Genomic DNA, 57,448 nt, shown 5'->3' with positions numbered 1-57,448 from the left:
TCAGAACAACGTGACGATGTCGCATCCGCGATTCCCACAAGGCAAGCCGCTTGAAGACGAGCGCTTCCAAGTGATGCGTGATCAAGAGCAGGGTTCTTTTGAAATGGACGTTGACGAGCTTCGTGAATATTACCATTTCAACAAGCAAAATTCGCTCGGATTGAACGTCGTTTCCGTGATTGATTGGAGTGAAATCAAGCAAAAAACAGGGCCACTGTTACGGATGTCGTTCATGTTTATCGTGCTTTTGCTTGCCCTTATTGCCTTGTTTGTCTGGATCTTCATGAAAAGGACTGTGCGACCTATCCTGCAATTGAAGCAACTGACCGATTCGATCGCGCAGGGGGATTTGACAGTCAGGTCCATCGAGAGCGGAAGAATAGATGAGATTGGACAGCTGCAATCCAACTTCAATACGATGTCGCAATCGTTGTCCGATGTTCTGCGTCAAATTACCGATCATTCCGAGCAAATCTCTGCTTCCTCCCAGCATTTGTCTGCCAATTCGGAGGAGAACGTGCAAACGATTGAACAAGTGGCAGCCTCCATGCAAGAAATAGCGTCCATGTCTTCCGATATGAATCGGAGTATAGATACCGTGAAGCAATCGGCGACGCAAGCGCAACAGGAGCTGGATGATGCCATCCGCATTCTGCGTGAGAGCACGGAAATGTCGCAGCTCATCACAGGTTTGGCCAATACCGGAGAGGAGTCCCTCGGAGCGGCGAGACAACAGGTGAATATGATCGTGGAGCATTCCACTCGTTCAAAAGATGAGATGGAGGAGTTAAAAGGGGTTGCTGGAGAAATTAGCGGGGTGACGAATTTTATCCAGGATATCGCCTCTCAGACAAATTTACTTGCGTTGAATGCAGCTATTGAAGCGGCACGTGCCGGGCAAGAAGGCCGTGGATTCGCTGTCGTTGCTGATGAGGTACGCAAGCTGGCTGATCAGACAGGTTCTGCTGCTGAAAAGATCGACACTCTGATCGGCGAGGTTCAGAATCGCGTTCTGCACATGGTTAGACGTACGGAGGAGGGCGTGGATTCTGCTACAGCGGGAAGTGATTTGACACAATCGGTTGAGCAGCGTTTTACGGAAATGTATGAGGCCATTAACCGCATTGATGCGCACCTCGCGCAAGTAGCTCGCGTCAGCGAAGGGTTGATGCAATCAAATACATTGATGCTTGTGGCCTTTGGTGAATCGAGTGCCATGAGCCAAGCCACTGCACAAGAGGTCGACCAAGTCGCCGCAGCCAGTGAAGAACAGAATGCTTCAATGGAGGAAGTGGCGGCTTCGGCAGCGCATCTTGCCAACATTGCGGAAGAGTTGCAGTCATTGGTTCAGCGTTTTAAATTGGAACGCTAACAGTAGTTGTAGTGATGGAGAGAAAGAAGACCAACAGATGTTGGTCTTTTTTTGTCCAAGTTGATCGTAATAGTTACCTAAGTAACGTAAGCGTAACTTCTATTGAATTATCAACAAATGATCGATTTGGACGAGATTTCATGATTACGGTCAGTCCAATTAACGATACGATAAGCGCTTGTGCGGTAGCTTTCGCGTCTATACTCGAATCGAGTTCACCTGTTTGGATACCTCGCTCGATTGTTTCTTGAAAGATGACAGAGAGGTACATTTGGTGTTCCCTTGTCAAAATCTCAAATTTCTCATCATGAGGGGCAAGTTCGACCATGGTATTAATGCAAAAGCATCCGCGGCTGAGACCTTCCGAATAGTCCTCGTCGGCCACCTCTTTAAAAAAATGGCGAAACGCCTCTTTTACGGATGGATTGTTTTGAAGCTTCGTTCGTATCTCCGAAGCACGAGACATCGTGTATCTGCGTAGTGCGGCTTCGAACAATTCTTTTTTGTCCCCAAAGGTTGAGTAAATACTGGGGCGCTGGATACCCATTCGGGAAGTTAAATCACTTAATGAGGTAGCTTCATACCCCTTCTCCCAAAAGAGCTGCATAGCTGCATCGAGTACTTTTTCTTCGTCAAATTCGCGTGTTCTTGCCATAAAGAGTTCCTCTCATTACTCATGTATTCGAATCTATGTAACTGCCAGTGGATTTTTTGTACTGAACGGTAATTTATATTTTATTGGTTTTCATCTGCATTGTCAATTTTAGGACGGTTTATCCTACCGTAAAAAGAATGGTGTTGACAGAAAAAGAAATAGTGGGATATATTTACTGGGCACAATAACGTACCGATCGGTATGTTATTTTGTTCAAAACGTAAAATGAGAGGAGGTAAGGTGAAGACAGATGGAGGAAGTTAGCGAAAAAGTAGCGGCTAAAGCCGATAGGAAGGCAGATTCAGTGCAAGGCTCTCCCATGCCTCGCTATGTAACACTATTGTTTGCGGTTGCTTGCGGGATGTCGGTTGCGAATATCTACTTCGCGCAACCACTACTTGATCATTTGTCGATGGAGTTCGGAATTGATTATTCCATCATTGGGATTCTCATTACCCTTACGCAAATCTTTTATGCAGTAGGACTGTTGCTGCTTGTGCCACTTGGCGATCTATTGAATCAGCGTCGCTTGATTATCGGTCAGATGTTTTTATCTGTGGTAGCGCTGGTTATCGTAGGGACTGCCTCCACCAGCACAGTACTATTTGCAGGTATAGCTGCGGTAGGATTGCTTGCCGTTGTGACGCAGACAATTGTTGCATTTGCGGCGACAATGGCCGCCCCTGCTGAGCGAGGACGAGTGGTGGGAGTCGTTACAAGTGGAATCGTTATTGGCATACTTCTAGCGCGAACCATTGCAGGAGTTTTAACAGATCTTGCGGGATGGCGTGCCGTATATCTGGTCTCTGCTGCATTTCTATTGGGATTGGTTTGTGTATTATTTCGGGTATTGCCAAATAGGGAGCGGGAGGTAAAGCAGCTATCCTACTTCCAGTTGCTTGGATCGGTCCTGATGTTGTTCGCACAAGAACGGCTATTACGTATTCGTTCTGTTCTGGCTATGCTGATCTTTGCTGCCTTTAGTATTTTGTGGACGCCATTGGTACTGCCTCTGAGTGCGCCGCCATTATCTTTGTCGCATACGGCGATCGGGGCGTTTGGCCTCGTAGGAGTTGCCGGAGCGTTAGCTGCAGCAAGGGCAGGGAAGCTCGCAGATCGAGGTTACGGACAGAGAACGACGGGCTTTGCTTTGAGTCTATTGCTACTATCGTGGCTGCTAATCGGCTATTTAGAACAGTCGCTATTTGCCTTGGCGATAGGTATTGTTTTGCTTGATTTGGCGGTGCAGGCCGTACATGTTACGAATCAAAGTATGATCTTCACCTTGGGTGCAGAGGCGCGGAGTCGGCTCACGGCGGGGTATATGGTTTTCTATTCGATCGGCTCTTCTGCTGGCTCCATTGCCTCGACCTATACATATGCGCATTTTGGTTGGGAGGGAGTATGCTTGCTCGGAGCCTCTGTCAGTGCTTTGGCTCTGGTGTATTGGGCTGTGACCAGACGCGTTTCGGCTATCCCAAGGAAATAGAGCTACCAAAATAGTTCGAAGTGAAGATATATAAAATAAAACTATTTTGCTTTCAGAGCTGTTGATTGATACAAGTTTTGCAAAAGGAGAGATGGTCTGTGGAGATTGGGATTACTTCGTTTGTGGAAACGACGCCGGATGTTCAGACAGGTGAAGTGATGAGCCACGCACAGCGATTGCGTGAAGTTGTCGAGGAAATCGTCCTCGCTGATCAGGTCGGGCTTGATGTATTTGGCATAGGTGAACATCATCGCAAGGATTATGCGGCTTCTTCTCCAGCAATGGTGCTGTCTGCGGCTGCGCCACTGACAAAGAGGATTCGGCTGACAAGTGCTGTGACAGTGCTTTCTTCGGCTGATCCAGTACGTGTTTTTCAAGATTTTGCGACACTCGATGGCCTTTCAAATGGACGGGCAGAGATTATGGCGGGACGGGGTTCCTTTATCGAGTCTTTTCCCCTATTCGGCTATGACTTGAATGACTATGATGAACTGTTTGATGAACATTTGGAGCTGCTCCTTAAAATACAGGCGTCCGAAAAAGTAACCTGGAGGGGCGGTCATCGGCCAGCTATTCAGAATTTGGGCGTGTATCCACGGCCTGTTCAGAATCCTTTACCTATATGGATTGGCAGCGGAGGCAATCAGGAGTCTGTTGTTCGTGCAGGTCTGCTGGGATTGCCACTGATGCTAGCGATCATTGGTGGAAGTCCTCGGCAGTTTGCACCACTTGTGCAGCTTTATAAGAAGGTGGCCGTGCACGCTGGTCATGACGTATCGCGATTAACAGTTGGGTCCCATTCACTAGGATTTGTTGCGGAAGATACGGAACTAGCGGCAGATACATTTTTTCCTTCTACCCAAGCAGGAATGAATAAAATCGGAAGGGAGCGGGGCTGGGCGCATTATAACCGTGCTAGCTTTGATGCCGCACGCAGCTTCGAAGGAGCGTTGTATGTGGGTGATCCGGAGACGGTTGCTCAAAAGATCATTCACCTTCGCAAACAGGTAGGCATGACACGCTTTATGATGTATGTGCCGATATCTACGATGCCTCATGATCAGGTAATGAGAGCCATTGAGCTCTTGGGAACAGAGGTAGCGCCTCGGGTGCGAGAGGAAATAACCAAGTGGGAAGCAGAGACACAACAAGAATCAACATTTGCTTAAGGGAGGGATTCACGTGGATTTTCATCGTCGAGTACTGCCGGAATTAAGGCAAACATTAGCGCAATTCCCTGGTTTTCAACTCGAAGAAAATTTGGAGTCGAGCAGGGCCATGCTGAAAAATCCGCCTATTGTGAAGTCGGAGCATGTACGTACCACAAGTCGAATGATTCAAGGCGCAGCAGGAGAGATGCTAGCGAAAATATACGAGCCCGCCCAGCGAACAGGCAGTAAGCTTCCGGCCATGCTGTGGATTCACGGAGGAGGCTATGTGCTGGGGCACCCCGATATGGATGATGCTCTCTGCGAACGCTTCGTACAAGCGGCTAATTGTATCGTCGTATCGGTCGATTATCGTCTGGCTCCCGAACACCCCTATCCAGCTGCCATCCATGACTGTTACGCCGGGTTAACGTGGATGACAGACGAAGCTGAGTCACTCGGCATCGATTTGGATCGGGTTGCGATTGCTGGTGCAAGCGGGGGAGGGGGGCTGACCGCAGCACTTGCTTTAATGGCTCGCGACAAAGGTGGACCAGCCCTTATTTTCCAAATGCCGTTGTATCCAATGATCGACAACCGTAATCGTACAGCGTCGAGCTATGAAATTGAGGCTGAAAATGCAACCTGGAACCGGACAAACAATTTGGCAGCGTGGAGTATGTACCTGGGCGAAGGTACCGATGACAGTCAGCTATCCGCATATGCGGTGCCATCGAGAGCAGAAAGCTTGGCGGGGCTACCGCCGACCTATACGTGCGTAGGACAGCTCGATTTGTTCCGAGATGAGACGATCGAATATGTGACGCGACTTGCACAAGCGGGCGTAGACGTGGAATTTCATCTGTATCCCGGCTGCTACCACTGCTTTGAAGTGTTTGTCCCCGAAGCAGAAGTGAGCCAGCGTGCCAGCCAAAGCTATGTGGATGCGATGGCAAGAGCGCTTAATTCTAAATAATCGTGGAGACAAAAAGCACAACAACCGATCGAGGGAAATCTCGGCGATTGTTGTGCTTTTCTATCGTGTAACCTAGTTTAGAAGAAAATGTTTTTTCAGTAATATATATTTGGTTATATTTTTCTTAAACATATCGATTTACAAATTGTTTATAAAGTGAATATAATAATTAACGTTAGTGAAATTTATTTTACAAATAAACAAACAATTCGGAAGTGAAGCACAACGTAAGAAAAAGGAATAATCTTACTAACGATTAGGAATGCTTTCTATGATGGCTTTCCTAAAATACCGCCAACAGCAGAGAGGAAGAGGAATCTTACGTGGAAAACAAAGAACTGAAGAGAGGCCTGGAAGCCCGTCATATTCAGATGATTGCTTTGGGCGGTACGATTGGTGTTGGGCTATTTATGGGGTCTGCCAGCACGATCAAATGGACAGGACCATCTGTCATGCTAGCTTATGCAATTGTAGGAATTTTTATTTTTTTCATCATGCGTGCAATGGGTGAAATGTTGTATATGGAACCGAGTACGGGTTCATTCGCGACTTTTGGGCATAAGTATATCCATCCGTTAGCAGGTTATATGACGGCTTGGAGTAACTGGTTCCAGTGGGTCATTGTCGGGATGGCAGAGATCATCGCCGTTGGGCAGTATATGCAGTATTGGTTCCCGGATTTACCGCCTTGGATTCCAGGCATAATTGCCATGGTGATTCTCGGTGCAGCAAACCTGGTCTCGGTAAAATCATTTGGTGAATTTGAGTTTTGGTTTGCCATGATCAAAATTGTAACGATCGTTTTGATGATTATTGCAGGGTTTGGATTGATTTTCTTTGGCATTGGAAATGGTGGAAACGCAATCGGATTATCGAATCTGTGGGAGAATGGCGGATTCTTTACGGGCGGTTGGACAGGCTTTTTCTTTGCCCTTTCCTTGGTGATTGGGGCGTATCAAGGTGTCGAGCTCATCGGGATTACCGCAGGGGAAGCAAAAGACCCGAGAAAAACATTAACGAGTGCGATCCAAAGCATTATCTGGCGTATTTTGATTTTCTATATCGGTGCGATCTTTGTTATTGTAACCGTTTACCCTTGGGATCAATTACAGGCAATCGGCAGTCCGTTCGTTGCTACTTTTGCGAAGATTGGTATTACCGCTGCTGCAGGTATCATTAACTTTGTGGTGATCACTGCTGCTATGTCTGGCTGTAATAGTGGGATCTATAGTGCAGGGCGTATGCTGTATACCTTAGGTGTTAATGGCCAAGCCCCGAAAGTTTTTACGAAGCTGTCTTCGAATGGTGTGCCGTTGTTAGGTACGATTGGTGTGCTGATCGGTCTGGGCATTGGCGTTATCTTAAGCTATATCGCCCCAGAAAATCTCTTCGTTTATGTGTATAGTGCGAGTGTGCTACCTGGTATGGTACCGTGGTTTGTCATTTTGATCAGTCAAATCAGATTCCGAAAAGCAAAGGGTGCTGAAATGGACAACCATCCATTCAAAATGCCTTTTGCCCCAGTGAGCAACTATTTGACTATTGCTTTTCTCATCATGGTACTCATTGGTATGTGGATCAATGATGACACACGCGTTTCCCTGATTGCCGGAATTGTCTTCTTGGCGATTGTGGTCATCAGCTTCTTTGCACTAGGAATTAGCAAGGCCGTACCACTGGACGAGCAATCAAATAAGAAATAACGAAAGGGACCAACATTTGTTGGTCCTTTTTTTTGTTCATCAAATCGCCTTTGTACGGCATACCTACTTCGTTTATCATTAGGATGACTGGACTGGTTAACCGTCTTCGGCTGCCAATGTCCGGGCTCGTCAATGGGTAGACTAAAGCGGGATACTCATTCATGATCTGAGAAAAAAGGAGCATAAGAATGAAACAACGCAACTATACACCGATTATCGTTATTCTCACCATAGCGATTAACACGCTGATCGCCATCTTGTACTTCATGCCGAAGAACAATGATTTCAGCCATCTCGATCTGACGTTTCTGCCGTTTTTTAATGCGGTCATGAACAGTTTTACCTTTGTATTTCTGGTTGCCGCACTCGTTTCCATCCTGAAGTTCAAAAACATGAAGATGCATCGAGGATATATTTTTGCAGCCTTCTCGACAACAGCTCTCTTCTTGGTTTCGTATGTGATCTACCACGGAATGGCACCTAGCACTTCCTACGGGGGAGAGGGAATTCTGCGGCCGATCTATTACTTCATTTTGATTACACATATTCTGTTGTCGGCGCTTATCGTGCCTTTTGCGCTGATTACGACTGCACGTGGACTCAACATGAAGGTGGAAAAACATAAAAAAATCGCCCGCTGGACGATGCCGATGTGGCTGTATGTCAGTGCGACGGGTGTCATTGTTTACATCATGATTTCTCCGTACTATTAATCAAAAAAAGAGCATTAGCTGCTGAAGGCTAACGCTCTTTTTTTATGGCCGAAGCCTTTATATTTTCGTTTCACGTTTCTTAAACCAGCGTTTGGGCAGGAAATAAATGAGCCCGGAGACGACAAGAAAAGCAGTTAAAATGGAGATAATCTCTAACACAGTCACATAGTTAAGGTCTTCCCATTCGCCCACATGCAGTCCGTAGAAGAAATCTAAAATGGGATCTTGTTTCAAGGCTGTGATGTGCCCTTCTGAAGAAACAGTCAGCCGCAGAATAGGTTCTCTGCTGACGTAGACTTTGAAAGAGTCACCTGATTTTGCGATCGATCTGATCTCAGCCCAAGAATATTCCCCAGTTTCTACTAACTTCTCCCCCACATAGGCAATGGTTAGCTCTTCTGGTTTTGCGGGTACCTCGATCATTGTGGTTTTCAAGTCTGTGGCTTTTTCCTGATACCAAGGAACATTTAACAGGAGAAAACCAGTAATGGCCCACATCAGTAAGAAAAGGCTAACGATGAGTCCGATGTAGCGGTGGAAGTTACGGTTCCACTTCTTAAATAGCATGCAGGGTTACTCCTCTCGATGACGTTCTTGATGATTATATAAACTTTGTTGATAAAAGGAGATGGCTCACATGAGCTATTTTCCTTGAACAATTCGTGAATCAGAACGTAGTGCAGTTACCAGTCCCATTGGCTTTGTTTTATTCCAAGATTTTCAGCGAGTATGGAAGCGATCGGTTGCTTGATGGGGGCAAGTGAATTTGCCGTGCAGCTGGATTCTGGCTGATAATTCAATTCCTGCGCTTTTTTCATATCAGCTTCGGCTAGATTGTTCGTTTTGTTAGCTTGCTCATAACAGGGCGGTGAAATATACGTCTTGTTTGTGTGCTCCAATATGATACGTGTATCGGGGGAAGGGCTAGCCTCAACAGGAATGGAAAGCATGCCTGTTACTGCGACTACTGCACCAATGCCAATAAGAAGTCCTCGCTTCATCATATTCACTCCATCTATTTAATAAAGGATTGTCCAAATGAGCCGATTTATTGTAACACCATATCTCCAAGACAGTAATGGCTCATTATAGCTATTTACATGGAAAAACCACCGCCTCCAATCGGGGACGGTGGTTGGTTATTCATTAAGAAATCTCTTTGCCGTTTTCATCGACTCCCAGAGCTTGTTGTGCCATGATCTTGAACTCTTCCAGCCCTGATTTCAACGCAAAGGTGGCAAGAATGACGGGATACACGGATGTCATTTCTGCAATGTGCTCATGCATGCGCGGCCATACACGGCCTCCTGCTTTTTCGTAGCGTTTGATGAAATCATCCAAGCCTGAATCCCCAAACAACATGTAAAAGACCGTAAAGTCCGTCGCCGGATCAGCTACTTCGGCCTCCGTCCAATCCAGGAGCCCCGTTACCTTTCCGTTTTCATCAACCAGGATATGCCCCGGATGGAGGTCACCATGCACGAGAACGGAGTGAGCAGGCCAGAATGTATCATCCGCAAGCCATTTTTGCCAACGATCCCATAGCGCTCGAGAAACGCCAAAGACGCGTTTGACTTCATTCATTTTTTCTCGAAGGCTTGCTCGTGCTTCGCTAGGCTGCTTGACGCGGATACCAGCATCTCGAGCAAGATCATGATGAATACCGTGTAACTCGACCAATGCTTCTGCCCATGTTTGTAAGCACAGCTCAGGTAGAGATTCAGGGTTCAAATACCACTCATAATTTTTTGTTTCCATATTGATCGTTGCCATCGGTGTGCCACTTAGGATCGGATAAGCGATGAATTCAGAGGTGTGAACCTGCCAATCCGGTACTTCTACACGTAGATGTTTTGCCACGAGATCTAACACCTTTTTCTCGTAACGAGCTGTCTCCACGACATCGTCACGGCGCGGTTGGCGCAATACCCATGGAACGCCATCTATCGTACTTGCAAAAATCGCAAGGAAATCTAAGCCGGATTCATTCACCTTCACGGTAGTTGGGTCTACAAGGATTCCGTTGTTTTTCGCGATGGCGAGCATTTGCTCTACATTGTTTTTAGACATAATAAAAACACCTCATTCATGAATAGTTACAATCAATCAAACACAAATAAACTCATCCCATTCCGAGTTTTGAAAATGGCTGAGCCGACTTGGGGTCTTGTCGATTTTAACGAAGTCTCATGAATGCGATGCCCATTGCAATGTCCATCATTGTACCCTCCTATAATTGAAAACAAAGATAGTGTACCATGGAATCTAACGAATAGCGACGAGGAGATAAGCGATGATGAAATTGATATCTTGGAATGTAAATGGACTTCGCGCATGCGTAAACAAAGGGTTTTACGAGTACTTCAAAGAAGCGAATGCCGATATAGTTTGCTTGCAGGAAACGAAGCTGCAGGAAGGTCAAATCGAGATGGAGATCGGCGAGGAGTATCATCGATATTGGAACTACGCAGAGAAAAAGGGTTATTCCGGAACGGCTATTTTTACAAAAATGGAACCACTCTCTGTTCGTTATGGGCTGGAAGAAAACCATGAGCCTGAGGGCCGCGTGATTACTTTGGAGTTTCAGGATTTCTATTTGGTCACGGTCTACACCCCGAATGCGAAGCGTGATTTGTCGAGATTAGATTATCGGCTGGAATGGGAGGATCGGTTTCGGAACTACTTATTGCAGCTGGATGCGAAGAAGCCCGTGGTGGTTTGTGGGGATCTGAATGTCGCCCATCAAGAGATTGATTTGAAGAATGCGAAGTCGAATCGCAATAATTCTGGCTTTACTCCTGAAGAGCGTGAGAAGATGACGAGTTTGCTGGCAGCTGGATTTGTGGATACCTATCGATATTTTTATCCGGATCAGACAGATGCATATACGTGGTGGTCTTTTATGCCAAAAGTAAGAGAGCGGAATATCGGATGGCGTATTGATTATTTTCTCGCGTCTGAGAGGCTAGCTCCATCGTTGCTCGGGGCGGGAATTGACTCACAGGTGATGGGAAGCGATCATTGTCCGGTCATGTTGGAGTTAGGCAATTTCGAATAAAGAGTAGGAGGCAGGGAAGGATAGGAGTAAGTATGCCATGCCTGTAGTCAGCAATTGTAAGGGTGAGTGACCTGAAATAGCAAAACTGCCTATAATCAAACAATTAAGACGAAATTGGATATAAGCGAACTTTGATATGAGGGAGTGGAGTTTCGTACAATGAAAAGGTAAGACTTCTAAATGAAGAGGGGATAGGATATTGCTAACCATGAATTTGTTACTAATTGCTTTTCTGATTGTTGCTACTGCATTTTTTGTGGCAACTGAATTCGCAATTGTAAAGCTTCGCCCAAGCCGTGTGGACCAACTGGTCATGGAAGGGAGAAAGAATGCTCTTGCTGTTCAGAAAGTAGTTAGTAACCTGGATGGATATTTGTCAGCGTGTCAGTTGGGGATTACGTTGACAGCCATTGGCTTGGGGGTATTAGGGAAACCGACGATTGAAAGCATCATTAGCCCATTTCTTACGCCTTATTTACCCGAACAAGTCGTTGCAGTTCTGTCGTTTGTGATTGCTTACTCGCTTGTTACGTTTCTACATGTGGTTGTCGGGGAACTGGCACCGAAAACAGTGGCGATCCAAAAGGCAGAAGCGGTTAGCTTACTGTGTGCGAAACCTATTATTTGGTTCTATAAATTGATGTACCCTGCAATCTGGGTGCTGAATGGCTCTGCTGCTCTACTTGTGCGTTCATTCGGGATGAAACCGACCAAGGAGCACGAAGAAAGTCACTCAGAAGAAGAACTGCGAATCATTTTGACGGAAAGCTATGAGAGCGGCAAAATTAATCAGTCTGAGTATGGGTACGTTAGCAATATCTTTGCTTTTGACGAGATGCTGGCCCGCGAGATTATGGTCCCACGGACAGATATGAGCTGCTTGCACAAAGAATATACTCTTGAGCAAAACCTGCGAATCATGAAAGAAGAGCAATATACCCGTTTTCCGGTTATATCGCAAAACAAAGATCATATTATCGGGATGATTAACACGAAAGAGTTCTTTCTGAATTATGCCGATGATCCAAATTTGGATATGTCCAAGCTCATCCGACCGTTTTTGACGGTTTCAGAGGCTACTCCTGTAAAAGATCTTTTGAAAAAAATGCAGAAACAAAGAACGCATATCGCCATCCTGATTGATGAATATGGCGGTACCTCCGGAATGGTTACGATTGAAGACATTTTGGAGGAAATTGTAGGTGAGATCCGTGATGAGTTCGACGCGGAGGAAAAAGCCGAAATCGAAATCGTGGAAGAGAACAGCCATGTGATTGTGGACGGAAAGGTACTGCTCTCCGAGGTTAACGATTTGCTTAACGCCAATATTAATGAAGAAGAGCTCGATACCATCGGAGGTTGGCTATACAGTCAAAATTCGACGCTCAAAGAAGGTATCCAATGGCAATACGATGATCTCGTCTTTACGATCAGAAAGAAAGACAAGCATCGCATACGGAAGATTGAGATTCAGAAGGCATTGGAAGTCCCAGCTCGTGAATTGCAGGATGTAACGTAACGAAAAGATGGTACCTTATTGAAAGTATCGGCAAAAGGAGCTTACGTGGAAAAATACGAGCGTGTAGAAGCTGCGGAAGTACTGAAAAATATTACGTTGTAATCTCAACAAAAGAAACGGGGCCGAATGATGGGGTCCCGTTTCACTTATTAAGCGAGATTATATATAAACAATGTTGTAAGTAGGTTTCGTTACGCCGTTCGCGTACTGTTTCATGTTCACTAACTCGAGTTTGAGACGTGGCTTCGCACTTCCGAATAGAGGGATACCTTCACCGACCATCACCGGATTCACTTTCAGCACTAATTGATCAATTAGTTGATGTGCCAGTAACGCTCCTGCCAATTCACCGCCCCCACACAGCCACAGCTTGCCGTTTTCTTGCTGCTTGAGATTCTTGATAAATTCGATGGCATCGCCTTTGATCAGCTCGACTTCTGCATTGGATTCAAACTGCATGGAGTTTGAGAAAATATAATGCTTGATTCCCTTATAGCCTGGTTCGCCCGGCTTGGCACCGAATTTAAACCCAAACTCGTAGGTTTTGGCGCCCATCAGCACAGCATCATATTCCTGAATTTCAGATAAAAAGTCCGGTACATGTTCTCCCTCAAATAAAAAGAGAGTGTTTTCAATATTTCCATCCATGATCCCTTGATCGGCAATGAAATTGTCTAATGATACGGCAACATGATAAATTAATGAGGCCATTTGGAAGTCCCTCCTTTTTTCTCCATTTCATTTTATGTGAAAATAATAAGGGCTTGCACGCATTTTATTTGAAGAGGAGGATCGACATGAAACAAATGACGCCGGAAGAACAAGAGCTTCTTGAGGAATTATATAAATCGGACGACAGAAAAGTAGAAATTCTCCACTCCTTGCGAAAAAATAAGGAAGGGGCACCTTTATAGGTGTCCCTCTTCTTCGTATTTTCATTTTGTCTCCAACAGTTCCTTTAAGGTGTTATCAATAAACGCGGTATCGACAGGGTTAAGCCCAAACCCAGCCAAGTGTCCCCAGATTGATTCAATCGGCGTAAAAGTAGCGTTGGGGATGTGCTTCGTCTCATATTCACTGTCTTCTGGCGTGAAATACAAATCAGTCCGTACAGGCATCACAACCGTTCGTGCCTGGATGCTTCGCAACGCCGCCTCAAAGTCTCCGTTGTACCTATCATTTTGACTAATGTCGGCATGCTGCCAGGTCCACATCATCGCCAGCAAATCGTTTGCATCCGACGGAACAAAGCTCTCCTCCCAAAATCCCGAGATAAATTCGGAAAGGGTCTCATAGCCCAAAGCTTTATAGCATGCCTCGCGGTAAAATGGCTGTGAAAATCCCCAACTCGCATAAACGCGCCCTAAGGTACGTAAGCCAACCTCGGGAGATGCTGTATACTGCCCGTTGTTCCAAGCTACATCGGCCTGCAAGGCTGCTCGGATGCCCTCGATCAAGACGATGTTATGCGGCCATGTTTTTGCAGTTCCAGCAAAAGGAGCCAATCGTTCGACCATATCTGGGTAGCTCGCCGCCCAATGAAAAGCCTGAATGGCCCCCATCGACCAGCCAGTTGCCAGCGCAATTTTTTTGATGCCAAACCGCTCCGTAATGAGTCGATGCTGAAGGGCGACATTATCGTAGATCGTAACGTGTGGAAAATTGGCCTGATCATACGGGCTGGCTGTATTGCTCGGGGAGGACGATAGCCCGTTGCCGAGCATGTTGGGAATGATGATAAAATATTGATTCGGATTCAGAGCCTTATCTTCCCCGATAAGCCATTCGTTTTGGTAATGCTGGTCTCCAAACGATGTAGGAAATATAATGACGTTATCCTTGGCTGCGTTGAGCGTGCCGTACGTTTTGTAAGCAATATATGCATGTGGGAGGGTCACTCCTGACTGCAAGCGAACCTCTCCCAAGTGAAAAATATCGTAATCCATCTCGCATTGCTCCTTTGTAAGCATGATTTTTTTCAACTATAAACGTTCCCGTACAGGGGAAAGTCAAGGGAATGATAGATTGGGGTTTTTCCATGTTTAAGATCAGTGAATTTTCCCGATTGAGCAGAGTGTCCTTAAAGACGCTTCGCTTTTATGACCAGATTGGTATTTTGAAGCCAGCGGATATCGACAAAGAGACTGGCTATCGGTTTTATGCAGCAGAGCAATTGGTTACGCTCAATCGAATCCTCATGTACAAGGACTTGGGATTTACGTTGCAACAAATTCAGGAATTGCTTCATGAAGAGATGTCCCTGGAACAACTACAAGGCATATTCAGGCAAAAAGAAAGGGAAATGAAACAGCTCCTTGAGGAGGAGCAAGCACGATTGAATCGAATCAAGGAGCGTCTGCTATCGATCGAGCAAAAGGGGTACGTAGAACAAGAGGTAGTCTTTAAACAAATCGAAGCTCAAAAAGTTGTCTCGTTCCGTGCGGAAGGGACGGTGGAAGAGATTCCGATGCTTTTCGATCGACTGGCTCATTATACAGGCAAGCAGCAGAGAGGGATGCTTTCTCCCATCGTTTTGTGGAAGGAATCGGAGAGGGACGAGACGGCATTCGAGTTGGAGATCGGCTATGTACTCAAACAGGACATTCCCTTGCCATCCAATAGGCTGGAAATACGTATGCTGCCAGAGGAGCCGATGATGGCCACCCTGGTCCAACGTGTAGAGCCATTCGTTCCTTCTACGGCCTGTATTGACTTGGCAAAATGGATAGAGCGCAATCAATACCGGATCAAAAAAGATCAGCCAGGCAGAGAAAACTATCTGCAATCCCCAGATGGGGGCGATACGTATGTAGAAGTACAAATTCCTATTGAATCTCCATAAACAAGGCCAGTACCTGTATAGACGACGAGGTACTGGCCTTTTGCTTGTGTTCATTTGACGCTGGTGGAAGGCAGGTAGTACAGTAATGTTGAACGAAAATACAGAAAATTACAAATGGGAAAGAAGGGAATCCTGCTATGAATAGAAAAGCACGTCGGTTCATTGATCTGAGTGTGCCTCTTGATCGTCTGGCAAAAGAACCGTTTCCACCTGAGATTCAATACAATAGTCATGAAGAAGGGGCTGTCCAAGCTGCGCAGTATTTCGGACTCCAATCAACGGATTTTCCCGAGCAGAAGGCTTGGGCGAGTGAAACGGTGACACTCACGACACATACAGGGACACATGTAGATGCACCTTGGCATTACTGGCCTACTTCCGAGGGAGAGCCGGCAAGAACGATTGATCAGTTACCGCTGGAGTGGTTCTACGGAGATGGTGTCTTGCTTGATTTTAGTGAAAAGCCGTCTGGCTACGAAATCACGGTAAATGATGTAAAGCAGAAGCTCGCCCAAATCCAATACGAACTAAAACCGTTCGATATTGTCCTGATCAGGACGGATGCAGATAAAAGATACTATGAAGAGCACTATTTCCTATCACATGCAGGGGTATCGGCGGAAGCAACCCATTGGCTGATTGATCAAGGAATTAAGGTCATGGGAACCGATGGGTGGGGATGGGATATCCCGTTTTCGGTTCAAGCCGCTGACTATAAACAAAATCCGCGCGATGGCGTATTATGGGCGGCTCACTATGTGGGAAAAGAGAAAGAGTATTGCCAAATTGAAAAGCTGGCGAACTTGGAGCAATTGCCGAGACCCTACGGGTTTACCGTTTCTGTGTTTCCTGTAAAAGTAAAAGGGGCGAGCGCGGGATGGGCGCGTCCGGTTGCCATTTTTGAAGAAGAGGAGTAGTTGCATGGGCATGAACAAGAGAGTGAAAGTTCTGTTCCTCCTATTCTTCTTGGGCTTTTGTTTCATCATGATCGCGTATGTTTCCCTGATCTGGTATCCTGCATTACCATTCGATTCCAAGTCCAAAAGAGAAGTGACAGAGCTGTTGGGCGAAAACACGGGAACCATCGTCAAATTGACGACGGAGGAAAACGTCGATTGGTATGGGTATGGGCCGCAAGCGAATCAAGCTTCAGCGGCAGAAGCGATGAAACGAGCAATGACAGAAAAAGGCTGGACCTTTATCCAGCAAGAAGGGGCCGGATACTTTTTTGAACGGAGGAAAGAGAAGATGATTATCGCGTCACAAATGTGGACGGGCAACTATGTACTCTTTCGAATCCCCGCAGGTGTTCTATAGAGATACCATGAGGCAAAATGAACGGAATGGCAGGACGCATTGATCTACGCACGCATCACTTTCCACAACAAATATTTCTCTCGTAAACAAACTGCACAAGGCCGATATCCCGCAGCAATAGCGGTTGCTTCATCCGCAAAAAATACGCGATGGCGCACATAACCGCCTCGCGTAATGGCTCTGATGGCAGAGGGACAATCCAGTCGGCCATATATCCTGCCTGGTCGATACCCTCCTAATGTACCCGGAGTATCACTTTGATAAAAAGAGCGATCAGCTCCGAGCAGGGTGTATGTTTTGGCAGAGTCAGCATCTTGAGGTGCTGGCTTTTTTGGCGTAGGCATATGGCTCCCCCTCTATTGGTACGTGTGTCGGGTTCACTCCAACAGGAGGAAGCCACAGTCAGCCTACATCAAGTGCTTTTACATTACGAGAATGCTGGAATCGCGAAGTAGGCACTCAAGCGGTGGTTGATCTGCTCCTCGGTAAGCTCAGGGAACAATCTCGCTTCCTTCACCATATCGTACAGACGCTCCATCGGCTCGCGGCCATCGGCTTTCTTTGCCTTCGCGTCGTTTTTGAGCAACTCCCAAATCCCAATCACATACTCGCGTCTGGTGATATCTTGTTTGCGGAAAAAGAAATCGAGGCGCTCCACATGGTCCATGAATTCATTGCCGAAGCGCTTGTCCACTTCCCCGCGCAGGAGGGCGATTTCTGCTTCGTACATCGGACGCTCGTTGCCTTTCTCCTTGCTGATCCAAGGTGTCTCCAGTACAAGCGGCAGGTGGCGGATTTTCTCGTGGTTCACGATGTAGTTCATCGCATCAAAGCCGATGAGTCCCGCACCGATTGGCGCATGGCGGTCTTTGCCTGCCCCGCGGAAGTTTTTGCTGTCATTCAAGTGAACGACGGCGAGACGGTCCAAGCCGATTGTCCGGTCAAACTGTTCCAAGACGCCATCGAAGTCGTTGACGATATCGTAGCCAGCATCGTGAATATGGCAAGTATCCATGCAGACGGTCAACCTGCTGTTGTCTTCTACTTTCTCGATGATGGCCGCGATTTCCTCAAAGCTGCGACCGATTTCCGTTCCTTTACCCGCCATCGTCTCCAACGCGATTTTCACGTTGGTGTCTTTGATGCCTGTCAGAACTTCATTCAAGCCTTCTGCGATTCGGGCGATGCCGTATTCTGCATCCTTGTCCGTGTACGCGCCAGGGTGTAGCACAATATTTTTGACGCCAATGTAGTCGGTCCGGCGAATCTCTTCTTGCAGAAAGCGGACAGCGAGCTCATAGGTATCGTCCTTGTAAGAGCCCAAGTTAATAATGTACGGGGCATGTACCACAATTTCATCCACGCCCTGCTTCGCCATTACTTCTTTGCCTTCCGTAATGTACTGGTCCTCGATCGGCTTGCGGCGGGTGTTTTGCGGTGCACCCGTGTAGATCATAAAGGTACTCGAGCCGTAGGTGGCTGCTTCTTCGGCGGCATTCAGCAGTCCCTTACCGGAGAATGATACGTGCGAACCTATTTTTAGCATAGGATAGAACCTCCTTTGATTAATAAAGAAAACGCCATAAATAAAAAGTAGCGTACGACTCCCAATTCGTCCAAGCCTTGGACAGCTCTCGTATTTCTGCTTTTGTCGGCTTTTTTTCTTTGCCGAGTAAAAATTTGATTGCATTGTGCAGGCCGACATCATCAATGGGAAAAGCAGAGGGAATTCGCAGACAGCGCATGAGCACATAGTTGGCCGTCCACGGTCCAATCCCGCGAATACTGGTCAAACGTTTCTCCGCGGTTTGATAATCTCCTCCGTCCCATAATAGCTCTTTCGATAGTTTCCCTTCAACGATGAGTTGTGCGACGTCAATCAAATACTCGCATTTCTTGGTCGTCATGCGCAATCCATCCAGATCAGCGACGGATAATCCGGCGATTTTTTCCGCTGTGGGAAAAAGCCAATACGTCTGTCCTTCGAACTCTACCGGTCTTCCGAATGTCTCTACCAACCGCCGTTTAAGCGTGTACGCATAGGTCAGGTTAATTTGCTGTCCAATGATACCCCAACTGAGCGCTTCAAACAGGTCGGGAATACCCATGGTCCGCAGCCCGTAGAACTTTTCAACAGCCTGCTGTAGAAGAGCATCCCCTGCGGCAAGCTCATAAAACGGAACCAGATTTCGATCGAGATCGAACCAATCGCGAACATAGCGTGCTACCTCTATCCGGACTTTTTCGGTGGGAAGCGAAGGGCTGAGAAAACGCACAGTCAATCCTTGAGCGTTATCTCCATGAATTTCGACCACTTGTGGATCTTGTTCAATCGGGATGGCTTTGTAGAGGCGCCCGTTTTGAATGTGAAACATGCATTCGTTGGATGCTCTGGACAAGTAGTGAAGATTTTGCGAAAAACTGAATTCCGTAGGTACGGACAAGATTATTTCTTCTCTATTATCGACCCAAGCCTCGTGTGATAGACCGCTTGTCATGCGAAAACCTCCTGTCTGACTTCCTTCTAGTTTTATAACAAGAAAAGCGATACTGTCATTTCGTTATCTTGCTATTTTAATTTTCTAGCAGTACGGATCACGTAGCGTAGGGGTATACTGTCAATAAGAGCAAGCGATTCGATAACGGCTATGGCAAAGGAGATGACATGTGTTGGAGGAACGGGTAACCGATGAGCGATGGCAGGCCATTATTCATAACGATGTGTCTTACGATGATCAATTTTTTTATGCGGTAAAAACGACGAAGATCTTTTGTAGACCGTCGTGCAAGTCGAAGCCGCCGAAGAGGGAGAACGTGCGAGTTTTCCAAAATGCAAGCCAAGCTATGCGGGAAGAATTTCGCCCATGTAAACGATGCAAGCCTACGGGAGAGAGGTTGCCTGATCGTGAGTGGGTGGCACAAATTACACAGTATATTGATTCTCATTATAACGAAAAGCTGACGTTGGAGCATTTGGCGGATATGTGCCATGGCAGTCCGTTTCATTTGCAGCGAACATTTAAGCGACTCATGTCAATGACGCCCGTGGAGTACATCCAGAAAAAGCGGATAGACAGGGCGCGAGAGCTGCTGGTTCATTCGAACAACCAGATCGCGGATGTTGCGCAATTGGTAGGAATGCCGAATACGCCGTATTTTATCACGTTGTTTAAAAAAATGACGGGCAAGACCCCGAGTGAATATCGCCAACAGTGCGTCAAACAATAAACGACATAAGCTGCTCGTGAAATGTAATATCTTTAGAAGTAAGAAGCTTTGAAGATGAGAAAGAAAAAGGAGCACTGCCAAAATGAGCGATATGAAAACCTTGCGAGAAGTATTTAAAAAGACCACTTATCAAATCGCCGGGCACAGCAAGAGAGACCTCCATCAATTGCAGCAGGTCCTGTCCAGAGTGGATGGGAATGTAGAGGGTGATATGTACGGAACAGGCGAACTCATCGAGAATTTCGAGAGCAAGATGGCCGAATATTTGGGCAAAGAGTCTGCCGTGTTCTTTCCCAGCGGTACGATGGCCCAACAAATCGCGTTACGCATCTGGTGCGATGAGAAGGGAATCAAAAAGGTCGCCTATCATCCGCTCTGCCACTTGGAGATTCACGAGGAAGATGGGCTCAAGGAGCTGCATCAGATTGAGGCGGTCTTGCTGGCGGATAAAGACAGAGTGATTGAACTGGACGATGTTCTCGGCATGGACGACGATATCACGTGCCTGTTGCTGGAATTGCCACAGCGTGAGATTGGCGGACAGCTGCCCTCGTATGAGGATTTGGAGGCGATCTCCCAGTATTGTCGGGAAAAAGGAATTCGGCTGCATCTAGATGGTGCCCGGCTTTTGGAAATCCTGCCGTATTACCAGAAATCAGCCGATGAGGTATGCGCATTGTTTGATAGCGTGTACGTTTCCTTTTACAAAGGGATAGGCGGAATTGCCGGAGCGATCCTAGCTGGGGATGAAGATTTCACGAAGCAATCAAAGGTATGGAAAAGACGCCATGGCGGGGATCTGATTAGTTTGTACCCGTACATTGTTACGTCAGAATACCATTTTGAGCAAAGAAAACATAAATTCAATCAATATTACGAGCATGCAAAAGAGCTGGCGAGATTGTACAACCAATGCCAGGGGATATCCACGAGACCGGCCGTGCCTGTGTCCAACATGTTTCATGTGCACGCAGATTTGCCGCAAGAAGAGCTCGAGCGTATCATGGTCTCACTTAGTGAAGAGACAGGGATTGGCTTCACGCATTATGTAAGACAGAAAGACGAATCTTCTAGCTCCTATGAGGTAAGTATTGGCGATCGGTATGCGATGATCCCGAAGGAAGAGCTAGCATTGGCATTCGAAAAGCTGAATCAGAAAATAGGGGAGCAGAAATCAAAAGCCGAGTAAATGAATCCATTTCGGGGCGGTGGCAGTCTGGTGCTTACAGATTCATACCGGGCTGCCACAGTATGTTCCGAAAGAAGAGAAAGGGAGCATTATGTTCATCATCAGACCGTACGAGAAAAGCGACTACCCTTCGATCATGGCTTACGATTTGCCGCTAGAACAAGCGATCTACACGTCTATGCCAGTCGATATCATCGAAGTATCTCAAAACAATTCTGATCAGCAGCCCTATGTGATTTTTGACCAAGGTCATCTAATCGGCTGTTTTGCCTTATTCACACCACACACAGGCAATCCCTACACACCAAATGAACAGGCGATTATTTTTAAATCGTTCTCGATCGATTCCCGTCATCAAAAGAAGGGCTACGCTTTGAAAGCTTTACAGAGCTTGCCTGACATCGCACGAGAGTATTACCCGATGCGGGATGAAATTGTGTTGACGGTTCATCATACAAATACCCCAGCGATCCAACTGTATAAAAAGGCGGGTTTTGTAGATCAAGGATTAAGGTTTGCGGGAGAATATGGCGAGGAGCTGATTTTTCATCTCGATTTGACAGTTTCAAAATGAGTTGATAAAATGAATGACAGTCAGTCAGTTGTAATCGTTCGGTTAAAAGGAGGGAAGTTACTTGGCGGTCAGCAAAGACGATAAATATTCCAAAATTCTCAACGCGGCTATCGAGATCATATCGGAAAAAGGGCTGGATAAGACGTCCATATCCGATATCGTAAAAAAAGCAGGGATTGCCCAAGGGACGTTTTACCTGTACTTCTCATCTAAGATGGCTCTGGTTCCAGCGATTGCAGATAATCTGCTGACGATTACCTTCCAGCGGATCAATGATAAGCTGAAGGAAAAAAGTGATATCGAGAGCGTTCTCGAAGTGTTGGTCGATGAGACCTTTTCCTTTACTGATGAATACAGGGATGTCATCATCCTTTGCTATTCCGGATTTGCACTTGATAATTCATTGGAGACATGGGGAACGATCTATAAGCCTTTTTATGAGTGGATGGAAGGCGTCCTCGTGCAAGCAATTAGTGATAACGCCATCTTGAAAGATATTGATGTGAAATGGACGGCCAAAATTATTATTACGCTTGTCGAGAATACAGCGGAACGCTATTACAGTAGCGATCAGAAGAACGTAGCACCAGATGAATATAAAGCGGAAATCCTGCGTTTTTGCAAAAGATCACTAGGTATCCAATAAAGAAGTATTGGAGCATATCCAATTCTTTTTTTTTACGTGTAAGAAAGTTTATGTACCAGCGTGTAAAAGCGACTTTGCATAAACTTTCTGGAGCGCATAAAAACTTTCCGCTAAAGCGCGGTCGCTCCTCCATAGGAATGCCTCGATAGAGGTTTTTTTATTTGGTACAAAATGACTGACGTTCATTCATTGTTAACACAACAAGAACAACGAAGAGGTGATCACCATGGCATGGTTTTATTTAATCATTGGCGGAATGATCGAAATTGCTTGGGCATTGGGACTGAAGTTCTCGGATGGATTCACGAAGCCCGTAGTGAGTGTCGTCACGGTTCTATTGATCGTTACCAGCTTCTACTTTTTTGCTCAGGCCATGAAACGAATTCCAGTCGGAACTGCGTATGCGATTTTCACAGGGATTGGTGCAGCGGGAACGGCCGTCGTTGGATTTACGTTTTTGGGTGAGGATGTCTCTTTCTTGAAAATCTTTTTTATCCTGTTGCTGCTCACGTGCATTATCGGATTGAAGCTGTCGAGCAAGCCAGAAGAAGAGAACGCATAACAACTTGGAGGTGGACAGTATGGCATGGGCGATGTTGATTATCGCTGGTTTTGCAGAAATTGGTGGAGTGATTTCGTTAAAATTGACCGAAGGATTTACAAAATGGAAGCCAACGGTTGCTTGTTTGATCTTCGCAAGTATTAGCTTTTATCTGCTCTCGTCCGCTGTACAGACGCTCCCGGTCGGAACAGCTTATGCTGTATGGACGGGAATTGGCTCAGCAGGAAGCGTGCTGGTAGGGATGTTGTTTTTCAAAGAGTCGAGGGACAGGAAGCGGATTCTGTTCATGACAGGGATTGTCATCAGTATTGTTGGTTTGAAGTTCATCGCATAGTGATAGCGAAAAGCCCCTTTCTAGCAGCGTGTGCTGTAAGAAGGGGGCTTTTCGCTATGGTTTCACTGGTTCGCCTGTACGCCAAATCGGGTAAACAATTGCCAGATCAGCTCTCGTCTGCTGGATACCCCAGTTTTTACGAAGATGGACTTCAAATGATCCTGAACCGTATAAGCGGAGATGTGCAGTGTGCGTGCGAGCTCCTTCGTGGAAGCGCCGCGGACAATCTGGTCGAGTATTTGCTTCTCCCGTACAGACAATCCGTATGCTTCGGCGATGAGCGGCAGCATGTCAGCAGGTTTTGCGGGACCGAACAATACAGCCAGGTGCACCGTGCTGCTTTGGGTGTTCATCGGGCTTGCCTGAATCGTCATGTAAGGGCCATCTGGCATGCGAATGCAGACTTTTGCCATGGATGTCGTGTGACCTGATTCTGTCAGCTGGGAGAGTGCCCGCGAACAAACCGCTCGCACTGGTCGGGGCAAGGTATCGCGATCAATCGACTCCCATTGGCGCAGCAAGGTTAGCCATTTTTCCGCTGTGGGATTGGCAGCGAGTAAGGTGAACTGATCCGACAGCATCAATATTCCCATCTCTTCTTCTATCCACGTATTTTCCTCAGCGGGTAAGGACAGACTCGTCTTTCGCAACTGATACGCAATCAGCGGCGCCAAAGCCAAAATACATTCACGCTCCTGCTCAGAAAAAAAGGGATGCCCCTGCGAACGAAACAACGTTAAATAGCCCCAGCATGCACCGTCGTACTTAAGGGCAGCACGCATCTCATCATGAAAACCGGCGGGGAGCAGAACATTGCGATAGCGGTCACTGCGTGCAAGCTGGCCATCGGTCGCTTGGCTCAGCGTCGCAACGGGCTCAGCTGCTTTGCTCAGATGATCATACCGATTGAAGTCCTCGCGCAAGTATTCATGCTCAAAAATGCCATGATGAATGGCTTCCACCCCGTCTTCCGTAATGGCTCCGGTGGATAAAAGTGTTTGCGGATCAACGGCGGTACAGCAGGCCCCGTCAAAAGGGACGAACTCCCGCAATAGCTGCAAGAGCGCTGTCCGATAGTCTTGTGAAGAGTGAGAAAAGCGTTCAGCTAGTGCCATCACTTTTCGTTTGCTCGCTTCCCGATTTGTGCTCATCTGTATTCTCCTGTACGTCTATTGGCAAAGGAAAATCCCATCTTTGTGGGATGGTGCTCTCCTCGTTCCTCTTTATAATTGAGAATAATTCTTAGTATAAATTTACAAGATACGCGAGGAGTTGGAAAGACCATATGAGCCAGCGGCAGCGCTTTTTCATGATGATCGCGATTTGTCTGGGTGCATTCTTGTCTCATTTTACGGCGGGGATTGTCAATGTCTCGCTCCCTCAGTTCACATCCATTTTCCAGACGGAGCTGGCGATCGCACAATGGATTACAACGGGATATTTGCTTGTCATTGCGTCTCTTCTTCCTTTCATGGGCAAGCTGGGAGATCGATACGGGCATCGTGTGCTGCACAATTACGGCTTCCTGCTGTTCACGGTAAGCTCTGTCTTGGTGGCATTTTCGACGACGATTACGATGCTGTTGATGCTTCGAATCGTGCAAGCCGTCGGAGCGGCTATGTTCCAGGCTACCAATATCGCGCTCATTGCGATGTTGCTCCCAAAAGAAATGCGGGGAAGGGCAATGGGGATCATGAGCACAGCTGTTGCGCTTGGTGGCATGACTGGACCGATTGCAGGTGGGATGATCGCGTCGTGGTTGAGCTGGGAGTGGTTGTTCCTCATTCATGTTCCTGTCGCTATCTTGGCTACGGGGCTGGCTTTTCGTTACATTCCTTCTCATGAGCAGTCGAAGAAGGCCCGTTCACTTGATCTCGTTGGGGCAGGTCTGTTCATGCTGCTGGTCAGCTCAGTCATTATGGCGATCTCCAATGGAAACGGGTGGGGCTGGGATTCACAAGGGATGCTCATTCTTTTTGGATGTGTACTCGTCTTGGCAGGGGCGTTTGTCTGGTGGGAGCGGCGACAGTCCATGCCGTTTTTGCCCGTGGCGGTCTTTCGCCTATCAGCTGTGTCCAGTGGATTGTTCATTAGCTTTACTTCGTTTGTGCTCGCGAATCTCGTGCTGGTTGTCATGCCGTTTTACTTACTTGATCAAGCGCATGTTTCCCCTTTGACGGCAGGGTATATGATGACTGCTTACCCACTGATGCTGGCGCTGACGGGTCCTTTTAGTGGCTGGGCTTCGGATCGCTATCGGGCACGGCCACTCATTTTTGCAGGTCTTGGTGCGATGGGGGCAGGGATAACCGTATTGGCGATCTGGCTAGAGGTATTATCAACGGTGGAAATCATAGCGCTACTGGCTTTGGTGGGGGCAGGTATGGGGCTGATTGCTTCGCCCAACAACAGCTACATCATGCGCTACGTCCCGTTGGAGCATGCGGGTGCGATCGGAGGCATGATCGCCTTGACACGCAATGCAGGGATGGTGGTCGGCGCAGCGTTGGGACTGGGCATGATGAATGGCGAATCGAATCAAGCAGTGCAGCCGATGATCGATGCGTATCGTGCGGTTTTTGAAGCAGGTGGCCTGATTTGGCTGAGCGGTTTGTTGGTCTGGTGGTATGCGGGACGTCTGGAGCGGCAGAAAAAGAGAGGCACAGAGGTGGAGAAGGCATGAGCAAGGATCGAATTGTGGTAGTCGGAGGGTACGGTCATGTAGGGGCAACGATTTGCAAGAATTTGGGTAACGCATATCCGGGACGGGTGTATGCTGCTGGACGCAGCTTGGAGAAGGCGGAAGCATTTTGCCGAGAAGCAGATGGACAGGTGCTGCCGCTTGAGCTCGATATTCACAAGCCGTTAGACCAAAGCATGCTGGAAAAAGTAAAGCTGGTGGTCATGTGTCTGGATCAGACGAATACGGCTTTTGTAGAAGGGTGTGTGCGGAATGGAACGCATTATCTCGATATTTCAGCGAATGGCCATTTTTTGACGCAAATCGAACAATGGGGGAGCCGAACTGAAACGAAGAACAGGGGAACTGCCGTACTCAGTGTAGGACTGGCGCCAGGTCTAACCAACCTGCTCGCGGGGGAAGCTCATCGCTTACTGGACCAAGTGAGTGAGCTGGACATATTCATTATGCTTGGTCTCGGTGATCGACATGGGAGGGCCGCGATTGAATGGACTGTCGATAACTTGTGCACAAGCTACGAGGTGATTAACAATCATAAGCGTGTAACCGTAGAGAGCATGACAGAGGGCAAGCTCGTTGATTTTGGACCGGAGCTGGGGAAAAAGCGCGCGTATCGATTTCCGTTTTCTGATCAACAGACATTGGCACGCACCTTGTGTATCCCTACAGTATCTACCCGACTTTGTTTTGATCTGAATGGGATGACGAGAGGGGTGGCGGCCCTTCGGAGTATTGGAATTTGCCGATTACTCCATCAACCAAAAGTACGGGAATCCGTGATGGAAGCGTTTGGGCGTTGGAAAATGGGGGATGATCGATTTGCCATCAAGGTAGAGGCACGGGGAAAACGGGGAACTAACGAGGCGACAGTAGAGTGTCTGCTTTTTGGGCGCGATCAGTCCAACATGACCGCAATGGTGGCGGCTGCCGTAGCAAAATCGATGTATGAAGAAGCGTTTCCTCCAGGAGTCCACCACATGGAACAACTATTTTCATTAGAAAAAATGAGATTTTGGCTGGAGCAGGAAGCATCACTGACCATATTTGTCAGGGAAGCCGGTCTATGATAGAGATATCCAAGAACTAAAGAGGGGGCTTTATCATGACGCACTATGCCAAAAACATGTACGACTTTCACACGTGGGCGAATCAAACGTTAATCAATCGCTTGAAGGAACTTCCGGAAGGTGTTTACGAGCAGGAGGTCCAAAGCGTTTTCCCGACAGTAGCAAAAGTGGTGGAGCATATTTATATGGTGGACCAAGGCTGGCTTCACATTTTGCAGGGCATGGACATGCGAGCGGCATTGAATGAGGCATGGAAGAAGGAACAGGAATTAACGGGAAAAAGCTTGGAGGAAGTAGAGCAGATGTATGCCGAGCTAGTCGAGCAATTCAGAGCTTTTCTCAGCCAAGAAGAAGATTTGGATCGCCACATTGTCCTCGACAATCCGTACACGAGAGTACGCGATACGAGCTTGGCAGAAATCATCATGCAAGTGGTCAATCATGGAACGTATCATCGTGGAAACATAACGGCGATGCTGCGCCAAATGGGGTATCCTTCTGTCATGACCGAGTATGCTCTTTACTGGTACGAAACCTGATAAAAGTGCGTGGGGCTGGAAGAGATTTCATTCTTCTGGCCTTGGGGTGTTGACAAGGGAAAATTTTAGTCCTATAATTATCTTAAATTCAAGATATTAATTTTTGTAACATTGTCATCCTACTTCCCCAAGAAGGTGCTTTTTTAAACATCATTATCTTTAATTTAAGATATTAAAAAATGAATGAAAAAATCGAGGAGGAAGTCCCATGAGTGAATTCACTACCCTTGTAAAAAACAGAAGATCCGCAAACAAGTTTCTACCGGATGTAACGATAACACCTGCTGAGATCGATGAAATCATGTCGCTGGTCAAGTTCGCGCCATCTGCATTCAATTTGCAGCATGCCCACTATGTAGTTGTCACCGATCCAGAAGCAAAAGAGCGTGTATATGAAGCGGCATATAGACAATATAAGGTAAAGACCGCTTCGGCAGTTGTGCTTGTATTTGGAGACAAGGAAGCGTACCAAAGTGTAGAGCGCATCAATGAAGGTCTCCTTCATTTAGGGATCATGGATCAACGCGAGTACGATCACAATAATTCTTCTGTCAGAGCGATGCACGAGTCTGGAGGAGAGCAGTTCAAGCGCGATGAAGCGATCCGCAATGCCAATTTGTCCGCAATGCTGTTCATGCTTGCTGCAAAGGATAAAGGCTGGGATACTTGCCCGATGATCGGATTCGACCCAGCAGCCGTTCAAGAGATAGCAAAGGTTCCGGACAGCTTTGTGCCAGCTCTGATGATCACGATTGGAAAAGAAGATACATCCAGCCAGCGTGTGAGAGGGTACCGCAAGCCCGTTGGAGAGTTTGTGAGCTACAACACATTCCAAGCAAGTAAATCATAATTAGAGGAGGCTATTCAAAATGACACAGCAAACAGCAGGGATTCACCATATCACAGCTTTTGTCACAAGCGCTCAAAATAACGTTGATTTTTATGCAGGGTTTCTCGGATTGCGCATGGTGAAAAAAACGATTAACTTCGATGCGCCAGACGTGTATCATCTGTACTTCGGGAATGAGGTCGGTAGTCCAGGTACACCGATCACCTTTTTCCCGTGGGAATCTGGTCGCCGCGGACGCGTGGGCGGTGGACAGGTGGGCTATACGACTTTCTTGATTCCGGTAGGGGCGTTTTCCTTCTGGGAGGATCGACTGAAAAAATTCGGAATCGAGTACCGTCGCGTGGAGCGTTTTAACGAAACGTATCTGCAATTTACGGACAGAGACGGCTTACAGCTGGAGATTGTGGAACGTGAAGGAGGCCCAGCGAGCAAATGGTCCTTTGGCGGAGTGCCGGCTGACAAGGCGATCAAAGGCTTCGGCGGAGCAATCTTGTACAGTATGGCTCCAGCCCACACCATGGATGTTCTCGAGAGACTGATGGGACTAACCAGAGTCGGCGAAGAAAACGGCCTTGTCCGTTTCCAGGCTCACGGTGATTTGGGCAATGTTATTGACGTGAATGCCGAGCCGATACCAAGAGGAGAAGGTGGCGCAGGAACGATTCATCACATCGCATGGCGTGCTATAGACGATCAGGATCACCAGCAATGGCAGCAGCGCGCGGCTCAATCCGGTCTTCATCCAACAGATATTATTGACCGTCAATACTTTAACGCCATTTACTTCCGCGAGCCGGGCGAGATTTTGTTTGAGATTGCGACCGATCCTCCGGGCTTTGAACGAGATGAGCCATTTGATACATTGGGCGAAAAACTGATGCTCCCCGAGTGGTATGAGCCACATCGCGCCCAGATTGAGCAAGGCTTGCCACCGATTACAGTCAGAGTGTTGGAGGAAGATCAATCATGAATTTGAAGCACATTTTTCGAAAAGGAACCGATTCAGAAGCACCAACACTGTTGCTGCTACATGGAACAGGTGGAGATGAAAACGACCTCTTGCCACTGGCCAATCGCATTTATCCAGGCGCTTCTGTTCTGAGTGTCCGTGGGAATGTTCTCGAAAACGGCATGCCACGATTTTTCCGACGCTTAGCTGAGGGTGTTTTTGACGAAGAGGATTTGGTCTACCGCACGCAGGAGCTGCATGATTTTTTGGATCAGGCGGCGGTTACGTATCAGATCGAGCGAGACAATATCGTGGCAGTCGGCTATTCGAACGGGGCGAATATCGCAGGTAGTCTCCTGTTCCATTACCCGAATCCGCTAAAAGGGGCGATTCTTTACCATCCAATGGTTCCACGCCGTGGGATAGCGCTGCCTGATATGTCAGCCATTCCGGTGTTTATTGGAGCGGGCACGAATGATCCGATTTGTACGGCACAAGAGACGGAGGAGCTGAACCGACTACTGACAGAAGCAGGTGCTGACGTGACTGTGCATTGGGATTCATATGGTCATCAGCTGACGGTGAAGGAAGTAGAGGCTTCTGCCGCGTGGTTTACAGAGATGTTTCGCAAGTAATCGATGAGTAACAAGAGCGGCGGGCCCATGTCTGCCGCTTTTTTGTGTGCGCAAACAGTTGTTTTTCCGGGAAAAGAGCAGCTTCCCGCAGATTTAATCAGATGTGTAAAAGTCTTCAAGAACCAGCAGTATTCATTCATCTCTTGTTCATATTGCTTCTTTACTATTGATCCACGTAGGTGCAAGCCATTGACGATTTGCAGGATGGTAGACAAGTGAGTATCATTCAAAATAATGAAGCAGGAAAACCAGAGGGCGGAGTAACAAGGGGGCCAGCTTGATGAAACTGACGATTCTGATTGCAGATGACGATCCACATGTACGTGAGCTATTGCGATTTTATTTAGCAAAAGAGGGATACCATGTCTTGGCTTGTGTGGATGGAGATGAGGCTTCGCAGCTGTTGGAACAGGAATCAGTCCAGCTCGCCATCGTGGATGTGATGATGCCAGGCAAAAACGGCTGGGAGCTGTGCCGGGAGATACGGGAATTTTACGACCTCCCTGTCATCATGCTAACGGCAAAGGGCGAGGTGCGCGATAAGGAAAAAGGCTTTTTGGCGGGGACGGATGATTATTTGACCAAGCCATTTGAGCCTACCGAATTGCTGTACCGCATCAAGGCCTTGCTGCGTCGTTATCAGATGGTCAGCAAACAAATCATCGTCATAAACGATACCGTCATCGATCGGATCAGCCATGTTGTGAAGGTGAAAGAAGAGTTGATTCATTTACCGTTAAAGGAATTTGAACTGCTTGCCCAGCTTGCCAGTTTTCCTGATCGGATCTTTACCCGAGATCAACTGTTGGAGCTCGTATGGGGCGGCGATACCGAGAGCGATAGTCGGACCATCGATGTGCATATTAAGCGGCTGCGAGAGAAATTTACGGAGAAAACAAATGACTTTGTCATTTCTACTGTTCGCGGCTTAGGCTACAAGCTGGAGGTACGAGGCCAGTGAAATCTCTCTACGTCCGGTTAGTTCTTACCTTTGTCGCAATTGTACTGATCAGCGGCACACTTGGATTTTTATTGGCAAATGAGTACTATCAACGCAATTTGCGTGCTTATAATGAACAAAAAATTACGAGCATCGGACAGCAAATCATCGATTTGTATGAGCATAAATCCACACTCGACCTGCCCGCCTTCATGACTCATGTCGCCAATTTGAATTTTCAGCTACATCTCGTGGATGAGAATGGCGCAGTAAGCCAATTCGGAGCACCTTTTCGCGATCAGCAGATAGAGCCTGCCATCGTTCAAAGAGTGTTGGCGGGTGAGACTTACAGAGGGATTACAGAAGAACAGCACAGCTGGTTTGTGACCGGATTTTTTGAAAACACGCTGACAAACAGCATTGGCTTGCCGCTTACAGCAGAAGGGCAAAAATACGCCCTGTTTGTACGACCAAATATTGAACAGCAGTTTGGCGAGGTGCATATTATGTTTGCCTTGCTGCTGGCAGCGATGTTTGTACTTAGCCTGATCCTGATTTTGATATTTACCCGTTATTTGGTGAAGCCGATCGAGAAGCTGAGCCATGCGACCAAAAGGCTGGCAGAAGGGCAGTACGACATCCACCTGGACATCTCACGCCGTGACGAAATCGGCGATTTGGCTATGCATTTTGCCAGGATGACAGAGTCACTCAAACAACTAGACGAGATGCGCCAAGAGTTTGTCTCCAATGTCTCACATGAAATCCAGTCTCCATTGACATCGATCCAAGGCTTTTCTCAAGCTATCCGCAGCGGCGGTGTGACAAGTGAACAGCAGGAGACGTACTTGACTATCATCGAAGAGGAGAGCAGGCGGCTGTCTTCCTTGAGCAAGCAGCTGTTGACGCTCGCTTCCCTGGACAAAGAGACAGGTCTGTACGAACCGACACGTTTCCGACTGGATGAGCAGATCAGGCAAGTCCTCTTAATTTTGGAGCACCAGTGGCAACAAAAAAAGCTCGTGATGGAGCTAACTTTACCGGAGACTTTCATCGTGGGTGACAAGCAGCTACTCAATCAAGTATGGATGAACCTGCTTGCCAATAGTATCAAATTCACCCCAACGGCTGGCTCTATATCTATTGCGATACAAAAGGATACGCGAATCGGCGTGACCATTCGGGATACGGGGATCGGCATGTCAGAAGAAGAGCAGGAGCATGTCTTTGACCGTTTTTACAAAGGAGACAAGTCACGCAATCGGGAAGCGACGGGAAGCGGCCTCGGTCTTTCTATCGTACAAAAAATTTTGCAGGTCGCAAAAGGTAGCATTCACATTCAAAGCCGTATAGGCAAAGGGACAACGGTCACGGTCAGCCTACCGACGGGTGAGCATCCTACTGCGTGAACGACAAACGATTCATAATGAAGCGAAGCAAGGGAGTGATTTCCATGAATATCGGCAGGCGTGTACTCGCCGCAGTCATATCCCCTTTTATTACTGGTCTGTATGCTGCGTTGATCATCTACATCTATCGTGATCCAAGCGCGCCGTATGGGTTCGGACAAGAGTATTTGCTGGGTGTGCTCTTCAGCATGGCATTGAATCTAGTTGTCTTCGTATGGCTGTCGGTATTCGTGGACTTGCTAGTGAGTCGATCACACTTGATCGGGTGGAATAAAAACGCTGTGCGTTTCGGCGGGTATGCGGTCATCGGCTATGTGCCTGTGTTTTTTCAATGGCTAATGAGTGTTGATCCGCATGCTGCCTTGTTTTATCCGCAGGCAACGGTTTTTGTGTTTGCTGCAATATGTTACTTCCTTATATTTGTGGGAATAGAGGCGGTCAACAAGCGTCTTCATACAGAAACCGAGCCATCCGTAAAAGGCTGATTTTATAAGGATTTACCCGGAAAAACGAGGGAACCCCTCATGGTTAATCAAATGTTTAAAATACTGATTAAGCGGTTGTGTACCATTGAATGACGTAATAATGGTGTGCGTTACCACCGAATAATAGAAAATCATTCCACTCATCATAAATCAGCGTGTTAGTGGACCCAGCTGTCACAATGGAGCCAAAATCAATTTCAATTCCTAGTTCATCTAGTTTGCCAAGCGTATTTTTTACGTCTATTTTCATGAATACCCCAAACCTTATGAGGGGATCAATGACCCGACTAAGTACAAGCAGTCTGTTGCTATTTTTGACGTTCATCTCTTCCCAAGCCCACTCTTCACCCCAGTATTCGAGACGCTCCATTAAAAGTAGAAAAGCATCCACCGGATGAGGGACTTCTGTTTTTTCGAGAGACAAGAGGTAGGCTGAAGCCTCCCAACGTGGCTGCCGGTCTTCTTGAATATGAAAATGATCGACGAACTTTCGGTTATGGATACCCTGTAAACAATGGATTACAGCATCCTTGTTTATCATGTGCGAACACACCTCCTAACTATTTCTTAAAAAATTCATCTTAGACCTATAACAAAAAAGCCCGAGCAATCAGGTAGCTCGGACAATGGTTTTCTGTTCTTTGGCGTGTTCAATCCCCGCAGATATGAGATGGCGTACATGGTCATCATCCAACGAGTAAAAAACGAGTTTACCTTCTTTGCGGTACTTGGCTAGTCCCATGTTGCGAAGTAGCCGCAGATGGTGGGAGGTGTTAGCGATCGAGCTTCCGATGATAGCAGCCACATCACAGACACAGAGCTCGTCTTCCATCGAGAGGATGTGAATGATTTTGGCGCGGGTGTCATCGGCCAACGCCTTGAAGATTTTTGCTACCCCTTCTGATTCTGTGGCGAACGGCTTTAACCGATTTACTTTTTCCTCATCAAAACATTGGATTTCACAGATGTCATCCACTGTAACCATCACCTCATGCTCTACAATGTCCTACTATTATAGACATTCGCGGAGAAAGTGAAAAGGAAAAACGACATTTTCATGGCAGTGTAGTGCCCCTCTTCGTTTTCGTGTAAGATGAACATGATCCAAGAAATGGGGAGAGAATACCATGAGTGCGCAACCAAAGTGCCCGAAGTGCCGGTCTGCAAAGATCGATTTCACGGAGTCGATCAATAAGCCATTATACATAACCATTTATGTAGCGGTTTTGGCAGTGCTTGCCTTGATCGGCATTTCCGTGAAAGGGACTCCTGTCATCTTTTTGTTCCTCGGACTGTCAGGGGCATTTATTCTGTTTGCCGTTCGTCTTGCCTTAGAAAAGCGTAAAGTAATCAAGTGCAAATGTCTGGACTGTGGGGAGCGTTGGCAGACCACCCCAACACTGTAGAAGCTCGTACCAAGTAACAAGACTCCTAGTAATAGGGGTCTTTTTTTATTCTCGATCTGTAAAAAAATGGGCGGAATATTCAAATCAATTCTTGAACGAACCAGAAGGATACGATAATATAATAATTAAATATTTGTTTGAATGTTTGTGGATTGATTTCATTCGAAGCTGGGCAAAATAGATGCTTGGAAAAAGGTGAGAACAGATGGCAGAAGAACGAAAAAAAGAAGAGTGTTGCAGTGGGCATCAATGCGGCAGTGAGCATACGCATGCTGGTAAAATTCTCACGGTTCTCGAGCCTGCGGCTGCGGCAACAGAAACCGCAGGAATTCTTTCTTCACAGGCTGTTGTCTATCGCGTTACAGGTATGGATTGCAGTTCGTGCGCCAAATCGCTGGAAAAGCATATGCAGACGTTGCCAACCGTAAAAGAGGTAAACGTGAACTTTTCCACGGGTAAAATGCAGCTCGTCGCGGATGGACTAGGAGCCGATGTGGTGGTGAAGGAAGTCGCCAAGGCTGGATACAGTGCTATGCTACTTACGAGACGTACCGCCAAAGCAGTACCGAAAACGGATCAAGCAGGGACGGTACTGACGACAATTTCGGGTGTGTTATTGGCTCTCGGATTTCTAGGCTCCCTTTCACCAAGCGTATCTCCACTGGTCGTTACTGTGCTCTATGCGTTGTCGATCATAAGTGGCGGCTACCGACCTGCGCGCAGTGCTTTTTACGCGATCAAAAGCGGTTCACTGGATATGAACGTATTGATGTCTGTTGCGGCTATTGGAGCAGCATTAATCGGTGAGTGGCTGGAGGGCGCGACGGTTGTCTGGCTCTTTTCCATCGGAAACTTGCTGCAAACCAAGTCGATTGAAAAAACACGTGACTCCATACGCAATTTGATGGATTTGGCTCCGCCTGAGGCATGGGTCAAGGTAGGGGAGACTCTTACCCGCAAGCCAGTTGAGGACATTGCTGTCGGCCAAGTCATCGTAGTGAAGCCGGGAGAGAAAATCCCGCTGGATGGGGTGATTGTACACGGGACATCGAGCGTCAATCAGGCCCCGATTACAGGTGAATCGATTCCCGTAGATAAACTGGTCGGCGACAGCGTTTTTGCAGGGAGTGTCAACGAAAGCGGCGCGGTGGAGATCAAGGTAACAAAGCTGGTGGAGGATACGGCGATTGCCAGAATCATTCATCTCGTGGAGGAAGCGCAGGAGAAAAAAGCGCCTACTCAGGCGTTCGTCGACAAATTCGCTGCGATCTACACGCCAATCGTGCTCGTGCTTGCTTTGTTCGTGATCGTATTCCCGCCATTATTCGGACTCGGTACCTGGGGAGAATGGTTTTACAGAGGACTTGAGCTACTGGTTGTTGCTTGCCCGTGCGCACTGGTCATTTCCACGCCAGTTGCGATTGTGTCTGCGATTGGAAATGCCGCGAGAAACGGCGTCCTGATCAAGGGCGGTACGTTTTTGGAAAAGGCAGGAGCGATCAACGCCATTGCCTTCGATAAAACGGGCACATTGACGGAAGGGAAACCACAGGTTGCAGCGGTTATCGAGATGGAGGGAAGCGAAGACGAAGTAGTGTCGATCGCCAGAACGATTGAAGAGCGTTCTTCCCATCCGATTGCACAAGCGATTCTCACCTATGCGAAACAAAAGCAGGTCGCTTCCCAGAGTGGGCAAGATTTCAAGGCGATCGTCGGAAAAGGGGCGAGCGCTGTCATTGGAGCCGAGACATTTTATGCAGGGAAGCCCGCCTTGTTTCAAGAGCTGGGAGTCGATTTGTCGGCATGGCAAACGCAAATCGGGTCGTTGCAGAGTGAGGGACATACGCTGGTGGTTATCGGTACCGCAACGAAATTGATCGGGATGATTGCCGTTGCCGACACCATTCGTGAGATTACGGTTAGTGCCATTGGCAAACTCAAGGCGGCAGGTATTGAAGACATCGTGATGCTGACTGGTGACAATGCTGGTACGGCGAAAAAGGTAGCGAGTCAGACGGGTGTAAATCGTTATTTTGCAGAGTTGTTGCCGCAAGATAAGGTAGAGGCGGTTAAGAAACTCCAACAAGAAGGCAAGGTCGTCGCCATGGTGGGTGACGGGATCAACGATGCGCCTGCTCTCGCATCAGCTGACTTGGGGATTGCCATGGGTGGAGCTGGTACCGATACGGCAATGGAAACCGCGGATATCGTATTGATGGCTGACAATCTCGAAAAGCTGCCGCACACGATGAAGGTCAGCAGAAAAGCACTCGCGATTATCAAGCAAAACATCTGGTTTTCGATCATCGTAAAGCTGGTCGCACTCGTGTTGATATTCCCAGGCTATCTAACCTTGTGGCTGGCGGTGCTCAGTGACACGGGAGCCGCATTGCTGGTCATCTTAAACAGCATGAGACTCTTGCGAATGAAGGACTAAATAAAAAAGGGAGATGAGCTGTCGAGGCTCTCTCCCTTTTTTCTGTATCAGGTTTACACCAAGACTCCGCCGCCGTATCTTTCGAATTCTTTCTGGGTGCAAGCAACAAAGTGACCGCGCTCAATTTCACGCAAGACGCGTTCTTCCCCTTGATCTCGCAAATATTCCTGATCATCGAAAACGATGCGCTTACGGTTGCGCTCATAATCAGGGTCTGGTAATGGAATTGCCGAGAGCAACGATTTGGTGTACGGATGAATCGGATTCTCGTACAGGCGATTACTTTCTGCCAGCTCCACAATACGTCCGCGGTACATCACACCAATGCGGTCACTGATGTATTTAACCATGGACAGGTCATGGGCGATGAACAGATAAGTCAGGCCTTTTTCTTTTTGCAGGCGCTTGAGCAGGTTAATGACCTGCGCCTGAATGGACACGTCGAGGGCAGAGATCGGTTCATCGGCAATGATGAATTCCGGATCAACAGCCAATGCCCGTGCAATCCCGATCCGTTGGCGCTGTCCGCCGCTGAACTCATGCGGGTAACGGTTTGCGTGCTCGCGGTTGAGGCCAACGGTTTCCAACAGCTCGTGTACCTTGGCGATGCGTGCTTCCTTGGTCGCCAGACGATGAATGTCCAGACCTTCTGCAATAATGTCGGATACAGTCAGACGTGGATTCAACGACGAGTACGGGTCTTGGAAGATCATTTGGATTTTGCGGTTGAGCCATTTCTTTTCTTCAAGTGTTTTCTTTCCGTGTACACTGTTCCCATTGAACAAGACCTCTCCGCCAGTTGCATCGTACAGGCGAAGGATGGTTCGTCCTGTGGTGGATTTACCGCAACCGGATTCACCCACAAGACCGAAAATTTCCCCTTTGTAGATGTCAAAGGTGATACCATCTACAGCTTTCAGCGTATGACCATTCCCGAGGTCAAAATGCTGTTTCAAATCTTTGACTTCAACCAGCTTCTCGCGGTTCTCGTAGTTGATCATTTTTTTGGTGCTTACTGGAGCCTCAGTCGCATCATCAGAATTGACTTTTCGTCTCACAGCCGAAGCAGGTGGTTTGATGTCAGGTGCCATTTCATGCAGGAGCCATGTTGCCGCATAGTGCGTGTCGGAGATTTTGAACATCGGTGGTTCATATTCCAGATCGACCTTCAACGCAAATGGGTTACGAGCCGCGAAGGCATCACCTACAGGTGGCTTGAACATGTCAGGCGGCGATCCAGGAATGGACATCAGCTCGTCGTCGCTGGCATCGAGGCTAGGCATGGAACCTAATAGACCCCAGGTATACGGGTGCTTAGGATCGTAGAAAATTTCATCGACTTTACCGATTTCCACAATTTTACCTGCATACATAACCGCTACACGGTCTGCCATGTTAGCAACTACACCGAGATCATGCGTAATAAAGATGATCGAAGTACCCATCTTCTTTTGCAGTTCCTTCAGCAACTCCAAAATCTGCGCTTGAATCGATACGTCCAGAGCAGTTGTCGGCTCATCGGCGATGATAATTTTTGGATTGCAGGCCAGTGCGATGGCAATGACAATCCGTTGGCGCATCCCACCGGAAAACTGGTGCGGGTATTGATCGACACGTTCCTTGGCAAATGGAATCCCTACCATTTCCAACAGTTCAATAGCACGGCTGCGCGCATCTGCACGGTTCAGCTTTTGGTGCTTGATGAAGCTCTCCATGATTTGGTTACCGATAGTCATCGTCGGATTCAAGGAAGTCATCGGGTCTTGGAAGATCATCGAGATATCGCGACCGCGAACATCCTGCATTTCTTTTTCGGAAAGCGTAACCAAATCTCTTCCTTCAAAGAGAACTTGTCCTTTTGGAATGCGTCCAGGAGGAGAAGGAATGAGGCGCATAAGTGCTTGTGAGGTTACGGATTTACCGGAACCGGATTCACCAACAATTGCCAGTGTTTCTCCTTTTTCCAGATCAAAGGAGACGCCTCGTACTGCTTTGACTTCACCTGCATACGTATCGAATGACACATGCAAATCTTTTACTTCTAAAACTTTTTCCATATAATCCTCCCTTTCGAGCATGCTTTGCCGTGATTAACCCTCCATGTATATCCAACAATCTCTCTAGTAGGAATTTTTACGAAAATGAAAATCATTATCATCATTATACTATATTCATTAACTATTGTTTAAAAATTTTTTTATACGTTGCATATCCATACAGCTTTTTTAGCGTTACCAAATGAGAGCCCAGTCATACTATGCATCAATGCAGCAGAATACTGGCTTATAGGGAGGTAACGCTTGTGAACAAGCTCAATCAGTCAAAGGAAATCGCACTCACTTTTGATGATGGACCAGATCAGTTGTGGACGCCTCGTGTGTTAGATATATTAGCCCCCTATCAGGTAAAGGCAACTTTCTTCTGTGTGGGACAAATGGTGAAGTACTACCCGAAAATACTGGAGCGGATCGTAAGGGAAGGTCATATTGTAGGAAATCATAGCTGGGATCACCCTGACTTTACGAAAATACCTCTCTTGGCTGTTCAGGAGCAGGTAGAACGTACCTCGGATCAGATCGAAAAGGTAGTAGGAGTGAGTCCTCGCATAGTTCGGCCGCCATATGGAGCAGTGAATGAGGAGGTCATCCAGCTGCTTGCAGCGAGAGACTACGAAATGATTTTGTGGGATATAGACAGTTGGGATTGGAAAGGTCTCACCGGCCCGCAGGTAGCGAGAAACATCTTGGGACATGTTACCCCAGGCGCAGTCGTGCTTCAACATTCCGCTGGCGGTACAAAAGACACGCTAAAGGGGAGTGTGGACGCCTTGCCCTATGTCATTGAGGTGTTAAGTGAACAGAAATATACCTTTTCAACCGTTTCCGCCATGTTTCAACTGACAGCTTATCTGACAAGGGGGAGATAGAACCAGCAGGATTCTCAATAGTAACCTTCAAAATGTCCCTTATTCAACTTATGTTAGGCCAGTCTATGTTTCATAAAGAATTTAATTCTGAAACATTTTTTTATCTCGCGACGTCTTATAAATGTGACCATCCAGAATCAGGTAAATTCAAATATTTACATTATTGTAAAATGTTGGTATTTTATTCTTTGTTACAATACATGTAAAATTTGGGATGATGGAGGCAAACTATCTATGAGTTTGAAAAAGAAAATTCTTGCAGGTACTATTTTATCATTAGCAGTTTCAAGTGTTTTCTCAGCTGCGGTCTTTGCTAAAACTGGCGTTTACGATGTAATCGCTGATTCACTAAGCGTCAGGACTGGGCCAGGAACACAATATGCTATTGTAGCTACTGTTTATAATGGCACTGATGTAGTTAGCACAACTGCAAAAGGATATACTGATTCAAATGGATTTAGGTTTGTACAGTATTATTATCCTAAATCCTCGATTGGTAAATATTCATCAAGCGCGATTGGATACATCGCGGCCCAAGAGATCAGTACTCAAGAAATTTACACAAAATATACTACAGAAGCTAAGGGAACAGCAGATCCAACATACGTGTATAGTGATATTGCATTGACTAAAGAAGTTGACGAATTCCCGAAAGGTAGATATTTCCAAGAAAACGATAGAGATTCAACACTCCAAGCTGAGGATAGCAACCCTAACGCTTGGCGTGTAACGACAATTAATTCAGGTAGTGCGCTGGTCTATATTAACGGCTGGAAAGCTAACGCAGAATAATCCATTTACGTATTTACGAAAGGGGAAGAATTTAATGAGTAAAAAGTGGGTAAAACCAAGTATAACAATCGCTGCTTCTGTTGCTCTTTTATCCAGTTTGTACTTTACAACGGATACCTTCGCTGAAAAATCTGTTGAAAAAAGTAATTATGTAATTGCAGAAAGTGATTTTGAGGTTCCAAGTTCAAAAATCGAGTATATCAAGATATCTCACGAAAATGGTGGGTACGAAGAACATTGGAGAGATATTGAAAATAAACAAGAACGCCACGATACGTATTCCGCTGATGGTGAATTAATTAACCGCCTGATCGTAACTGATTCTGGGAAAAAGGTAATCTCCATTGGTAATGATAATGGTGAACTAGTCGCTTATTCTTGGGATTTACCTACAAAAGATGCTAAAGAAAATAATAAAATCCTCAAGAACTCTTTGTTGAAACAAGAGAAGGACAAACTAAAGGATAAGAAATGGAAAATCCAAAAATCCAAAACCCTTAGTGACACCCCAATCGATGTTATTGAAACAACATATGACAGCTTTAAAGAAGTTGTTGAATTAGATCAAACAACTGGAGTACCAGTTGAAAAAGACATTTACGAAATAAAAAATGGCAATGAAGAAAAAATCAGAACAGAAACGTTTGAGCTGTTGGATAATTCTTCCGACTTATTCAAGGTTGATATTAAAGTAACTGAAGTAGCTGCTGACGATACCAAAAAGAAAAACTAAATACATCAAATCCGTCTCGTCAAAAATAGGGACGGGTTTTTTGTTTGGCAGAGTGGTATTGTCCGTCCTTATGCTTTCAACTTTGCCCTCTATGTTCCGAAGTGACAATTGCGTCTCATGAGTCCTCACCCAGTCCGTCCGGTAATGGACTAGGGACTTTCTTTTCAAGTTTTTTTGCCGTGGAATTGGATTCCATTATTACATCTAATTTGGTATAAAGCTTATTACTCTTTATTATTGTTGAAGAACACTCGTGGTATAATTACCCAGAAATTCTGGAAACTTTGTTAACAGCCCGTAGGCAGGTAGGATTATTGTGTTCATTCCTGCCTTTCTACGGGCTTTTTGTGTCTAAAAATCCCAAAGGAGGTAAGATCGATGAATCAAAATGAGTTTAGTCGAAGTAGAAATGAATGGAACAGCCGGTTGTTAGTTTCCCTTGATCCTCAGTCGGATAAACCGATTATTCTCTTCCACCAGAGAGCATATTCGAAGCGGGACTTCATATGCTGCTTTGTCAGTGGAGAGTGCATTGGATGGTCAAACGATACGGATCGGATTGTCACATATGATACCGGAGAAGCGGTAATCTTCGGAAGAGATGCGACAGATCAACAAATGGTGATGATTGTAGCAGACACGAGTCATCACTAAGTGGTCGTTACTGCATTTCCTTCACTAGATGAAAGAAAGTATGGCTCTTTAGAAAAAAACCGTCCTGTCGAGAAAAGGAGAAGGGGCAGATAGAGGAAATGGATTGAATTCTGTGGTAATTAGTAGAATCAGAAGATTTCTTTCAGGGGAGCGAATCCGTCCATGTCCAAAGCCGATAATATGCTCTCCATTTTGTGGCTGTTGAAGACCGGCAAGCGAATGACAGCCAAGCAATTGGCAGAGATTCTCGAGATCAATATTCGCACCGTTTATCGCTATATCGACTCACTGTGTGCGAGCGGTGTACCCATCATTTCCGATGCCGGACACAATGGTGGCTACAGTTTACTTCAGCATTTCAATGAAGCTCCGCTGTTTTTCGACCTCAACGAGCAAAAAGCCCTCATTCATGCAGCGGCTTTTGCCCAAGAGGCCGGTTATCCCTTCGGAGCAGATTTACACCGGGCCATTTCCAAGCTAAAACGTTATACAAATGAAGAGCAGCGTGACGCGATTGACCGACATAGTATCGGCTTCGAGGTGATCCAGCCTCCTGTTGATCCTTCTCTCGAATCTACCTTACAGGAACTGGAGTTGTCTGTTGCCAATGGATACACCCTTTCGATGGAGTATCAGAAAGCCTACCAGACAACGAGACAGATGCGTCAAATCGATCCATACGGGCTCGTTTATTGGAAGGGAAACTGGTATATCGTTGCCTATTGCCACCTCCGTAGTACCATTCGCAGCTTTCGTGCAGATCGTGTCTATGAGATCCAACGTACAGAAGCCAGCTTTCAACGCCCTCCTGAATTTTCTGCGCGCCATTTTTTTCTCTCGAATTTACTACCGGAAGCAGACAAGCAGGGTAACACCATTTTGATCAAGGTCAAAGGAAGACCACAGTCACTCGCTGATTTGTGCAGGCATTGGTATCTCGGACATACGGTGATCGAGCGCAGCGAGGCACAGGTGATCTTTCAAGTAGATGAGCAAATGGCCCATTCGATCCTTTCTCATTATCTTTTGCCATACGGAAAATCCATTCAAGTTGAAGAGCCTGCCTTTGTAAAAGAGCGATTGGCTGCTATAGCTGCCGATTTATTTCATTTTTATCAGTCGACTTGAATTCACTGACCATTTTTGTCAGGAGAGTTGATTTATATTGAAAGCAAAGAAGAGATGGAAAAAGTGAATGGAGGCAGATTGATTATGAAGCATGAAGCATTGCGTTTGTACGAATATCATGTATGGGCAAACGAAAAGGTATTCGAGCGGTTGCAGGAGGTACCAGAGGGAGTAAGTGAGCAGGAGGTTCCGAGTGTGTTTCCGACCATCACCCAGACGTTGGCTCACATTCTCAAGACGGATTATGTTTGGTTGTTGGCCATGAAGGGGGAGAGCTACGAAGAGGTAGGACCAAAAGTAGGGGTTCTCTTGCAGGAATTAAAAGGGAAGAACGTACACGAGCTGCGAAAACGGTTTGCCGAATCAGCCCAGCAGTTCAGAGATTTCTTCGGGCAAATCTCGATGGAAGACACCTCGGCCTATACGCACCCGGCATTGGGCACGGTTCATGCTCGCTATGCCGACATCGTCCAACACGTCGCCAACCACGGAACCTATCACCGAGGCAATATCTCCGCCATGCTCAGACAAATGGGTCACGCGGGAGCTTCCTCCGATTACATTTTCTATTTGTTCGAAACCTCCGCGGTAGAACAGTAAAGGTTTTTTCATCTTTTATCAGCTACCGAAAAAAACAAGCAGCTTGTAGAGGGAACAGGAGAAAACAGCGAAGATCTTAGGGACACCGACCGAGACGTAATGCAAAAAGCGAAACACGCCTTAAGCGTCCACCTCTGAGAAACATCCAGATTGGACCACTTTGGACGCGGTTTCGCTTTTTGCATGGAGTCGGCCAGTCAATCCCCCAATGGGTGGCCCTAGAAGCTGAGTCATTTTCTCCTGTTCCCTCTCCTCCACTACAGCCACGCAAACTTCTTGTTTTTTACGGATTCATCGTCCGAGCAATCCGCGCCTCGAGCCCGTTCAAGAACTGACTAATGTTCGGTTTGGTGTCACCGATGATGCTTTCACCAGGCTTGCCGGGTTCAAAGATCACGTCCTTGTTTTTGGCGACCTCGATCAAATAATCCCTGACGATCTGTCCTGTTTTCGTAGCGTCATATCTCTTGGCAAAGTTCTGATATTCTTCTTTGACGGCTGGGAGCAACTTCATTGTTGCTTCGTCTATTGTCTCATAACGGTAATCAGACAAGTATGTTTTGAGATAGTCGATATAGAGCGTACGGAGCTTCACTGCACGTGGGCTGCTGCGGTAGTTGACCAAATACTCTTCGACTTCAACCATTCTCGGTCCGAGCTCAGCTCGCGTGATTTGCAACCCGCCGTCACCCAAATACGGTTTGCCCGTTTCCGTTTCTTGAATGGACAAATAGTCCTTCCCTTCCTCATCGAGCGAAGCGGCATATTTTTGCAATGCCATGTAATTCACTTGCCAGTAGAAGGACATGTCTTTCGTCGCCTTTAAGACGAGTCCGCCCTCTGTTTGGTGGAGGAGCCATTGCTTGAAGCTGTCATCGCCTTCTAGCTTGTTGAAATCGTAAGGGTATTGCAAGGCATACAGCTTATCCGCATTTCCCGGCTGGGCGAGGAGTGCCTTGAAGTTATCGTTTATCGTAGGCAGATGTTTTTCATAATACTGATCAAGGGCAAAAAATAATTGATCGGCGGTTTTCGTGTCCGTTTTCGCCAGATGCTGATCCAAAAAGGCGATTAGCTCATTCGCTTCCTTGGCTTGCGCAGCTAGTACGGTGAACTGCTTGAGCAAATCATCCGCTGGCTTTTCGGCTTTTGTTGTATCAGCAGGGGACTTCCTTGTGTTTTCCGTTGCAGGTGGGGTGGGGTCTTTTACCGTTAGTTGATCAGAGGTAGAGACGCACCCTGTCACAAAAGTAATCGCGACGAGGCTAGAGACAAAAGGTAGAACATATTGTTTCATATCTTCATTTTCACTCCGTTATGTTGAATGGTTGGTTCCCTTTCTATTGGTACGTACCATACCACGTTCAAGTTATCGGTTCAAATCGATCAAATATTCCTGATAGGAAGCAAGCGTCACTTTTGATATACTTTCTCTATTGTTGATGAGAATGATTATCAACATCTACACAGAGGATCGGGCAGAGGTGAGAACATGAACGAAACACAAGCCTTGGTTCAACAATTCACAGAGAAGACCATGGCAGAAGCCATTTTTAAGCTGCGTGACATTACATGGTTCAAAGCACAAGGACATGACCGACTACGCCAACAATTCACTCATACGCATATTTTGCTGGTAATAACCGGGGGACGTGGGCGCCTGCGACTGGAGAACGAGGAGTACCAATTGCGGCAGGACGCGATTTACGTATGTCCTCCTATGCTTACGTTTGGCATCGTCCCTGATTCGGCTGATCATTTGGAGATGTACATGCTTCGTTTTGATGTCTTTATGGAAACGAGAGACAGACATCGGTGCTTCCAAGCTCTTCGGGAAAAGGATCTGTTTCCTTTTCGGGGAGAGATCTCTGTCCAATCGGCAGGGCAGCTGCCTGTCTATTGTGATTTGATCCAGAATCTATGGAAGCAGGAGACGGCACTCGAGCGTTTTCGAGGTCAACACACTTTTCAAGAGCTATGGTACCACATCGTCAAGCATGCTCACTTTTCGACAACAGATTCTGGAATGGCGCTGGAGCGGGCACGTGCACATATGGAAGAGCATTACTCGGAAAATGTGACGATAGAACAGCTGGCTCGCATCGCAGAGGTGAGTCCAAAATATTTCGTCGATCTGTTCAAAAAAACGTATGGCATCTCAGCTATGGACTATTTGGCAGAGCTTCGCATCAGCCGGGCGAAGCAGATGATGGTGCAGTCGCATGCCAAGCTGCGCGATATCGCTCATCAAGTGGGCTACAATGACGAGTTTTACTTTAGCCGAAAATTCAAGAAAGCTGTCGGAGTTTCACCGACTCTCTATATGAAAAGCCGCCAACGAAAAATTGCGGCGTACGGCTCGACCGTTATCGGGCATTTGCTGGCTTTGAAAATGATTCCTTACGCGGCGCCACTGCACCCGAAATGGACGGCTTACTATCATCACACCTATCGAAACGATATCCCGGTCCATCTGAGCGCGTTTCGAATTAACCAAAATTGGAAAGCCAACATCGAAATGCTTCGCGATGCCAAGCCAGACGTCATCATTGGCTTGGACGAGACGAGTTTGCAGGAACAGAAGCATCTGGACGAGATTGCGCCCACTTTGTATGTACCTTTTGAAGAGCAGGGGTGGAAAGAACAACTGCAGCTTATGGCCGACTTTTTGGGAGAGTCCATGGAAGCGCATCATTGGCTTTGCGAGTATGAGAAAAAGGTGAAGAGGGCCCGGGCAAAGCTTCAACATGCTCTGGGCGATGAAACGGTGCTCGTCGTGCGGATATTGAAAAACCAGCTCTATGTCCACTGCAATCGCAGTATGAATGAAGTGTTTTATCAAGATCTGCAAGTCAAATCTGCTTTTGTCTCGGAACAGAACGAGTACGACCAGCTTGTGACCGTACAGGAATTAATTGCACTCGCGCCAGATCGCTTGCTGCTGTTGGTTTGCCAAGAGGCTGAAACGTTGGCATGCTTCCAAGCCTTGAAAGCATCGGGATCATGGCAAGAGATCGAAGCAGTCCGCAACAATCGGGCGCATGTCATTATGTCGGACCCTTGGCGTGAATACTCGGCAACGGCTCATGAACGGATCGTGGAAGAGAGTGTGAGATTGTTTTCAGGAGATCGTCCATGTTGATTCTGGATTTCGTCCATGGTCGGGCATGAGTGGATGCTTTATAATCACGAATGATAATCGTTATCACTCATGTGGAGTGAAACCTTACATTTCTGAGAGGGGTCTTTCAAGAATGAAAAAGATATACCTAGGCTTGAGCATTGCAGCGTTGACATTGGCTCTGACTGCGTGCGGCGGAGGAAAAGAAGCAGCGAATAACACGACTGCACCTACCGCAGCACCTGCGACAACAGCTACAGCAGAAAAGTCGGCCGATGATGCCAATAAAGCAGAGACACGCACGATTAAATATTTAGATAAAGAATACACCGTCCCTAGCAAAACAGACCGGATCGCCATTGTAGGCAGCATGGAGTCCATGGAAGATTCACTTGTGCTGAACGTAAACCCGGTAGGCGCGATTTCTGTAGGCGGCAAATTCCCGGAGATGTTTGCACCGATTACAGGCGAAGCCACATCCATCGGGGAAAAAATCCAACCGAACCTGGAAACCATCTTGTCCTTGAAGCCGGACGTGATCTTGGGCAGTAGCAAATTTCCACCAGAAATGGCTGAGAAGCTGAACAAGATTGCTCCTACTTTCCCCGTTTCTCACATTTCAACCAACTGGGAAGCGAATCTGCAATTGTTGGGTGAATTGACTGGCAAGCAAGCTGAGGCAGAGAAAGCACTCAATGAATATAAATCAGGGATTGAAGCGGCAAAAGCAAAATTGGGAGACAGCGTGAAGGATAAAAAAGTATTGGTGATTCGTCTGCGCCAAGGAAACATCAACATCTATCCAGAGAAGGTGTTCTTCAACCCAGCTCTGTACGCAGACCTTGGTTTGACTGCACCTGAAGAAGTAAAAGCGGCGAAGGCACAAGAAATTATCTCCATGGAGAAATTCAGCCAGATCAACCCGGACTACCTGTTCATCCAATTCTCTCCAGACGAGAATAAAGACAAGCCGAACGTATTGGAAGATTTGCAGAACAACCCGATTTGGAAGAGCGTGAATGCAGTGAAAAACGGCAAAGTTTACGTAAACGTAGTTGATCCTCTCGCACAAGGCGGTACTGCTTGGAGCAAAACACAATTCCTGAAGGCGGCTGTTGAAAAATTGTCTGCCAAGTAAAAGTGGGCGAGGTAGGCTATGCAATCCAAAAAAGCAACTTCCATGATCATACTAGCTGTTTCGCCATTGGTGATCCTGCTTACAATCTTGCTCTCCATTCATTACGGAGCCAAGTCGATTGATGCCGGGACCATTTATCAAGCCCTCTTTGCCTTTGATGAAGGGAATGTGGATCATCAAATTGTCATGCACTCTCGCTTGCCGAGGGTTTTGGGCGCACTCATGATCGGAGCATTTCTGGCGATATCAGGAGCGTTGATGCAGGGGATGACGAGGAATTACCTCGCGTCCCCCTCTATTATGGGCGTGTCTGACGGTTCGGTCTTTGCCGTTACGCTGTGCATGGTTTTCCTTCCATCCGCTACGAGTGTCACGATGATTACCATGTCCTTGATCGGTTCAGCATTTGCGGTGGCGATGGTTCTCGCTTTTTCCCGACTGTTGCCAAACGGCTTGACACCCGTGGGTATGGCGGTCATCGGCACGATTACGGGTACCTTTTTGAGCAGCATTTCAGCTGCGATTTCTACTTATTTTCAAGTCTCGCAAAACGTCAGCTTCTGGTACAATGCTAGGCTGCATCTCTTGGAGCCGGGCCTGGTGAAGCTAGCAGTTCCTTTTGCCATCGTCGGTATTATCCTCGCACTTCTTTTGTCCAAATCGATTACGATCTTATCCTTGGGCGACGAAGTATCTCGCGGTCTCGGACAGAGAACGGTGATGGTCAAAGTGCTGGCAACGACTGCTGTTGTCATTCTGACGGGTATTTCTGTTGCGTTGGCAGGAAAAATCGCTTTTGTCGGGCTGATTATTCCGCATATTACCCGCTTTTTGGTAGGTCTCGATTATCGATGGATCATTCCATGTGCAGGTTTATTGGGCGGTATTTTCCTCGCCTTGTCTGACGTTCTCAGCCGATTTATGAACAGTCCGTTTGAGACCCCAATCGGTGTGGTGACGGCATTTATTGGCGTTCCGTTCTTCCTCTATTTGATTTACAAGAGAGGAGGGGGAAAGCATGCCTAATCAAAAAGGTAAATTTCGTTTGCTGTTTCTCGTCAACATCGCCTTGATTTTGCTGGCGATTTATACCAGCCTGACCAACGGTGTATTTGACATGACGGTGTTGGATGTCATCCGTACGTTATTGCGTATTGATCCTGTAGCGGAATACGATTTGGTTATTTTCGATTTCCGCCTGCCGCGGATTGTTATTGCGGCGTTAGTCGGCTTTGGCTTAGGAGTTGCTGGTACCGTCATTCAGGGGATCACCCGTAACGGGCTGGCTGATCCGGGGATTTTGGGTATTAACGCCGGGGCAGGAGCCGCTATCGTCGCCTTTATGTTTTTCTTCGGTGGACAATTTATGGATGCGAGCTGGTATTCCATCATCGCCATGCCTTTGTTCGGTTTGACAGGCGGATTGCTTGCGGCTGGACTGATTTATCTATTTGCTTGGCGTAACGGAGCGCTAGACCCACAACGACTGATTCTGGTGGGGATCGCCATTGGTTCCGGATTGGGTGCCGTGTCACTGTATCTCTCGTTAAAAATGAATCCCAACGATTTTGAAATGGCAACCGTATGGCTCTCGGGAAGTATCTGGAGTGCCAACTGGACGCATATTGCTGGGATGCTGCCATGGCTAGTCATCCTCATTCCTGTTTTGATGCGCAAGGTGTATATTCTCGATTTGCTTCAACTGAGTGAGGAGTCCGTCAAGAATCTGGGTGTGTCCGTGGAAAAGGAGCGCAATATTCTCCTGCTGTCGAGTATCGGGATCGTGAGCGCGTGTGTCTCGGTTTCGGGAGGCATCGGATTCGTCGGCTTGATGGCACCGCATATTGCGAAGCGTTTGGCGGGAATCCAGCACAGGTATGTTCTTCCCTTGTCAGGGACAATCGGGATGCTTATGGTCGTGGTAGCTGACTTTATCGGCAAAACTGTGTTCACACCCATTGAACTGCCAGTGGGTATCGTCATTTCGATCATCGGTGTACCGTATTTCTTCTATCTTCTGAGTAGAAGAAAAAAATAAAGAGGGGACGTGCAAATTGTGAAGGGACAATTGTTTGCAGAAGTATGCCATCACCGAGCATTGCTCGTATATTTGCCGCCATCCTATAACAAGAGTACGTCCCGTTTTCCCGTCATGTATGTCCATGATGGCGGTGACTTATTTGATCCTGCGTTTAGTACCGCAATCGATGTAATCGAAGATCAGTTTGCAGAGGGAAAAATTCCTGAGCTAATTCTCGTCGGCATCCAGCCAGGAAACCGCAGGGATGACTATACGCCTTGGTTCTCCAAAGCGATCTCGCCTGAGCGCAACATTGATTTTGGCGGGCAAGGAGATGCGTATCTTTCTTACGTCGCCAATGAATGTAAGGCGTATATCGACAGCAAGTACAGGACAGACCCTCGGCCGGAAAAAACAGGGATCATCGGATTTTCACTTGGTGGCTTAATCTCGATGTATGCTGCGCACCAATATCCGGACGTTTTCACGAAAATCGGCAGCATTTCGGGATCGTATTGGTATGAAGGCATGGTTCCGTTTATGCGGGAAAAGAAAATGTACCATCCTGGGCTGCGCATCTACATGGATGTTGGCAGTAAGGAAGGCGCTAAAAAACAAAACACCCAGAAACAAATGGTCCCGCTGACAAAAGAAGCGCATCAGATATTGGCTGATAACGGCTTCACAGCGGATCAGCTCGTCTTGCTCATTGACGAAGGGGCGGATCATTTGAGTGAATGTGCAAACGCCAGATTTCCGGGGGCGTTGCAATGGCTTTGGAATAAGAAGGAGGAGACAGAAATGGAACTGGCCAAATTGATTAGAGAGCGTCGCTCGATTCATCGCTTTACAGATCGTGAGGTAGACCCTGCGTTGGTTACAGAGCTGATGGATACAGCCGTATGGGCGCCGAATTACCACATGACACAGCCGTGGCGCTTTATTGTGACGTACGGGGAAGGCAAGAGAAGAATCGCCGAGGCCGTGCGGATCATGAAGGAAAAGCGGGAGATTGATCCTGCGAAAAAGAAAGAAGTCGGCGAGAAGTTTTACAATAAAATCATGGCGATTCCGATGCTGATGACGGTGATCATGGAAGAAAGTCCGAACTTGATTACGCGCCAAGACGACTTTGCTTCGACCAGTATTGTCATTCATAACTTTAGCTTGCTGGCGTGGGAAAAAGGCATCGGTCTGACGTGGGAGACGTACCCATGGATTCACGAGCCGGAATTCCGTGAAGCGATGGGCATTCGACCAGGAGAAAAAGTGCTGGGGAACTTGCATATCGGTTATCCAGCCGCGATCCCTGGCGCTCAGCCGCGAATTCCTGCCGCAGAGCGCATCACACTTGTCGGCAAAGCATAGGACAAGATCAAGTGAATTTTTCTTGTCACAGAATTACTTTTTGTGGTACCCTTGGGTCATTCTACAAGAAAGGGTGACCATTAAGCCAATGATCTGCTAACTCCTATTTCCGCAAAACCAATCGGATAAAACGATGCGTTTTTGGATAGGGGTAGTATGTGCATATTGGCGAATAGATGGTAGATCCTTTTTAGACTCACTAAGGGTTTCTATGTCTTTTTGGCGATAATATGCGTAGCCTCCTGTCCAGATCGCAATGGATAAGGAGGCTTTTTTATGTCAAATGTTTTGAAAAATCGCTATGTGAGGGCTATTTTGTTATCAGCATTTCTGCTGCAAATCGGAGTATGGGTGCGTAACATGGCGATTCTGCTCTATGTGATGGATCATACAGGAGGCGATTCGTTCGCTGTATCCATGATTTCTGTGGCGGAGTATGCGCCAATCTTTCTGTTTTCCTTTCTTGCTGGTACGTTTGCTGATCGCTGGCAACCGAGAAAAACGATGGTCTGGTGTGAGGTGCTCAGTGCTCTATCGGTTGTCGGAGTGCTGCTTACCTTCGTTTACGGCTCGTGGAAGGCCATCTTTTTTGCCACACTCATTTCAGCCATTCTTTCTCAGTTTTCTCAACCGTCCGGAATGAAGCTGTTCAAGCTGCATGTACCTGGTGAACAACTTCAGGTAGGAATGTCAGCGTATCAGACTATTTTCGCGATCTTCATGGTATTTGGTCCGATTATCGGTACGTTTGTGTTCCAGCAATGGGGGATGGAGGTAGCTATGGTCATCACTGCGGTTGCGTTTCTCTCTGCGGCCGGTGTCCTGTATTTGCTGCCGCCAGATCGCGTCGAGAAAGAAGAGCAGCAAGAAACGGCACTGCTTGGGGAGATGGTCAGCGGGATTCGTTATGTGTTCTCCAGTCGCGTATTGTCAATGCTTGGCTTTTGCTTTTTGGCTGTGGGTTTCTCATTGGGAATGATTCAACCGCTTGGGATTTTTATCGTGACTGAACAACTGCAATTGCCAAAAGAAAGCTTGCAATGGTTAATTACCGCCCAAGGTGTGGGGATGATTGCTGGAGGGGCCATGACGATGGCAGCTGCCAAAACGATTCCGCCGCAAAAGTTATTGGTCATGGGGCTTCTTGGAAATGCGGTCGCAGTAGCGATTTGCGGGATGTCCACGAATCTGTGGCTGACGCTTGTTGCCCAGTTCATCGCGGGATTGCTCTTGCCCTCTATTCAAATTGGGATCAACACTATGCTGCTTAAAAATGCCGAGAGTACCTTTATCGGTCGGGTGAATGGAATACTGACTCCGTTGTTTACAGGCTCTATGGTCGTCATGATGAGTATTACGGGGGTATTGAAGCTGCATCTTCCGCTCGCAGTCATATACGGAATCGCTGCATTCCTGATGATCATTGGTCTCAGCTTTATTTTGCCGCTTTATCGTATGAGGGAAGGAAACGTGGTGCAAAGTACAGAACAGACTGGTATATAAGGGTTTGGTAGCAAAGGGAGGCTTGGACCAGATGGTGCACGAACAGATTTCTTCTATAGAAGGTTTGAAGATGGTAGCTGCTGTTCGCGAGCTGGCGATGCGGTTGCCAGAAGTAACGGAGCAGGTAGACGCTTTTGGACATACATCGTTTCGCGTAAATGACAAGCCGTTTGTCATTTTGGGAGAGGGGGGCACTGAAGGCCCCTCCCTTTCTGTGAAGGTGCTGAAGACGACCCAAGAGATTTTGCTTACGCAGGAGCATTTTTACAAGACACCGTACATCGGTCATCACGGCTGGGTTTCGATCCTGAACAAAAACGTGACTAGCTATGGTGAAATCGAGGATTACATACGGGAAGGCTATATGTGCGCGGCTCCCAAGCGATTGGTCAAGCAATTACAACACCTCCCCTGATCGTTCCTGTATAATTTGGGCGTAACGAGTAATGAGCGAACGTTCGACACAGCAGCATTCAGACAAAGGGGGAGCCGGTTTTGGATTGGAATCTCCAGCAGATGAGCAAATTGCTTGAGGTCGTTTTTGAAAATGCCCATGAACCAATGATCGTAACCGACAAGGACGGAAAAATACTCTTATTGAATCGGAGTTATCGAGAATTTCTGAATGTACAGGACGTGATCGGACAGCCAGTGACGGATGTCATCGAAAACACGAGGATGCATATTGTCGGTCAGGAAGGTGTTGCCGAGATCGCCGACATTCAGCAAATAAAAGGACAGAACATGATTGCGCATCGCATACCGATTATGGACGAAGGGAAAGTGATTGCCGTTCTGGGAACGGTGCTGTTCCAGGATGTGCAGGAGCTCACTGCCTTGGCTGCGATGGTTGCTCAGCTGAAGGACGAATTGACCTATTATAAGAAAGAGCTGCGGCGGCGAATGGGGGCTACCTATCATTTTGATCAAATCGTCGGGTACAGCCAGAAGCTGCAGGAGCTTAAAAAATTTTCTCAGAAAGTTGCGAAAAGCGATTCGACTGTGCTCATCACAGGTGAAAGCGGGACAGGCAAGGAGCTGTTTGCCCACGCTATTCATGCCGAGAGCAAGCGCAAAATGGGTCCTTTCATTCGGGTGAATTGTGCCGCTATTCCGGATTCTTTGCTAGAATCAGAGCTGTTTGGCTATGAAGAAGGTGCGTTTACTGGAGCTGTTCGCCGCGGAAAAAAGGGAAAGTTCGAGCTGGCTAACCACGGAACCATTCTGTTGGATGAGATCGGGGACATGCCGTTGCCGCTGCAAGCCAAGTTGTTGCGCGTGTTGCAGGAAAAAGAAGTCGAGCGAGTAGGGGCTGTACGGACGACGCCAATCGATGTGCGGGTGATCGCTTCCACGAATTCGGACATGCTTCAAAGCATCAAGGAAGGGAAGTTTCGGGCGGATCTCTATTATCGGTTGAATGTCGTGTCACTCTCGATCCCTCCGTTGCGAGAGCGTCTGGAGGATTTGCCGGAGCTGGTTTCGAATCTGCTCAAACAGCTTGGCGAGTCCACTGGTGTAGCGGTCAGGGCCATTGATGAAGAGGTATGGAACGTACTTCGTGGCTACTCCTGGCCAGGCAATGTACGAGAGTTGAAAAACGTGCTGGAGCGAGCCCTGCATCTAATGGAAGACGATGTCCTGAAAAAGGAGCATATTTGGCTGCCTGTATCGGACGAAGGGTCACTCGTGTTCTTATCGGTTCCAACTCATACCGTTCGACCATTGAAACAAGTTATAGAAGAGGCTGAGCAGGAAGCACTTCGACAAGCGATGCAGCAAGCAGGGGGGAACAAGCTTACCGCCGCCAAGCTGTTGCAAATCAGCAAGTCCAGCTTTTACGAAAAGTGGGAGAAGTACCAATAGTACGAGGCGCGTATAAGTCGGGGATGTGGTGTTGAACCAGGTTCGCGGCTTTTTTCATCTGTAGGAATAACGTTTTGGTAGATTCCGGTTTTCTGGAATAGAGCAAGGTGGTCTCCCGCTTTAACCCAGTAGCCTTCCTTGACCAGATTCCCGAAAAGGTGGGCTGATTTTTGCTAGATTCCATAAAACCGGACAATAAATTCCGAAAATCCGGAAAAACTGCAAGCGCTATCATCTGTTTGCAAACAGTCGAGGCACGATGAACGGGTATGGTTGAACGATTTTTTTGGAATCGGCTGGAGTTGGCATGGTCCATGCAATTGAGTTGGATATGAAAGCGCTTTCTTCGTGTGAATACACACCATTTCCTCTGTAAGCGGAGGAGAAAATTGAAAGGAGAATTATATGATCATCGAAGTGTTATCCATCTTGATTTCGCTCGGTCTCCTGATGTTTTTTGCGTATCGGGGCTATCCTGTTATCGTATTTGCCCCTATTTTTACGCTGCTGGCCGTTGTCCTTTCCGGGATCTCTCTACTGCCGAGCTACACCGAAACCTTTATGACGAATGCAGCAAACTATGTGAAATCATTCTTCCCTATTTTCTTACTGGGTGCCATTTTTGGAAAAGTCATGGAGTTGAGCGGTGCTGCCTCGTCCATTGCCCACACGATTGTGAAGGCACTCGGCTCCAATCGTGCGATCTTGGCTGTCGTTTTGGCCTGTTCGATTTTGACGTATGGCGGGGTTTCCCTGTTCGTTGTGGCATTTGCTGTGTATCCGTTTGCCGCTGCGATTTTCCGTGAAGCCAATATTCCGAAGCGTCTCATTCCAGGAACGATTGCGCTCGGTGCTTTTACGTATACGATGGACGCTTTGCCAGGTACACCACAAATTCAAAACATCATTCCTACGACTTATTTCGGTACGGATGCTTATGCTGCACCTGTTCTTGGAACGATCGGCGCCATTATGGTTTTCGTTGGCGGGATGCTATGGCTGGAGCGCAGACGCAAGCAAGCTGTCACTGCTGGGGAAGGCTACGGCGAGGGACATACGAACGAGCCAGAGCTGATCAAAAATGAATCCTACATGAACATCTGGGTCGCGATTCTCCCGTTGGCATTAGTGCTCGTGGGTAACTATTTGTTCAGCAGAGGGATTTGGACAGTAGAAACGTGGTACGATCCGGCGATCCTCAAAGAATCATTTAAGATTGAGAAAGTGAAAAATGTTGTCTCTTCTTGGTCACTGATTATTTCGCTCTGTCTTGGAATTATTGCCGCAATTTTAATCAATGTGAAGCAAGTCAAAAACAAGCTGGCGAGTGGTTTGACGGCAGCCGCGATGGGCTCTCTCTTGGCGATCTTCAATACTGCTTCCGAAGTTGGGTTCGGAAACGTTGTGAAAACATTGCCGGGCTTCAAGCTCATCCAAGGCTGGATTATGGGCGCAAGTGAACATCCGTTGGTATCTGAGGCACTGGCTGTAAACGTACTGGCAGGTGTGACAGGTTCAGCGTCGGGCGGTATGTCGATCGCGCTGGAGGTTATGAGCAAGCAATACCTAGAGATGGCAAATGCTGCGGGAATCAGCCCTGAGTTGCTGCACCGTATTGCCTCGATGTCTTCCGGTGGTATGGACACATTGCCGCACAATGGAGCGGTCATTACACTGCTCGCGATTACTGGTTTGACTCATCGTCAATCGTACAAAGACATTTTCGCGATTACGGTTTTGAAAACAGCTGTCGTGTTCATTCTGGCATTCGCCGTTTCTATTTTCTAATTTTCATCAGAGATCGACCAGTTTATAGACAGAGAAAATGAGGGACAGGAGAGGAGATAGTAGGATATGGAGAAATTGTTGGAGCAGCAGGTAGCAGTAGTAACAGGGGCTGCGAGCGGAATTGGATTGGAGATTGCCCGGACGTTTGCCGAGGAAGGGGCGAAAGTCGTCATACTGGACTTGAATGGGGAAGCAGCGGAAGCAGCAGCAGCCCAATTGCAAAAGGAAGGGCATGAAGCAATCAGCTTTGGTTGTAATGTTACTGACGAGGTACAAGTGCAGGCGTGCATCCAGCAGACAGTCAAGATTTTTGGCAGACTCGATATCTTAGTGAATAACGCCGGATTGCAATTTGTCTCTCCAATAGAAGAGTTTCCGACTGCAAAATTTGAACAAATGCTCAGTATTATGCTGACAGCGCCTTTTGTTGCGATTAAACACGCGTTCCCCATTATGAAGCAACAAGGTCATGGCCGTATCATCAATATGGCTTCGATTAACGGCTTGATTGGCTTTGCGGGGAAGGCAGCGTACAACAGTGCCAAGCACGGGGTCATCGGGCTCACCAAGGTTGCAGCCTTGGAAGGGGCAGTGGCTGGTATTACGGTAAATGCCATTTGTCCGGGGTATGTCGATACGCCGCTGGTACAAAACCAATTAGCGGATTTGGCTAAGACAAGAAATGTGCCGTTGGAAAAGGTGATGGAAGAAGTCATCTACCCGCTCGTGCCGCAGAAGCGACTGCTGCAAGTAAAGGAAGTAGCGAACTACGCTGCCTTTTTAGCTAGCAAGAAAGCGTCAGGTGTCACGGGTCAGGCTGTTGTCATCGATGGCGGGTATACAGCGCAGTAAGCCTGTTAAAGTCCCTATTTTTATAGGGGCTTTTTCATTTTCGCTATCTTTTTTAAAAAACTAGTAAAAAAGGTCTTGTATTCTCTTTTTCTATGTGATAGATTATTACTTGTCGCCAAGAACGACGACAAAATACGAGAAAAGAAAACGAGATTCGATAAAAAACTTCTTGACTCGCAAATAACGAACGTGATAAGATATGAAGCGTTCGACAAA

Annotated in this window: 58 protein-coding genes (1 of these 58 cut by a window edge); 44 read left to right on the top strand and 14 right to left on the bottom strand. The window is 47.2% G+C overall.

Annotated elements, in window-relative coordinates:
• A protein-coding gene (locus HPY28_RS27175; protein ID WP_174231786.1) for a methyl-accepting chemotaxis protein crosses the window boundary here: on the top strand, window positions 1-1,372 show its 3' portion. Its footprint begins 599 nt before the window's first position; 1,372 of the gene's 1,971 nt are visible here — the last part of the coding sequence; the start codon falls outside the window, past its left edge; the stop codon is at window positions 1,370-1,372.
• 73 nt (window positions 1,373-1,445) lie between these two features.
• Here HPY28_RS27175 and HPY28_RS27170 read toward each other — a convergent pair whose 3' ends face one another.
• The gene (locus HPY28_RS27170; RefSeq protein ID WP_174226467.1) at window positions 1,446-2,027 is read right to left on the bottom strand and encodes a TetR/AcrR family transcriptional regulator; all 582 of its coding nucleotides are present in this window, start codon (window positions 2,025-2,027) and stop codon (window positions 1,446-1,448) included.
• 250 nt (window positions 2,028-2,277) lie between these two features.
• On the opposite strand from HPY28_RS27170, the gene HPY28_RS27165 reads away from it, so the two are divergent.
• The 5 genes from HPY28_RS27165 (at window position 2,278) to HPY28_RS27145 (ending at window position 8,056) form a co-directional block, all read left to right on the top strand.
• Entirely contained in the window at window positions 2,278-3,516 is a 1,239-nt protein-coding gene (locus tag HPY28_RS27165) for an MFS transporter (protein ID WP_174231785.1), read from the top strand.
• A gap of 98 nt (window positions 3,517-3,614) precedes the next feature.
• A complete protein-coding gene (locus HPY28_RS27160; RefSeq protein ID WP_174231784.1) occupies window positions 3,615-4,685 on the top strand; it encodes an LLM class flavin-dependent oxidoreductase in 1,071 nt (356 codons plus the stop codon).
• Between the two features lie 13 nt (window positions 4,686-4,698).
• Window positions 4,699-5,640 carry an alpha/beta hydrolase gene (locus tag HPY28_RS27155; RefSeq protein ID WP_174226469.1) on the top strand — a complete coding sequence of 314 codons (942 nt, stop codon included), beginning with the start codon at window positions 4,699-4,701 and terminating at the stop codon, window positions 5,638-5,640.
• A gap of 323 nt (window positions 5,641-5,963) precedes the next feature.
• Window positions 5,964-7,343, top strand: coding sequence for an amino acid permease (locus HPY28_RS27150; protein WP_017247098.1), 1,380 nt, complete (start codon window positions 5,964-5,966; stop codon window positions 7,341-7,343).
• A 188-nt stretch (window positions 7,344-7,531) separates the two neighbouring features.
• Window positions 7,532-8,056, top strand: coding sequence for a DUF420 domain-containing protein (locus HPY28_RS27145; protein ID WP_017247099.1), 525 nt, complete (start codon window positions 7,532-7,534; stop codon window positions 8,054-8,056).
• A 57-nt stretch (window positions 8,057-8,113) separates the two neighbouring features.
• Here HPY28_RS27145 and HPY28_RS27140 read toward each other — a convergent pair whose 3' ends face one another.
• The 3 genes from HPY28_RS27140 to mphJ form a co-directional block, all read right to left on the bottom strand.
• Window positions 8,114-8,623 carry a PepSY-associated TM helix domain-containing protein gene (locus HPY28_RS27140; RefSeq protein ID WP_017247100.1) on the bottom strand — a complete coding sequence of 170 codons (510 nt, stop codon included), beginning with the start codon at window positions 8,621-8,623 and terminating at the stop codon, window positions 8,114-8,116.
• Window positions 8,624-8,739: 116 nt separating this feature from the next.
• Window positions 8,740-9,060, bottom strand: coding sequence for a hypothetical protein (locus HPY28_RS27135; protein ID WP_254613213.1), 321 nt, complete (start codon window positions 9,058-9,060; stop codon window positions 8,740-8,742).
• 142 nt (window positions 9,061-9,202) lie between these two features.
• Window positions 9,203-10,126, bottom strand: a complete 924-nt coding sequence (gene mphJ / locus HPY28_RS27130; RefSeq protein WP_174231783.1) for a macrolide 2'-phosphotransferase MphJ — start codon at window positions 10,124-10,126, stop codon at window positions 9,203-9,205.
• 226 nt (window positions 10,127-10,352) lie between these two features.
• Between mphJ and HPY28_RS27125 the strand changes: the two genes are divergently transcribed.
• Both HPY28_RS27125 and HPY28_RS27120 read left to right on the top strand, forming a co-directional pair.
• Window positions 10,353-11,114 (top strand): exodeoxyribonuclease III, encoded by a 762-nt coding sequence (locus HPY28_RS27125; protein ID WP_174231789.1) that lies wholly within the window; start codon window positions 10,353-10,355, stop codon window positions 11,112-11,114.
• A 208-nt stretch (window positions 11,115-11,322) separates the two neighbouring features.
• A complete protein-coding gene (locus HPY28_RS27120; protein ID WP_254476443.1) occupies window positions 11,323-12,633 on the top strand; it encodes a hemolysin family protein in 1,311 nt (436 codons plus the stop codon).
• A gap of 159 nt (window positions 12,634-12,792) precedes the next feature.
• Here the strand turns inward: HPY28_RS27120 and HPY28_RS27115 are convergent, their stop codons facing one another.
• Complete coding sequence (locus HPY28_RS27115) at window positions 12,793-13,344, bottom strand: dihydrofolate reductase family protein (protein WP_173624347.1); 552 nt, start codon at window positions 13,342-13,344, stop codon at window positions 12,793-12,795.
• A gap of 224 nt (window positions 13,345-13,568) precedes the next feature.
• Entirely contained in the window at window positions 13,569-14,579 is a 1,011-nt protein-coding gene (locus tag HPY28_RS27110; RefSeq protein WP_174231782.1) for an alpha/beta fold hydrolase, read from the bottom strand.
• Window positions 14,580-14,671: 92 nt separating this feature from the next.
• Between HPY28_RS27110 and HPY28_RS27105 the strand changes: the two genes are divergently transcribed.
• The 3 genes from HPY28_RS27105 to HPY28_RS27095 all read left to right on the top strand — a co-directional run bounded on the left by HPY28_RS27105 (window position 14,672) and on the right by HPY28_RS27095 (window position 16,792).
• Window positions 14,672-15,475, top strand: coding sequence for a MerR family transcriptional regulator (locus HPY28_RS27105; protein ID WP_254613212.1), 804 nt, complete (start codon window positions 14,672-14,674; stop codon window positions 15,473-15,475).
• Between the two features lie 137 nt (window positions 15,476-15,612).
• Window positions 15,613-16,392, top strand: a complete 780-nt coding sequence (locus tag HPY28_RS27100) for a cyclase family protein (protein ID WP_017247109.1) — start codon at window positions 15,613-15,615, stop codon at window positions 16,390-16,392.
• Between the two features lie 10 nt (window positions 16,393-16,402).
• The gene (locus HPY28_RS27095; RefSeq protein WP_254613211.1) at window positions 16,403-16,792 is read left to right on the top strand and encodes a hypothetical protein; all 390 of its coding nucleotides are present in this window, start codon (window positions 16,403-16,405) and stop codon (window positions 16,790-16,792) included.
• 44 nt (window positions 16,793-16,836) lie between these two features.
• Here the strand turns inward: HPY28_RS27095 and HPY28_RS27090 are convergent, their stop codons facing one another.
• The 3 genes from HPY28_RS27090 to HPY28_RS27080 form a co-directional block, all read right to left on the bottom strand.
• Window positions 16,837-17,136, bottom strand: coding sequence for an Ada metal-binding domain-containing protein (locus tag HPY28_RS27090; RefSeq protein WP_017247111.1), 300 nt, complete (start codon window positions 17,134-17,136; stop codon window positions 16,837-16,839).
• A gap of 83 nt (window positions 17,137-17,219) precedes the next feature.
• Window positions 17,220-18,338, bottom strand: coding sequence for a deoxyribonuclease IV (locus tag HPY28_RS27085; protein ID WP_173624342.1), 1,119 nt, complete (start codon window positions 18,336-18,338; stop codon window positions 17,220-17,222).
• Window positions 18,339-18,357: 19 nt separating this feature from the next.
• A complete protein-coding gene (locus HPY28_RS27080; protein ID WP_174231779.1) occupies window positions 18,358-19,290 on the bottom strand; it encodes a DNA-3-methyladenine glycosylase 2 in 933 nt (310 codons plus the stop codon).
• Between the two features lie 169 nt (window positions 19,291-19,459).
• Here HPY28_RS27080 and HPY28_RS27075 point away from each other — a divergent pair, with 169 nt between their 5' ends.
• The 6 genes from HPY28_RS27075 (at window position 19,460) to HPY28_RS27050 (ending at window position 23,325) form a co-directional block, all read left to right on the top strand.
• Window positions 19,460-20,020, top strand: a complete 561-nt coding sequence (locus HPY28_RS27075; protein ID WP_035290891.1) for a bifunctional transcriptional activator/DNA repair enzyme AdaA — start codon at window positions 19,460-19,462, stop codon at window positions 20,018-20,020.
• 82 nt (window positions 20,021-20,102) lie between these two features.
• Entirely contained in the window at window positions 20,103-21,209 is a 1,107-nt protein-coding gene (locus tag HPY28_RS27070; RefSeq protein WP_174231778.1) for a threonine aldolase family protein, read from the top strand.
• A 91-nt stretch (window positions 21,210-21,300) separates the two neighbouring features.
• Window positions 21,301-21,783, top strand: coding sequence for a GNAT family N-acetyltransferase (locus HPY28_RS27065; RefSeq protein WP_174231777.1), 483 nt, complete (start codon window positions 21,301-21,303; stop codon window positions 21,781-21,783).
• 61 nt (window positions 21,784-21,844) lie between these two features.
• Window positions 21,845-22,429, top strand: coding sequence for a TetR/AcrR family transcriptional regulator (locus tag HPY28_RS27060; RefSeq protein ID WP_174226475.1), 585 nt, complete (start codon window positions 21,845-21,847; stop codon window positions 22,427-22,429).
• 226 nt (window positions 22,430-22,655) lie between these two features.
• The gene (locus tag HPY28_RS27055) at window positions 22,656-22,991 is read left to right on the top strand and encodes a DMT family transporter (protein WP_017247117.1); all 336 of its coding nucleotides are present in this window, start codon (window positions 22,656-22,658) and stop codon (window positions 22,989-22,991) included.
• Between the two features lie 19 nt (window positions 22,992-23,010).
• Entirely contained in the window at window positions 23,011-23,325 is a 315-nt protein-coding gene (locus HPY28_RS27050; RefSeq protein WP_017247118.1) for a DMT family transporter, read from the top strand.
• Between the two features lie 62 nt (window positions 23,326-23,387).
• Here the strand turns inward: HPY28_RS27050 and HPY28_RS27045 are convergent, their stop codons facing one another.
• On the bottom strand, window positions 23,388-24,476 hold the full coding sequence (locus HPY28_RS27045) for a response regulator transcription factor (protein ID WP_174231776.1): 1,089 nt from the start codon (window positions 24,474-24,476) through the stop codon (window positions 23,388-23,390).
• A gap of 134 nt (window positions 24,477-24,610) precedes the next feature.
• On the opposite strand from HPY28_RS27045, the gene HPY28_RS27040 reads away from it, so the two are divergent.
• The 9 genes from HPY28_RS27040 to HPY28_RS27000 all read left to right on the top strand — a co-directional run bounded on the left by HPY28_RS27040 (window position 24,611) and on the right by HPY28_RS27000 (window position 32,900).
• A complete protein-coding gene (locus HPY28_RS27040) occupies window positions 24,611-26,008 on the top strand; it encodes an MFS transporter (protein WP_174231775.1) in 1,398 nt (465 codons plus the stop codon).
• Window positions 26,005-27,093, top strand: coding sequence for a saccharopine dehydrogenase family protein (locus tag HPY28_RS27035; RefSeq protein ID WP_174231774.1), 1,089 nt, complete (start codon window positions 26,005-26,007; stop codon window positions 27,091-27,093). Before HPY28_RS27040 ends, HPY28_RS27035 begins: the two co-directional genes overlap by 4 nt.
• Window positions 27,094-27,128: 35 nt before the next feature.
• Window positions 27,129-27,632 carry a DinB family protein gene (locus HPY28_RS27030; protein WP_174231773.1) on the top strand — a complete coding sequence of 168 codons (504 nt, stop codon included), beginning with the start codon at window positions 27,129-27,131 and terminating at the stop codon, window positions 27,630-27,632.
• 208 nt (window positions 27,633-27,840) lie between these two features.
• Entirely contained in the window at window positions 27,841-28,482 is a 642-nt protein-coding gene (locus HPY28_RS27025) for a nitroreductase family protein (RefSeq protein ID WP_017247123.1), read from the top strand.
• A gap of 19 nt (window positions 28,483-28,501) precedes the next feature.
• Complete coding sequence (locus HPY28_RS27020) at window positions 28,502-29,452, top strand: ring-cleaving dioxygenase (RefSeq protein WP_174231772.1); 951 nt, start codon at window positions 28,502-28,504, stop codon at window positions 29,450-29,452.
• On the top strand, window positions 29,449-30,066 hold the full coding sequence (locus HPY28_RS27015; RefSeq protein WP_069852688.1) for an alpha/beta hydrolase: 618 nt from the start codon (window positions 29,449-29,451) through the stop codon (window positions 30,064-30,066). The genes HPY28_RS27020 and HPY28_RS27015 overlap by 4 nt, the downstream gene beginning before the upstream one ends.
• Window positions 30,067-30,346: 280 nt before the next feature.
• Entirely contained in the window at window positions 30,347-31,027 is a 681-nt protein-coding gene (locus HPY28_RS27010; protein WP_017247126.1) for a response regulator transcription factor, read from the top strand.
• Complete coding sequence (locus HPY28_RS27005; RefSeq protein ID WP_174231771.1) at window positions 31,024-32,415, top strand: sensor histidine kinase; 1,392 nt, start codon at window positions 31,024-31,026, stop codon at window positions 32,413-32,415. Before HPY28_RS27010 ends, HPY28_RS27005 begins: the two co-directional genes overlap by 4 nt.
• 44 nt (window positions 32,416-32,459) lie before the next feature.
• Window positions 32,460-32,900 carry a hypothetical protein gene (locus HPY28_RS27000; RefSeq protein ID WP_174231770.1) on the top strand — a complete coding sequence of 147 codons (441 nt, stop codon included), beginning with the start codon at window positions 32,460-32,462 and terminating at the stop codon, window positions 32,898-32,900.
• 67 nt (window positions 32,901-32,967) lie between these two features.
• Here HPY28_RS27000 and HPY28_RS26995 read toward each other — a convergent pair whose 3' ends face one another.
• Window positions 32,968-33,441, bottom strand: a complete 474-nt coding sequence (locus HPY28_RS26995) for a hypothetical protein (RefSeq protein ID WP_017247128.1) — start codon at window positions 33,439-33,441, stop codon at window positions 32,968-32,970.
• 69 nt (window positions 33,442-33,510) lie between these two features.
• On the bottom strand, window positions 33,511-33,885 hold the full coding sequence (locus HPY28_RS26990) for an ArsR/SmtB family transcription factor (RefSeq protein ID WP_035290894.1): 375 nt from the start codon (window positions 33,883-33,885) through the stop codon (window positions 33,511-33,513).
• A gap of 142 nt (window positions 33,886-34,027) precedes the next feature.
• Here HPY28_RS26990 and HPY28_RS26985 point away from each other — a divergent pair, with 142 nt between their 5' ends.
• Window positions 34,028-34,306, top strand: a complete 279-nt coding sequence (locus HPY28_RS26985; RefSeq protein ID WP_174231769.1) for a hypothetical protein — start codon at window positions 34,028-34,030, stop codon at window positions 34,304-34,306.
• A gap of 205 nt (window positions 34,307-34,511) precedes the next feature.
• Window positions 34,512-36,743 carry a heavy metal translocating P-type ATPase gene (locus tag HPY28_RS26980; RefSeq protein WP_174231768.1) on the top strand — a complete coding sequence of 744 codons (2,232 nt, stop codon included), beginning with the start codon at window positions 34,512-34,514 and terminating at the stop codon, window positions 36,741-36,743.
• Between the two features lie 53 nt (window positions 36,744-36,796).
• Here the strand turns inward: HPY28_RS26980 and HPY28_RS30840 are convergent, their stop codons facing one another.
• Window positions 36,797-38,800, bottom strand: a complete 2,004-nt coding sequence (locus HPY28_RS30840; protein WP_174231767.1) for an ABC transporter ATP-binding protein — start codon at window positions 38,798-38,800, stop codon at window positions 36,797-36,799.
• A 245-nt stretch (window positions 38,801-39,045) separates the two neighbouring features.
• Here HPY28_RS30840 and HPY28_RS26970 point away from each other — a divergent pair, with 245 nt between their 5' ends.
• The 6 genes from HPY28_RS26970 (at window position 39,046) to HPY28_RS26945 (ending at window position 43,576) form a co-directional block, all read left to right on the top strand.
• Window positions 39,046-39,669 (top strand): polysaccharide deacetylase family protein, encoded by a 624-nt coding sequence (locus HPY28_RS26970; RefSeq protein WP_371813552.1) that lies wholly within the window; start codon window positions 39,046-39,048, stop codon window positions 39,667-39,669.
• Window positions 39,670-39,903: 234 nt separating this feature from the next.
• Entirely contained in the window at window positions 39,904-40,461 is a 558-nt protein-coding gene (locus HPY28_RS26965; protein WP_106834322.1) for an SH3 domain-containing protein, read from the top strand.
• A gap of 34 nt (window positions 40,462-40,495) precedes the next feature.
• The gene (locus HPY28_RS26960) at window positions 40,496-41,194 is read left to right on the top strand and encodes a hypothetical protein (RefSeq protein WP_106834323.1); all 699 of its coding nucleotides are present in this window, start codon (window positions 40,496-40,498) and stop codon (window positions 41,192-41,194) included.
• Between the two features lie 378 nt (window positions 41,195-41,572).
• The gene (locus HPY28_RS26955) at window positions 41,573-41,848 is read left to right on the top strand and encodes a hypothetical protein (protein WP_174231766.1); all 276 of its coding nucleotides are present in this window, start codon (window positions 41,573-41,575) and stop codon (window positions 41,846-41,848) included.
• Window positions 41,849-42,010: 162 nt separating this feature from the next.
• Window positions 42,011-42,976 (top strand): helix-turn-helix transcriptional regulator, encoded by a 966-nt coding sequence (locus HPY28_RS26950; RefSeq protein WP_017247132.1) that lies wholly within the window; start codon window positions 42,011-42,013, stop codon window positions 42,974-42,976.
• A gap of 27 nt (window positions 42,977-43,003) precedes the next feature.
• Complete coding sequence (locus tag HPY28_RS26945) at window positions 43,004-43,576, top strand: DinB family protein (RefSeq protein WP_017247133.1); 573 nt, start codon at window positions 43,004-43,006, stop codon at window positions 43,574-43,576.
• Window positions 43,577-43,859: 283 nt separating this feature from the next.
• On the opposite strand, the gene HPY28_RS26940 is transcribed toward HPY28_RS26945, so the two are convergent.
• The gene (locus HPY28_RS26940; protein WP_174231765.1) at window positions 43,860-44,873 is read right to left on the bottom strand and encodes an ATP-binding protein; all 1,014 of its coding nucleotides are present in this window, start codon (window positions 44,871-44,873) and stop codon (window positions 43,860-43,862) included.
• Window positions 44,874-45,068: 195 nt separating this feature from the next.
• On the opposite strand from HPY28_RS26940, the gene HPY28_RS26935 reads away from it, so the two are divergent.
• The 10 genes from HPY28_RS26935 to HPY28_RS26890 all read left to right on the top strand — a co-directional run bounded on the left by HPY28_RS26935 (window position 45,069) and on the right by HPY28_RS26890 (window position 57,232).
• A complete protein-coding gene (locus tag HPY28_RS26935; protein WP_173624326.1) occupies window positions 45,069-46,718 on the top strand; it encodes an AraC family transcriptional regulator in 1,650 nt (549 codons plus the stop codon).
• Window positions 46,719-46,830: 112 nt separating this feature from the next.
• Entirely contained in the window at window positions 46,831-47,835 is a 1,005-nt protein-coding gene (locus HPY28_RS26930; RefSeq protein ID WP_174231764.1) for an iron-hydroxamate ABC transporter substrate-binding protein, read from the top strand.
• 18 nt (window positions 47,836-47,853) lie between these two features.
• The gene (locus HPY28_RS26925; RefSeq protein WP_017247137.1) at window positions 47,854-48,861 is read left to right on the top strand and encodes a FecCD family ABC transporter permease; all 1,008 of its coding nucleotides are present in this window, start codon (window positions 47,854-47,856) and stop codon (window positions 48,859-48,861) included.
• On the top strand, window positions 48,854-49,873 hold the full coding sequence (locus tag HPY28_RS26920) for a FecCD family ABC transporter permease (protein WP_173624324.1): 1,020 nt from the start codon (window positions 48,854-48,856) through the stop codon (window positions 49,871-49,873). Before HPY28_RS26925 ends, HPY28_RS26920 begins: the two co-directional genes overlap by 8 nt.
• 9 nt (window positions 49,874-49,882) lie before the next feature.
• The gene (locus HPY28_RS26915) at window positions 49,883-51,223 is read left to right on the top strand and encodes an alpha/beta hydrolase-fold protein (RefSeq protein ID WP_174231763.1); all 1,341 of its coding nucleotides are present in this window, start codon (window positions 49,883-49,885) and stop codon (window positions 51,221-51,223) included.
• 276 nt (window positions 51,224-51,499) lie between these two features.
• Window positions 51,500-52,726 (top strand): MFS transporter, encoded by a 1,227-nt coding sequence (locus HPY28_RS26910; protein WP_174231762.1) that lies wholly within the window; start codon window positions 51,500-51,502, stop codon window positions 52,724-52,726.
• A gap of 31 nt (window positions 52,727-52,757) precedes the next feature.
• Window positions 52,758-53,141, top strand: a complete 384-nt coding sequence (locus HPY28_RS26905) for an MmcQ/YjbR family DNA-binding protein (protein WP_106834331.1) — start codon at window positions 52,758-52,760, stop codon at window positions 53,139-53,141.
• A gap of 80 nt (window positions 53,142-53,221) precedes the next feature.
• Window positions 53,222-54,592 carry a sigma-54 interaction domain-containing protein gene (locus HPY28_RS26900; RefSeq protein WP_174231761.1) on the top strand — a complete coding sequence of 457 codons (1,371 nt, stop codon included), beginning with the start codon at window positions 53,222-53,224 and terminating at the stop codon, window positions 54,590-54,592.
• A gap of 405 nt (window positions 54,593-54,997) precedes the next feature.
• On the top strand, window positions 54,998-56,380 hold the full coding sequence (locus HPY28_RS26895) for a GntP family permease (RefSeq protein ID WP_017247143.1): 1,383 nt from the start codon (window positions 54,998-55,000) through the stop codon (window positions 56,378-56,380).
• 66 nt (window positions 56,381-56,446) lie between these two features.
• The gene (locus HPY28_RS26890) at window positions 56,447-57,232 is read left to right on the top strand and encodes a 3-hydroxybutyrate dehydrogenase (protein ID WP_069852648.1); all 786 of its coding nucleotides are present in this window, start codon (window positions 56,447-56,449) and stop codon (window positions 57,230-57,232) included.
• Window positions 57,233-57,448 lie beyond the last annotated feature (216 nt).

Source organism: Brevibacillus sp. HB1.2, from assembly GCF_013332495.1.
Taxonomy (GTDB): domain Bacteria; phylum Bacillota; class Bacilli; order Brevibacillales; family Brevibacillaceae; genus Brevibacillus; species Brevibacillus porteri.
This window is presented reverse-complemented; position numbering and strand designations above follow the sequence as displayed.

Excerpts from the sequence above, each read along its gene's own strand:
- HPY28_RS27170 (WP_174226467.1), bottom strand. The coding sequence starts at position 2,027 with ATGGCAAGAACACGCGAATTTGACGAAGAAAAAGTACTCGATGCAGCT.
- HPY28_RS27165 (WP_174231785.1), top strand. The coding sequence starts at position 2,278 with ATGGAGGAAGTTAGCGAAAAAGTAGCGGCTAAAGCCGATAGGAAGGCA.
- HPY28_RS27145 (WP_017247099.1), top strand. The coding sequence starts at position 7,532 with ATGAAACAACGCAACTATACACCGATTATCGTTATTCTCACCATAGCG.
- HPY28_RS27140 (WP_017247100.1), bottom strand. The coding sequence starts at position 8,623 with ATGCTATTTAAGAAGTGGAACCGTAACTTCCACCGCTACATCGGACTC.
- HPY28_RS27135 (WP_254613213.1), bottom strand. The coding sequence starts at position 9,060 with ATGATGAAGCGAGGACTTCTTATTGGCATTGGTGCAGTAGTCGCAGTA.
- mphJ (WP_174231783.1), bottom strand. The coding sequence starts at position 10,126 with ATGTCTAAAAACAATGTAGAGCAAATGCTCGCCATCGCGAAAAACAAC.
- HPY28_RS27125 (WP_174231789.1), top strand. The coding sequence starts at position 10,353 with ATGAAATTGATATCTTGGAATGTAAATGGACTTCGCGCATGCGTAAAC.
- HPY28_RS27120 (WP_254476443.1), top strand. The coding sequence starts at position 11,323 with ATGAATTTGTTACTAATTGCTTTTCTGATTGTTGCTACTGCATTTTTT.
- HPY28_RS27115 (WP_173624347.1), bottom strand. The coding sequence starts at position 13,344 with ATGGCCTCATTAATTTATCATGTTGCCGTATCATTAGACAATTTCATT.
- HPY28_RS27110 (WP_174231782.1), bottom strand. The coding sequence starts at position 14,579 with ATGGATTACGATATTTTTCACTTGGGAGAGGTTCGCTTGCAGTCAGGA.
- HPY28_RS27105 (WP_254613212.1), top strand. The coding sequence starts at position 14,672 with ATGTTTAAGATCAGTGAATTTTCCCGATTGAGCAGAGTGTCCTTAAAG.
- HPY28_RS27100 (WP_017247109.1), top strand. The coding sequence starts at position 15,613 with ATGAATAGAAAAGCACGTCGGTTCATTGATCTGAGTGTGCCTCTTGAT.
- HPY28_RS27095 (WP_254613211.1), top strand. The coding sequence starts at position 16,403 with ATGAACAAGAGAGTGAAAGTTCTGTTCCTCCTATTCTTCTTGGGCTTT.
- HPY28_RS27090 (WP_017247111.1), bottom strand. The coding sequence starts at position 17,136 with ATGCCTACGCCAAAAAAGCCAGCACCTCAAGATGCTGACTCTGCCAAA.
- HPY28_RS27085 (WP_173624342.1), bottom strand. The coding sequence starts at position 18,338 with ATGCTAAAAATAGGTTCGCACGTATCATTCTCCGGTAAGGGACTGCTG.
- HPY28_RS27080 (WP_174231779.1), bottom strand. The coding sequence starts at position 19,290 with ATGACAAGCGGTCTATCACACGAGGCTTGGGTCGATAATAGAGAAGAA.
- HPY28_RS27070 (WP_174231778.1), top strand. The coding sequence starts at position 20,103 with ATGAGCGATATGAAAACCTTGCGAGAAGTATTTAAAAAGACCACTTAT.
- HPY28_RS27065 (WP_174231777.1), top strand. The coding sequence starts at position 21,301 with ATGTTCATCATCAGACCGTACGAGAAAAGCGACTACCCTTCGATCATG.
- HPY28_RS27055 (WP_017247117.1), top strand. The coding sequence starts at position 22,656 with ATGGCATGGTTTTATTTAATCATTGGCGGAATGATCGAAATTGCTTGG.
- HPY28_RS27050 (WP_017247118.1), top strand. The coding sequence starts at position 23,011 with ATGGCATGGGCGATGTTGATTATCGCTGGTTTTGCAGAAATTGGTGGA.
- HPY28_RS27045 (WP_174231776.1), bottom strand. The coding sequence starts at position 24,476 with ATGAGCACAAATCGGGAAGCGAGCAAACGAAAAGTGATGGCACTAGCT.
- HPY28_RS27040 (WP_174231775.1), top strand. The coding sequence starts at position 24,611 with ATGAGCCAGCGGCAGCGCTTTTTCATGATGATCGCGATTTGTCTGGGT.
- HPY28_RS27035 (WP_174231774.1), top strand. The coding sequence starts at position 26,005 with ATGAGCAAGGATCGAATTGTGGTAGTCGGAGGGTACGGTCATGTAGGG.
- HPY28_RS27030 (WP_174231773.1), top strand. The coding sequence starts at position 27,129 with ATGACGCACTATGCCAAAAACATGTACGACTTTCACACGTGGGCGAAT.
- HPY28_RS27025 (WP_017247123.1), top strand. The coding sequence starts at position 27,841 with ATGAGTGAATTCACTACCCTTGTAAAAAACAGAAGATCCGCAAACAAG.
- HPY28_RS27020 (WP_174231772.1), top strand. The coding sequence starts at position 28,502 with ATGACACAGCAAACAGCAGGGATTCACCATATCACAGCTTTTGTCACA.
- HPY28_RS27015 (WP_069852688.1), top strand. The coding sequence starts at position 29,449 with ATGAATTTGAAGCACATTTTTCGAAAAGGAACCGATTCAGAAGCACCA.
- HPY28_RS27010 (WP_017247126.1), top strand. The coding sequence starts at position 30,347 with ATGAAACTGACGATTCTGATTGCAGATGACGATCCACATGTACGTGAG.
- HPY28_RS27000 (WP_174231770.1), top strand. The coding sequence starts at position 32,460 with ATGAATATCGGCAGGCGTGTACTCGCCGCAGTCATATCCCCTTTTATT.
- HPY28_RS26995 (WP_017247128.1), bottom strand. The coding sequence starts at position 33,441 with ATGATAAACAAGGATGCTGTAATCCATTGTTTACAGGGTATCCATAAC.
- HPY28_RS26990 (WP_035290894.1), bottom strand. The coding sequence starts at position 33,885 with ATGGTTACAGTGGATGACATCTGTGAAATCCAATGTTTTGATGAGGAA.
- HPY28_RS26985 (WP_174231769.1), top strand. The coding sequence starts at position 34,028 with ATGAGTGCGCAACCAAAGTGCCCGAAGTGCCGGTCTGCAAAGATCGAT.
- HPY28_RS26980 (WP_174231768.1), top strand. The coding sequence starts at position 34,512 with ATGGCAGAAGAACGAAAAAAAGAAGAGTGTTGCAGTGGGCATCAATGC.
- HPY28_RS30840 (WP_174231767.1), bottom strand. The coding sequence starts at position 38,800 with ATGGAAAAAGTTTTAGAAGTAAAAGATTTGCATGTGTCATTCGATACG.
- HPY28_RS26965 (WP_106834322.1), top strand. The coding sequence starts at position 39,904 with ATGAGTTTGAAAAAGAAAATTCTTGCAGGTACTATTTTATCATTAGCA.
- HPY28_RS26960 (WP_106834323.1), top strand. The coding sequence starts at position 40,496 with ATGAGTAAAAAGTGGGTAAAACCAAGTATAACAATCGCTGCTTCTGTT.
- HPY28_RS26955 (WP_174231766.1), top strand. The coding sequence starts at position 41,573 with ATGAATCAAAATGAGTTTAGTCGAAGTAGAAATGAATGGAACAGCCGG.
- HPY28_RS26950 (WP_017247132.1), top strand. The coding sequence starts at position 42,011 with ATGTCCAAAGCCGATAATATGCTCTCCATTTTGTGGCTGTTGAAGACC.
- HPY28_RS26940 (WP_174231765.1), bottom strand. The coding sequence starts at position 44,873 with ATGAAACAATATGTTCTACCTTTTGTCTCTAGCCTCGTCGCGATTACT.
- HPY28_RS26935 (WP_173624326.1), top strand. The coding sequence starts at position 45,069 with ATGAACGAAACACAAGCCTTGGTTCAACAATTCACAGAGAAGACCATG.
- HPY28_RS26930 (WP_174231764.1), top strand. The coding sequence starts at position 46,831 with ATGAAAAAGATATACCTAGGCTTGAGCATTGCAGCGTTGACATTGGCT.
- HPY28_RS26925 (WP_017247137.1), top strand. The coding sequence starts at position 47,854 with ATGCAATCCAAAAAAGCAACTTCCATGATCATACTAGCTGTTTCGCCA.
- HPY28_RS26920 (WP_173624324.1), top strand. The coding sequence starts at position 48,854 with ATGCCTAATCAAAAAGGTAAATTTCGTTTGCTGTTTCTCGTCAACATC.
- HPY28_RS26910 (WP_174231762.1), top strand. The coding sequence starts at position 51,500 with ATGTCAAATGTTTTGAAAAATCGCTATGTGAGGGCTATTTTGTTATCA.
- HPY28_RS26905 (WP_106834331.1), top strand. The coding sequence starts at position 52,758 with ATGGTGCACGAACAGATTTCTTCTATAGAAGGTTTGAAGATGGTAGCT.
- HPY28_RS26895 (WP_017247143.1), top strand. The coding sequence starts at position 54,998 with ATGATCATCGAAGTGTTATCCATCTTGATTTCGCTCGGTCTCCTGATG.
- HPY28_RS26890 (WP_069852648.1), top strand. The coding sequence starts at position 56,447 with ATGGAGAAATTGTTGGAGCAGCAGGTAGCAGTAGTAACAGGGGCTGCG.